This window comes from Paraprevotella clara YIT 11840, from assembly GCF_000233955.1.
GTDB lineage: Bacteria > Bacteroidota > Bacteroidia > Bacteroidales > Bacteroidaceae > Paraprevotella > Paraprevotella clara.
Genome location: NZ_JH376598.1, coordinates 1 through 57671, shown reverse-complemented (window position 1 = coordinate 57671; position 57671 = coordinate 1). Strand labels below are relative to the sequence as shown.

The window sequence follows — 57671 nt, the reverse complement described above, 5'->3', positions numbered from 1 at the left end:
TCATAGGAGTATAGTAATTTTTCTTCGAGCGGTTTATCGGAAAGCTATCGGCAAGCAGTTTTTCCAGTCCGTCCAAAGTCATATTTGCAAGAGTTGGGGAGATGATGCCGCCTTGAGGAGTTCCCTCCTCTGTCGGAAAAAGTTGCTTGTTGAAAATAAATCCACTTTTCAACCATTTACGGAGCAAAACTTTATCCATAGGGATATTGTCAAGCAACCATTCATGACTGATATGGTCGAAACAACCTTTGATATCACCTTCTAAGATCCATTGTGGGGATGTCGTCCTTGCCAGGTCATTGAAGCATTGTTGAACGGCATCTGCCGTGCTCCTTTCTTTTCTGAAACCATAAGAATTGGCATCAGCCGTTGTTTCAGCTACGGGAGCCAGTGCCATCAGATACAATGCCTGCATAGCCCGGTCTTTCATAGTTGGTATACCCAATGGTCTTAATTTCCCGTTACTCTTTCTGATATGTACTCGTCTCAGAGGTTGGGGTGTATAACCTCTCCTTTTCAGTTCGGTTATTGCACACACTTTAGCATCTGGCGTTTTCCATGTTACCATATCGACGCCAGCCGTTTTACTCCCATTATTGGAAGTTACACGTCTTACCGCTAATGCTTTAGCGTAAAACGAGTGGGTCAGTGTCCACTGCAAGGCTTTGACCTTGTTGTGGCGACCCTCTTTTTGAGCCTTTACAATACGCGCTTGTAGCTTTTGAACCGCAGCTTCGCATTTGAGCCAATTTATACTGTCCCATTTGCTCTGCGTTTGGTCAGTCGATGCACACGATTTTTTAATTTCGTTCATTTGCTTTTCTCCTTTTAAAAGTTCTAAAAGTTTCTTGTAAAGAATCACCTACCGCAGAAGTCAGCCTGCTTTCGCAGCGGGATGATGTTTCAATCCCTATTCACCCCATTACAGGGTGGCATTCGCTTTTTCTGCAATCCTATACCCGCACTCCATTCGGCATTCCTTACGGTCTGCTTACCTGTCATTGGCAGGAGAAATACGGGCTTACTACGTTCCGTGCAAGTAACTTATAAGTGGGTTAGGTTCTGTCTATTACACCGGCAGTACTCTGTTCGTGTATTCCCAGAATGGAGAGGAATAACCGACTGCTTCCCTTTTGGGCTGAAGCCTATCAGTATCTTTGGCTTCTTCAACCTTACGACGTTTAGACGACAGTTCGCTTACGCTAACCATACCACCCAAGCCAAGCTCCCTGACTGTATGATACTAACAGCCATTGTCTTTCCCTCACGGTTCTGACTGCTCCTTTCGGAAGGGCTACCTTGTCTGGACAGCTTTGATACAGTATATTACTATTGGTGCATCTGTCCATAGGCTACCGTTGACGAAACAACGGGTTAAATCTAAGTTTAACAATTACTTACACAGCGACGTATCGCACCCACTCCTTGTTTATCTGGTTCCCGCGGGAGTAGCGGGAAAGGGACTGCATGTTACGCGCACGTTTCTCGAACATACGCAGGTTTTCGTCGCTGTCTTCCAGGAACACGTACTGGTTGTAAAGGTGGTCGCAGGAAAGCAGAAGCCCCACGGGGGCCGCGAACGAGAGCAGGCAGTCCGAACGGTCGGTGGAAAGACGCTCGTAACGGGTGTCCGTACCCACGCGCCCCGGCAGGTCTTCCGTGTCCGAGAGCGTGTGCAGGCACACCCGTTTGTTACCCACGCGCAGAACCTCGGCCCCCAGCTCGATGTCCTGAAGAGAAGTCGTCTCCGAGAGCGAGAGGGAAAAGTACCGCTCCAGCAGGCCCGGACAATCCGCCGTACCCGTGATCTCGTCCCCCGTGAGGCGGACAAGGGTCAGGAAACCCGAATCGTTCAGAATACGCTCGAACTGTTCCGCCGCCTCCAGGAATTTTGTCGCCGATTCCCGGTTTACCTCTTTGGGAATGATGTTGCCCCGGCAGAGGGTCGAGAAGTCTGAACGCATGTGCATACGCTCCCTCGTCGTTTTCGTCAGGTAGAGGAAGCAGGCGTGGGTCAGGAACGGACGCTCGTTGAAATGCCGCTCGTAACTGCGGGAGAGGAAACTCATGTCCCCCTCGCCCGTGGCCGGGCGGTAACGCTCGCGGATGAACCAGTCCTGCTTGTGTACCACGCTGTATTCGGGCAAGACCTTCAGGGCCTTGCACCAGGCGGCGTGGATCGCCTCGTACTCGGCGGACGTGACGGTGAACAGCTCCGGGAGTTCGACCCGATAGGCGACCGTTATGTCCGCATCCTTGCTGATGATACAACCGCCTTCCACGGCCAGGAGCGGGAACTTGCTTTCCAGCGTGGTGGCTTTCAAGATGTTTCTCATACGCGGCCCCCCTTTCTTTTCAGCAACCGGCGCAGGGACTTGCGGTTGAGCAGGTAGCGGGGATGCCGGCGCGCGGCGAGCAGCTTCATCAGCCCGTGTTCCCCGTAACGGGCGTTCAGGCGGAAGGTAAGCCAGACCAGCACCGAAGCCGCCGCAACGCCGAAAGCGATACATACCCACTGATCGACCCCTGCCATGTAGAGGATGACGAACACCACGAAGACGGCCAGCAGGCCGCCCGCGAAGATGAAGAGGTACTGCGCCTTCAGGCCCCGGAACTCCACGCTCTTGCCGATTCCCTTGTTGATTCCATATTCCATAATTATTTGCATGACAGGTTGGACTACAAGAAGAAAGAGCGTAGGATCGTCGCGGCGACAATCAGGAAAATACACGCGCCGAACCAGCTCGCGGCGGTCTTCGACGTGTCGGGGTCGCCGCTCGAAAACTTGTTATAGACCTTGATGCCCCCGATAAGGCCGACCACAGCCCCAATCGCGTAGATGAGCTTCGTTCCGGGATCGAAGTAGCTGGTTACCATGTTGGTAGCCTCCGTAATGCCGGCGATGCCGTTGCCCTGCGCGAAAGCGGAGGAGATGGCGGCAAAGAGAAATGCCGCCGGAAGAAGAATCTTGTTCTTTCTCATAACTCGATAATGTTTGAATTGTGGCGCGGGGATGGATAGGCCCCGCACCGGGTTAAACTTCTTGATTCGGATTTTTTCAGTGGTTCGCGGGTAACCTCATGCGCTACCCGTAGTCTTTTTCTTTCATCGTGATGTCATTATGGGGTTAAACAAACTCACGGACGTCGAAACCCGTGGGAACCGAACCCTGCGGAGATGGGCTTTCCGCAGACCTCTCGGACATACGCCGGTGAAAGGCCGAGAGGTAGGTGTCGATCAGGGATTTTACCCTGTCGTTCCCGTCGGGGCGGCCCGAAACGATGACCTCGAACATGTCGGTCTGTTTCAGGCCCAGGAGGACACGTCCCGTTTCCTCCCTTTGCTCGTCTGTTGAAGGTGGATCATGTACCACGTGGCGGTAGGCTTCGCCCATCTGTTCAAAACTAACCCCCTGGGCAAGCGAGCGGCCCAAAAGGGGCAGCTCTTCGGTGTCGTCTTCATCCTCGTCATAATCCGGCTCCTCCGCGTCCGCATCCGGGAAAGATTCATCGTACAGCGGAAAGTCGATTTCCAGAGGTTCGTTAGGCTCCCCCTCGGGAGCGACACCGAACACTTCATCCAGGTCTTCCGGCGGAATCTGCCGGGGGTGTTCGGGTACATTCGTGGGCACAAATATATCGGCTTTTTCCGTAACTTTTTCAGTTTCAGATTCTACGGCAGCTTGTGGCCGGGAGTGGCGCGGGTCGAGGACAAAGCGGCTCCTGCCGATGATCTCCTGTCGGCAGGGAGTGTCTTCGGCAACGATCCCGTCTGCCGGTTCGTTGCGTTCCATCCGCCGCAGGCGGAAAAACGCCCACAAGGCATACCCCACGGCAAAGAGGGGCAGCAGCCACAACGCCCCGTTCATCGCTCCTCCGCTTTGGGTTGCAGGGAGGCCACGGCCTCACGCTCCTCGAAAAGCCGCTCGATGGTTTCCCGGTTATCGTCCAGGTGCGCCTTGAGAACCTTGTCCACGTAGGCCGTGATCGTCACGTCGCCACGACCGATGACACGGGTGATCTCGCGGATACGCTCGTGATACGACGGACGTATCTTCACGTGCTTGTTACCGGCGAAAGGCAGCCGCAGCAGGCAGATGTAACGGGCCAGGTACTCGGCCTCGGGGGTGGGGACAGTCCCCACGGCGACCTCCCCCGAAGGGCCGTCGGGGACGATAAGGGTTTTCATCCTGCGCCGGTAGCGGCACACGCGGAAGATGAAGGGCACGGCGACGCAAAGGACGGCCGCCAGGATAACAGATAAAATAATTGCTTTGTCTGACATGATGGATTGTTTTTAATAGGTTGTAAATATTGGGTTCATAACTAAAAAATATCGGAGTTCCGTTTCTTGTAGAGTTCCGAAATTTCCTCCTGATAGGTAGCGAAATGCTGCTCCAGCACATTGTCCAGGTAGCTATACAGCGAGAGTTCGTTCTTACCGATAACCTGCACTATCCGGGTTATACGCTCGTGAAACTCCTTGCGGATATACACCGTTTTGCCGCTTCGGGTATTGGAGGGGGCGTTCCGGATAAAAAGACGCTCGTAATCCTGGCCTTTCCCTCTTCGGCGGCGTCCCTCCTCTTTCGTAGCCGACGAGGAGGCGGCCTCGCCGGACGGTTCCGATAGAGCCGATGCCTCCTCCTCTTTTTCCGGCGTGTAAGGATGTAATGGCCGGTTTCGGCTTTTGGCCTGGCTGATGATGAAGGAAGCGTCCAAACCGTCGTCATGTTCTTTTCCGCTCATAAGATCCTACTTTAACAGTTCGATCAATTCATCCACGAGTTTATCCAGGTTGCTGCCCCGGATCAAAGAACGGTCTGCCGGGAAGAGCGTGGAGCGGAAGACAGAGCGACGGCTGGCGTTCTGCTCACGACGAAAACGCTTGGTGTCAGGCAGGAAGGTCTTCAGAACAGGAAGATCCAGCTCTTTCATTACCGCCTCGTAAACCTGATATAACTCTGTTTTTTCACGTCCGTCCACCATGTTCCATAGCATATACAGCCCTTTCATCCGGGACTTCTCGCGGCCCATGATATGCTCTTTTACCACAACCGCGTAATTCAGGGTGCTTTCCATGACAACCCGGTCGGCACTGATCGGGGCGACGAGATAATCCATTCCGGCCAGGGAATGAATCAGATCCTCGTTATTGATCGTACCGGGAAGGTCGAAGAACACATAATCGAAATCACCTTGCGGCAGGAGGTAGTCGGCATCGGCCAACGCCTCTTTCGTGTTGCTTTCCACGACGGGATAGGCTTTCTTTTGAAGCCGGGTGAATTGTTCGTAAGCTAACCTCTTGTAATGTTCGTCTTCGAGGGCAAGCTTCAGGTCACGTTCCCGCATCTCCACGATGGAGTGTTGGGGATAATCGCAGTCGATGACCGCGACATTGAAACCCTTTACATAGTGCAGGTAAGAAGCTGCCAGCACCGTGAGGGTGGTTTTACCCGCTCCGCCTTTCTGGGTGGAGAAGGCCACGAATTTCGTTTTCTCTTTCATTGTTCCATGCGTTTTTAGTTATACAATCGGGTAATCGTTCATCTCTTCACGTATCCGGGCAAGTGACGGCATGAGATTTTATGCAGGTATGCCGGCACGCATATATGCTGGTGCGCTGGCAGGCTGTTACGCCGGTATGCCGGTGCATGGGCGCGTGTCCGATTTTATACTCATGCGCAACCGCATTTGCTTATCCGGACAAAGACCCGCTTTTTCCTCTGCACACGGTGTTTTCTGCATCCGTCCGCACGTGTGCGGACAGGAGGATGTGTCATTGCCCGTATCCGTTCTCACGTGCAAAGTAAACCCTTAAAAACACGGGTTGTATGCTCTTTTTCCGCTATGGCCGCGTGTGGCATCAAAGTGGACGCAAGTGGCGTAATCACTTGTAGTACAAGCGATTGAATAGGTCGGTATCTTTGCCTCGTGAACGATCCCGACGCTAATGAAGCCGTCCTTGCCCCGTTTTACGGCGGCTCTTTCAATGTTCTGTCCGCGAGCGGGCAGAAGGTATTTGCAAAGGGCAAATAGCAAGCTGTGTTTTCTGCTGCACGATTCTCGTTTTGCAGCAGAAAACAGCTTGCCCGCAAGGGGGAGAAAGCACCTCCGGAGTCGGTGCTTTTCAGAAGGGCGGCAAGCCGCGAAGGGATCGGAATTTTCAGGAACCGGTGGGGCCCTGGCCTCTCCTTAAAATTTCGATGCGATGGAAAAGAACAGAAAGCCCCGAGGGGGCAAAGGGGGACGACCCGCGAAAAACGACCCGGCCGTTTACCGCTTTTCGGTAAACTTTTCAGCCGTGGAACATGCCCGTTTCCTCGACCTTTACGAGCAGTCCGGGCTATTGTCCAAAGCCGCTTTTATCAAAGCGAGAGTGTTCAACGAGGCGTTCCGGGTGGTAAAGACCGACCGGGGAACGCTCGAATACGTGGCGAAGCTGACCGCTTTCCACGCCCAATTCCGTGCCGTGGGAACGAATTACAACCAGGTGGTGAAGGAGCTGCACGCGCATTTTTCCGAGAAGAAAACACTCGCGCTGCTCTATAAACTGGAGAGAGCGACACGTGAACTGGCGGCCGTCGGGCAGCAGGTCGTGTCGCTCTCCGAAGAGTTCAAACAGCGATGGTAGCCAATATCACCACCGGAAAAGACGTGTACGGCGCGCTGGCGTACAACCAGGAGAAAGTCGATCGGGGCGACGGGAAGGTGCTGCTGACCCACATCGTGAGGGAGCCGGCGGATGGGCGCTTCAACGTGGCCGCGACGGCAGAAGACCTCCTGCGCTGGATGCCCTCGCACTACCGGACGGAAAAACCCGTCGTGCACGTGTCGCTCAACCCGGCTCCCGAAGACCGCCTCGACGACGGGCAACTCGCGGAGATAGCCGGGGCCTACATGGAGCGCATGGGCTGGGGAGGACAACCTTATATCGTATTCAAGCATACCGACATCGGACGGGAGCATATCCATATCGTGTCGGTGCAGGTGGCCCAGGACGGGCGCAAGATAAACGACAGCAGGCGCAACGAACGCAGCGTGGCCGTTACCGAGGAACTGGAACGGGAGTACGGACTGCATCCCGCCAAAGGGAGAAGGCGGGAGAAAGGGCAAGGGATCGTCCCCGCCGATTACACGCGGGGCGACCTGAAACGCCAGGTGGCAGCGGTAATAAAACCGGCCGTGGCGACATACCGCTTCCAGACCCTCGGCGAGTTCCGGGCATTGTTGTCCTTATATAATATAGGTATAGAGGAAGTCCGGGGAGAGCGGAACGGAACCCCCTACCGGGGATTGCTCTACACGCTGCTGGACGAGAACGGGGACAAGGCAGTGGCCGCGCCGCTCAAATCCTCACTGTTCGGTAAAGAGGTCGGGTATGACGGGCTGGAACGGCACATGGAGCGCAACGCCGAACGGTTCGGGAAGGACGACACGAGGAGGCAAATCCGTGGCCGGGTCGATAAAGCGCTTCGGGGAGAACCCACGGAGGAAGAACTGCGCGAACGCCTGCGGGGAGCCCGGGTGGATCTCTACATACGACGCAACGAAAACGGCCGCATCGTGGGAGTGACGTTCATTGACCACGAAACACGGACGGTCGTGAACGGATCACGGCTGGGAAAGGCATACTCGGCCAACGCCTTCGAGCTGCGCTTCGGCGGGAAACGGAATCCCGGGGAAAACACGAGGGACTTGTCCCCGAAACAAGCGCCTGCCGGACGGGACGGGCAACGGAAGCGGAATACCTCACGACGGAGGAAAGTATAACATCTCAATTATCATTCATTTATTAAATTTTACGGTTATGCAACAGGAAGACGACCTTCGGGGTCTTGCAAAAACAATGGATTTCATGCGGGCATTGAGTATCTTGTTCGTGGTTATCAACATCTACTGGTTCTGTTACGGGCAGATACGGGAATGGGGAATCAATATCGGCGTGGTCGATAGGATTCTGCTGAACTTCGACCGCACCGCGGGGCTGTTCCGGAATATACTATGGACGAAACTTTTCGCCGTCGTGTTCCTCGCCCTTTCATGCCTCGGGACAAAAGGAGTAAAAGAGGAGAAAATTACCTGGCGGAAAATCACGGCATCGCTGGCCACGGGAGGCGTGCTGTTCTTCTTCAACTGGTGGCTGCTGGACTTGCCGCTGACGGCGATGGCGAACGCGGCTTTCTACATACTGACCCTATCGGCCGGGTATATCTGCCTCTTGATGGGCGGCGTGTGGATGTCCCGCCTGCTGAAGAACAATCTCATGGATGACCCTTTCAACAACGAGAACGAATCATTCCAGCAGGAAACACGCCTGATCGAGAACGAGTACTCCATAAATCTGCCGACGAAATTTTACTATAACAAACAGTGGAACAACGGGTTCGCCAATGTCGTAAACCCGCAAAGGGCTTGCATCTGCATGGGAAGCCCGGGCAGCGGGAAGAGTTATTGTGTTGTAAACCAGTTCATTAAACAGCAAATCGAAAAGGGCTATACCCAATACATCTATGACTACAAGTTTCCCGATCTTTCGGAAATCGCTTACAACCACCTGCTGAATCACCAGAAAAGTTACAAGAAAATCCCGACTTTCTACGTCATAAATTTCGACGACCCGCGCCGCTCGCACCGCTGTAACCCCATTCACCCGGACTTCATGACCGATATTTCGGACGCCTACGAGAGCGCCTATACCATCATGCTCAACCTGAACCGAAGCTGGGTGCAGAAGCAGGGCGATTTTTTTGTGGAAAGCCCCATTATCCTTTTTGCGGCCGTGATCTGGTTCCTGCGCATCTACGACAACGGGCGGTATTGTACCTTCCCGCACGCCATCGAGTTCCTGAACAAGCGGTACGAGGATATTTTCCCGATTCTGACATCCTACCCGGAACTCGAAAACTACCTCAGCCCCTTTATGGATGCCTGGCTCGGAGGCGCTCAAGACCAGCTCCAGGGCCAGATAGCATCGGCCAAAATTCCGCTTTCCCGCATGATTTCGCCCCAGCTATATTGGGTCATGTCGGGCGACGATTTCACGCTCGACATCAACAACCCGGACGATCCCAAGATACTCTGCGTGGGGAACAATCCCGACAGGCAAAACATTTACGGAGCGGCTTTGGGATTGTATAATTCCCGGATTGTCAAGCTCATAAATAAGAAAGGCCAGCTCAAATCGGGCATCATCATCGACGAGTTGCCGACAATCTACTTCAAGGGACTCGACAACCTGATCGCCACGGCCAGAAGCAACAAGGTCGCCGTGCTGCTGTGCTTCCAGGATTTTTCACAGTTGAAGAGGGACTACGGGGACAAGGAGGCCGCCGTCGTGATGAACACGGTGGGCAACATCTTCTCCGGGCAGGTCGTAGGTGAAACGGCCAAGACACTCTCGGAACGGTTCGGTAAGGTATTGCAGAAGCGGCAGAGCATGACGTTGAGCCGCAGCGACAAATCGACATCCATATCCACGCAGCTGGACAGCCTGATCCCGGCCTCGAAGATCTCGACGCTCACGCAGGGAATGTTCGTCGGGGCCGTGGCGGACAATTTCGACGAACGTATCGAGCAGAAGATTTTCCACTGCGAGATTGTCGTGGACAACGAAAAAGTGAAAGCGGAAACGGCCCGGTACAAGAAGATACCACAAATTACCGATTTCACGGACGAGAACGGGACGGATCACATGAAACAGGTCGTGCAGGAAAACTACGAACGTATCAAGGCAGAGGCCGGCCGCATCGTCGCCGAGGAACTGGAACGTATCAAGAACGACCCGGTGCTTTGCAAGCTCCTGCCGGAACAGAACTAAATGAACACAAACACCCCCGCAAACAACCTCCGTGACCTTAACCGGGGCTGTTTCCTGGTTTTATAACCGTACAGCCGGTGTTTTGGAGCATAAAGTAGTGATTATGTGAACGGAAAACATTATTTTTGTGTTCGGAATCCTTTTAATTATAAGTATGACAGTTACCGATATATACGAAGCAATGAACAGCAAGGCGGAAGCGTTTTTCGAGTGGTTGCAGGCTCACCCGAAATACGGGTTGCTGTTTGGTGTCGGGTTGCTTGCCCTATGGCTTGCAGGGTTGCTGTTCCGTTGGAAATGGGCGTGTCATTGGCAGTTTAACAGCAAACTGTGGTTATTTGATGATTGCAAGCCTGAAACACGCCGCAGGGTTCAGATTGTGTTGGTCAGCGTTCTGATTATACTTATATTGGTTGGTTTCTTTGTATGGAGATAACGGTATGGAAAAGGACAATCGCAAATACCGGATCTGCTTCATCGACTATATGTGGTATGTAGCCGAGATATGGCACGAAAGGGAGCGTACCAATCTCAACGGACGTATGCTACTGTTTTGGTGCTGGCTCTTCGTCCTACTCATACCGCTTGGGTTTCCGCCGATATTGCGCCTTTTCGGCTGGATGATTGGTTTGGCCATAGTGATTCCTCTCTGCTTTCTTCCCGATTTATTCTGCAAGCTACGCTATACAGCCGGACGGCGTGAAGCACTCCGTGAACATTACGGGAAGATGAAACATCCCGGCAGGAAGCTCGCCAAAATAGTTCTTATCGCTATCGCCCTGATCGTGGCAAATGTAGCGCTGATGTTCCACCTCGGATTTATACATTGGGCATGATGAAACGGCAGGAGAATAAGCAACGGTTTTATCTCTGGGACTACCTCTGGTGGATGGGGGAGAAATGGAAGCAGGCAAGACGAACAGGCAGGGTCGATGGCGAAATGATGCTCTCGATTTATATCTTCGCTCTTTTGATATTCCCTATGATGACTGTTACTATCCGGCTTTTTCCAGGTGTGTCGGCATTGTTGCCATGTGTCTTTTAGCATTGTCACATTTGCCGTTATGTCGCTCGTCAGCAGGATTTACAAATGGCGAGGCAAAGCAGTGATGTCTCACTATGCCAAGTGCAGGTTTAACGAACTCCTTGCGGTTCTGTTATTTTTCCTTGCGATGGCCATTATCTGCTTTATGATGTATCTTCTTGACAAAAAGTGATACATACTTTGATACGGACTCCGGGCCGTTATATCGAATGGTCTAACTCGATGTACCAGTTTCCCTTGATGGGCTTGTAAAGCGTGGTGTCGTTGTACGTCCTGCGGTAGATCTCGTTCAGGTCGCCATGTTCGGTGATACGGATATTCCGACGGCTTCTCAATCCGGGATCGTAAACGAAACTCTTGGACGTTCCGGCATCCACGATGCCGTGGGAGTAGTACGGCATAACGAGGCTCACATATACCGAATCTGCCGTTCCCCATTCCCTGCGATCAACAAGGATAAAACCGCATCCAATCTCTGATAACAGGGAGTCGAGTAGGATTCGCTCCGGCTTCAACAGTCCATATACCGGGATGTCTTGTTCATCATTCGTTTCATGGGATGTATCGCTTTGCTCCATTGAATCAAGTATAATAACCTCTTCCGGAGAAAGCGGCGGGTAGTGAAAACTACCTTCTGAACTCTCTGCCATGATTTCGTACACCTTACGGAACGCCACCTCGTGCGTGGTGAAATGGCGTATCATTTCCTCGTCCGACGGCGGCATGGGAGGCTCTCCGCAGCTTACGGCAAGCAGGATTACAAATAACAGGATTATGACTGGTGTTCTCATTTTCTAATGTTTAATGTTCTGTGGCTAACCAATCTTGTTTAGGGAGTTGAGCCATTTGTTAATAGCATCCAATCTGTTATTCTGTTTAATGGTATCTTCATTTCTACATAATTTGATTTGCCGAATAACAGAGTTCTGCATAATTGAATCGGATTTGAAAAGCAGTTCTAAAACGGCTTCATAACATTTGGAATATCTGGACAATTCATCCAATATATTTGCGTCTTTTAGAATATACAGGTTGAAATTGTACACAAATGACTTGTAACTGAAAATCTCCGACTGTAATGCTGCTGCATCAAGACAAGTATAAAACAATTCCTTATCGTGCTGATATAGCCACATATAATCAGATGGGTTCAGGTTGTAGTGCAATAAAGTTTCCGAACGGACAAATGGAAGCCCCGTATTTGAGCCTACCAGATAACGGTATGTCTCATTGACTATTGACTCAACTATTTCAATGGATTCTGATTGTTTGTCCGATTCCCGTATTTCTGTAAATGTATCGGCAATAAGAACTTCCACATCCTGCGATTTGTAATATATACCGTTTTTTTGCCAGCGGAATCTACGGATATATTCTTCAGAAGTCGGACAACAGAACAGTAAAGTATTTAACAATCGGTTCAGATATATTCGCTTATCTGGAATATGACAACGGTGTAACCCTATTATGGAGCCATAAGCGTATAGCTTTCCAAACTCGTTTTCCTCCGAATTTGAATTTTTAGGCATGTAATACAACCGCACAATATTGGAAATGAAATAATATATATCAAGATATTTCAATGTATCAGCCGATTCTCCATATTTGTTAAGTAAATGCCGCTCCAGTTTCTCGCCATACCATAAGTAGCCATCGGGATTTATTTGAAACAACCGATGAAACTTAGGTCTTGATAATGAAAAGTTCTTGTTTCTACTTTTCATTCGTTCCAGTAAGGCGACAATAATTCTATTCGTTATATCCATAGCTGTAATGTTCAATAGCGTTCCGCTTTAAGCAGTAGTGCTGTTTGTTACTAACGAATTCATTCATTAATTGATGCTTTCATTTTTTCTACAATTACATCAATATATTGTTGTGGAATGTTTTTATTTTTATAGTTCTCAATAGCATCAAGAATACTTTGTTTCAATATCTCAACACATTGAGAATCATTTGCTGTTTCAAATTTATCAAATGGGAGTAGAATTTCCAATTCTATCCGATTACGTTTTTTCGAATATCGACTTAATGGATTTGTAGTAAATCCTTTTAAGCAGAATACATAGAAACTTAGTTCATTAATATATGAAATATCACATAGACAATCCATATATTCTATTACAGAGTTTCTTGCTTTACGAAACTTATCAGAAATACTATGTTCCAATTCACCTCCAATAAAAACTTTCATACAAATTTGTTATCGTTAGTAATGTTCGGCGGATAATCATCATTAAAGGAGATTGATCCGCTTGTTATCTGCCCGCTTTATTCCTCTTCTTCGATGAAATGATTTATAAAGTAATTGAATGACTGGGCGATGTAACGAGTATTTGTTTCAAAGTTGTATTCTCTTGAAGCGTTTTCGTCCCACTCGTCAGTCAAGTAATAGTAAATCTTTTTATTCTTCAAGTTCAACGCATAATAGTTTCCACCCGAATCCATAGCAAAAGGCAACAGATTGCATGGCATTAAATTCCTACTCCATATATCTTTGGCTATGACTTCAATTGTTTCAAAAGCATTGGTGCGTTCCTTTATCGGAAAGAACGCATTTATCTCCACCCGATCCAAATCCTCGTCCTGCGGTTGATAACAATATGGTGATGGCATACCACCGTTGAACTTGAGGTAAAAGTTCTTCATGCCTGCCGGAATCTTTACATTCAACTCAACCTCAAAATTCTTTATATCTTCTTTTGTTAGCGAAGCCGAACAGTCCGAAAGTTCAGGCATTACACCTGCTGTCTCCGTTTGTCCCTCTTCGATTTCTTCTATTGCTGGAATTGCTTTGTGCCCGTCCAAAACAACGAGATTGTCAAAGAAATCATCTATTGAATTTGCAACAAGTCGTGGCTCTCCAAAATTGAAGATTACATCTTGCATCCCCACAATAGGGTAAAGATAGATCTTTCCATTAACCAAGTCTATGGTAATCCGACCTTCATCGGTAGATTCCATAGCAAAAATAAGAATGCTATCAGATATAGCTCCTGCTTTTCTTAACTCTAATGTTTCGCCTTCTGCCGTATATCTGGGGTCATTCTTAAAATCCTTGTTATATTTGAATGGGAAGAAATCTTCAATTTCCACCTCTTGATATTTATTTATGCTTGCGATCTGTTTCGTAGAACCTCCATTATATTGTAAATAGAACTCTTTCAGTCTTTCCGGCAAGGCATAACCCAATTTACTCTCTATTTCTTCAAAATCTTTGAGAGTAAGACTTTTTTGGCAATTTTCTAATTCTATTTTCATATTCATTCTTTTTATGGGCAGATAATGTTTGGTGGCTAACCGACCTTTAAGGGGAGGTTGAGCCGCTTGTTAATCGTCTTTATTGGATTGAATGTATTATTAAAGATACTTCGTCTTTTTGATAAAGATAAGTTTTTATTATACAAGATGTTTTTTGTAATGATAAAAAAACTTTAACCGACGCTTCACAATAGGGAGACAAAGAATCAAATAGGACTAATTCAGTAGAATCCCATTTTACTTCAACTTCTTCTATCGGTTCTGCCCCAGTTACTATATCATTCTCCAGAAGTTTTTCCACCGTTAGATAATCGGGAGCATACTTCCAACGAATTATTAAAATTGCTCCATCTTTATTTACTATGCGTGTAGCCATCGGTTCATCTCCCATTACCAATAAGACATGATTGTCTATATAGATTTTCCCCAAGTAATCTGTTACGCTACATATAGCATTGTAGTTTTCTTGACCCTTCCATTGATGGGCATATTGTTGCTCAACAATGACAAATGGGCTTCCTGATGTTTCAATCCAATTATTCATATTTTTCTCAGCGATTAATGTTTGGCAGCGTGCCGCTTGTTCAGTCGGTTTGCTGTTTGTTATCGTTGTTAAAGAATCTTCTTACATCATAATTTGCGATAGTTCTTGCCAATGATTTAGGAGATACTCCATAGTTATTTTTTATATCGGGATTAGCCCCATTTTTCAAAAGTTGTTCGATAAAGAAGCCATCTCCACGGTATCGCATAACGGCTTCCTATAAAGGAGTATTCCCATTTACATTTTGTATATCCAAATCTGCATTGCTATTCAGGAGTATTTCAAAAATATCTTGTAGCTGACACTGAACAGAAAGATATAATGCAGTCCGTCCGTCTTTTCTTTTATCATTTATATCCAATCCTTTTTTTATAAATTCGGATATAATCACACCTGCTGGATGTACAATACTATCATAGTTCATTATATAATAATGAAGTAGATTACTGCCATATTTGTCTTTACTTTTTATGTCATAATCTATTAGAGTCTGCATGAACTTATTTGAGTTATCACTCAATAATTCAAGTTTCATATCTTCTATTGTTTTCATTTTTTTTATTCTAATGTTGACAACGATAATGTTCGGCAGCGTTCCGCTTATTCAGTCGATCTGCTGTTTGTTATCAACTTATATTTTGTCTGACAACACCATGTTCATAAGCCAAACTATCACATTCTTTTTGCATATTGGTCAGAACATCTTCGACCACTTTTAAGGAAACTTCTTGTGGTACATTTATGGATACGAATGAAGAGAGATTAGAAATCTCTACCTTGCATCCCATATCAAGTAGTTTGTCTCTGACCATCTGCATACGTTTATCGTTAAAATGTACCCTCAATGTGCTATTTCCAGAGGGATTCACTATGGATTGAAAATGATATTCGCCATCTTCTTCTGTAACACATATCTCATCCCCCAAACTGATTCCATAGGTATAGAATGGCACATTATCGACAATATAGGTATCATTACTTGCCTTTTTGCACCACAAACCTTCAATAGAAAATGGTGGATAGCCATCTTCATCTTGTTCCAAGTGGAATAGCACTTTTATATGTTTGTCTTTTTTCATTTTATTCATTAATAAGTTGATAATGTTCTGTGGATAATCGACCTTTATAGGAGATTAATCCGCTTGTTAGTTGCATATTTATAATCTCGATAAAAGGATATTTAGCTCCTTTATTTCCTGCCTTTCATCATCATATACCAAAGCATTTCTATATGAATGATTGCTTGTACATATCGTTCCTATCTTGGGAATTTCTTGTATGTCAGAGTTGGATATTAATAATCCATTCAAGATACATTTACCTATATATGCGGAATGTTCCTTGAATAAGGGAATTTGTTGCAATCGTTGGATTATTTCATTAAGTGCTATGTCTTTTTCTTGTTCCCTGATTGCAGACAAAGGTAAGAGTAAATGGAACAGTACATCTCCATATTTCTCTTTTGTAATCCTCATTAATTCCGAATATGTGAGATACTTCAAGTGAAAGTTGCCACTAACTTCCCCGATTAAAGTGTCATTCAAAAAATAATATGTACAGCAAGGATGAAATTCTATTGTCAATATAATATCGCTGCCGATAGGAAGTGTTAGAGTTCTTGGGTTTTCTATTTCACCTTGATTTTCGGATGTTTTCAAATCAATTTGAGATAGCCAACACCAATATTTCTTGTACTTCTTTTCATCCAACAATGTTGGTACAAGTTCTTCATCCCATACTTCATCAAAATTCGCATCCCTTTCTTCATCAAAGGCTCGAATATGATGATGTAACATTACGTTCCAAAAAAGCACATTTGAAAACGAATATTCTTTTTCTGATATTACATTCATTTTTATTTCGTTTTTGACCGCAACTAATGTTCGGCGGATAATCTCTCTTACGGAGATTTATCCATTTGTTACCGATGTGCCATTTATTTCTATTTCTTTAAATTTTAAAAACTCATTTGCCTTATACAAATGAAGTAATTGCATTTTCATATTTTCATTGACAATGTTTTTATAAAAACCGTATTTATTCCACCCTTTTAAAAAGAACCCATCTACAGATGAAGGTATTTTAGACATATCTAACACAAGTGTACTCATGCATTCAAATTCTTCTCGTTTGGAATGAATATTGTCAACACAATCAATTACTTCATTAAAAATAATTGCCATATAATCAAGTGGGAAATCTCCATGTACTGAAACCCTTTTTAAAGAAATTCCTTTTATGGAGGACAATTCGTTTATATTCAATATATCTTCTCTGACAAGAAACAAATGGCTGACTTCAGCAAATTCTGGCATTCTTATTTGCCCAAATTCAGATATACTTTTAGCGATTAGCCCCTTACCTTTGATAAGAGCTTTTATCTGATACCTTTCCGATGAAGATGAATCTATAATTCTTTGAAAATTAATTTCTTTATCTTCATATATAAACTCCCACGAATATGTAATACATTTCTTCCATATTCGATTTTCTCCATTCAAGTATATTTTATACCATTTCATATTGTCATTGTTAATCGGTAATGTTTGGTGGCTAACTAACCTTTATAGGAATGTTCAGCCGCTTGTTATAATAAGTTTCCAATATCAAAGCCTAATTCTTTTAATACATTTGTTTGTTCTTTTTGGTATTCCAAAGTTCCACTATGGATAAAATCTTTATTTACAATATAGCTATTGGGGAAATCCTTGTAATACCTCATTAGAAAGTCTGGTATAATTTCATAAGTATTAAAACAAAATAAAATCTTACCGGATTTTACTAATCTAATAAACTCCTCTTTACTTTCACATTGATAAAGGTTCCCATCTTCATGAAAAACTCTACATTGATCAAGAAATAATTTCATGTTGAAATTAGCAAAATTAGCTAAATATTGAGGGCGTTGCCACCGTGCAATATCTGTACAGTTTGGAGATGATACGACTTTTTCCCATATACCTCGTTTTATAGGAAAAGAGTTACAGCTAAAATAGAGACGATAATGGGTTTGAGCAAATGTCTCTTCATTCAGTTCGCCTTCTAATGATGAAAAAACGCCATAACAGTCGTTTGTCAAAAGTCTTACATAATACAATTCACCACTTCGACCATTAATTTTATAAATTGCCCCCAACTCATATTTTGCCATAATGCTTTGATTTTTATTTATTATAATGTCCAGTGGATAATCGACCTTTAAGGGAAATTATCCGTTTGTTAGTCGCTTTATTCTGCAATATAAGTTTCCAAATATTGAATACCGTTGTAACTGTCTAATTCATCCACAAATTTTTTAGGTGTTTCATATGAATCATAATTTTTCTTCTTAATAAAGATTTTCTGATTCCTTTTGTTGTCCTTGAAACCATTGGGTATATAGCACACAATACAATTTGATGGCTTTATGTGGTATTCATCAATATCGGACTCAATATACCAGTCAAGGACAAGTTTGTTATCAATCATCATTCTAACAAGATTAAAAGGATTTTCGGGTTCATCCTTAATTTCCACAGTTAGAAATTCTGGATAGTAATACTTTATATTAATGTCTTTACAGAACTGACAGCGATGTTCCGGATTTGGGCGTTTCTTTGTACGACTTTCTTTGTAATCTCGTATTTCTTTCATGTATTCATCTTGATTGAAATACTCCATAAATTCTTCCCGACTTTTATCGGTTGTGCCAATCCAAATCATATATTCTAATCCAGCATTAGACCCTTGTACACCTTCAGGCGACAGTTCAAACTCAAACGTACCAAGATAAGTCATGGTTGTGGCATTCTCTGCCTTCTTAGGAGATATACCCTCACGACAATTATAGCAGATAACAGCATTTGCCATTGTAATATTTTTATCAGCCATCGACAGACTTATCTTTTGGGTATCAGCAGGAATAAGGTTGAGTAATCCTGCCAAGCCGTCAGATGTGAATTTCATAATAAGAAAATCCTCATCATAGTTCATTACACCAAGCTCCTTACAGAACTGGCAACGAAGTTCCTTATTGTCTTCATCATAATCTTTCCACCATTGACGGAAAGCCGATTGATCCATATATTTCTCAAAGTCAGCTTCGGAATCGAATTGACCGACCCATATCATTATCTTACTCATTTTCTTTTTTTATTTTTCAAGCGACTAATGGGATGCAGATAGCAACCTGTTACGGTTGCTTATCTGCGTGTTATCCGCATAATTATTTCTATTTATACAAATGGTTAATCCCATTCGATTTCATCTCCTTTCTCTCGAAGAATTTTATATATTTCTTCTTCGTTTTCTATTAAAGAGATGATAATGTCGGCAAAGCGTTTTGCTTTTTGCTCGTTTTCTGCGGTGTCCTCAAAATAAGCTGCGTAAGAACCAGCTTCAGGGTCGCTTTCCATACTTTCCAAAATGTCTGGTGCATTTTCTTCCAGATAGTAGTTGAAGAAGGCATCCCAGTTGTAACCATTCATGTACGCCTCTTCGTTTATCTCATTCATTTGCTCTCCTATTGCCAATGTTTTTTCAACCTCATTTTGGAAGAGCAGAACAATGTTACCAGAACCATTTGTGTAAATTTGAACATACTCATTATTAAAGATGTCTCTTTCTTCTGTTGTTGCCATAATCTTTTAATTTTTAATTGTTTTACTATTGCGGATAATGGTTTGCAGCGTTCCGCCTTATTCAGTCGGTAGTGCTGTTTGTTATAAACTCTTTTTTCTTTATTCTTTTGCCGTTACATGTAAAGCCATAAGTAAAAGCTGCATCTATGGTTTGTTTTGCACTCTCAAGAATATAATGATACAAATTATCATATTTACTAAAGCATGGAGAAAGAATGTAGAAGTTTTTAATATTTAAAGGAATATAAATCCCCGTCATATCGGATATTCCATAGCGTGCTTCCTCCAAATTTGGTACTGGTATGGAAATAGATATTTCAAACTCTTTATTAGATGGGAAACGTTTTGCCCGTTTGAAAATCCCAATCCCCCCATTAGTATTTCGAAGATTTATCTGTATGAGAAGTTTCCAATCTCCCAAATCATCTAAGTTGATTTGGTTATTGTAATCTTCCATATAACCATTCAACTCTCGGTAAATTGAGCGCAGTAAGTCCAATTCTCCAAGTTCAGGGATTTCACTACTTATTAAAACTGCATATTGATTATTCATACATTCATCCTTATATCCAGAGTTTATAATGTTTGGCAGCGTTCCGCTTTTTAGTCGGTTTGCTGTTTGTTAGTCGCTTATTCCCATTCAAATGTTGATAAGTAACGAAGACCATTATAGTCCGCAATCTCTTCAACATATTTTTTAGGTATGCCAAGATGACCTTTCATGTTTTCTTTAAGAATAAAAACTTTTTGGTTTTTCTTTTTATCTCTAAAACCATTCGGGATATAGCAGAAAGTACAATTATTTGAGGCATTATTAAGGCCATTTCTATTTAATGATTTTTCAACCCAACAATCAAGTACATTATTGTCTATTATAACTGATTGAATTAATTGAACAGAATTCATTGTACATGTTTTGTCAATTTTAATTCTTAAAAACTCTGGATAATAGAATTTTATACCTAAGTCTTTACAGAACTGACAACGATGTTCGGGATTGGGACGCTTTTTGCTCTGACCGGATTCATACGCTTCCAACTCCTTGAGGTATTGCTCTTGATTAAAATACTCCATAAATTCGGTTTCATTTTTATCGGTATGCCCAATCCATGTCATATATTTCAAACCGGCAGTCGAGGCTGTTGTACCAGTCGGATTAAGTTCAAAAATAAAAGAGCCCAAGAAGGATACCGATACGGTATTCGTCGCTTTCTGCAATGATATACCCTCATGGCTATTATACATGATTGCCGCATTTGCGACAGTTATTTTTTTCGCTCTTAGTATTTCCTTGATTTTATCTGTGTCTGCCGGAATAACATTCAACAGATTCTCAAGTCCTTCAGAAGAATATTTCATAATAAGAGAATCTTCGTCATAGTCCATTACACCAAGCTCTTTACAGAACTGGCAACGAAGTTCCTTATTGTCTTCATCATAATCTTTCCACCATTGACGGAAAGCCGATTGATCCATATATTTCTCAAAGTCAGCTTCGGAATCGAATTGACCGACCCATATCATTATCTTACTCATTTTCTTTTTTTATTTTTCAAGCGACTAATGTTTGGCAGCGTTCCGCTTATTCAGTCGGCTTGCTGTTTGTTAGCAATCGTTTAAGAAAGCAACATGAAATGCCATTCTTTTGGATAATCTTTATTTATCATATTGAACAGCAACTTTACATTATTGGAATGCTGTTTTGTCAATATGGAGTATATATATTCATGACAGGCGCAGCAGGCTCGTTCTTTATTAGAGGCAACACAATGAAAAGAATCATCTGTATTTTCCTCTACACAAAACCAGTTCCATCCATAGTGCTTTTGGATAGTGTTTCCTAACAGGGAACCTAACTCATAAGCTCTATCAGTAATTTCCTCGTCATCTGAACTTTCAAAATTATTGAGATAGTTCTTTATGCCATCAAGGATGACAGAGGATTCAGCACTTTCCTGCAAGCCAATAAGGACTAAGCCTTTAGCTGCAAGCTGATCTATTTCAATTCGTTCGTCCTCGTTAATTGGACGGTATTCTTTAATTTCACTCATTGTTTTATATTTATTTCGTTGATTGCTAATGTCAGTGGCTAACCGACTTTTTGGGGCGGTTAAGCCATTTGTTAATCGTTTTACAAAACCTCTAAGTCATTTATTTTTATCTTATTCTCATTTTTGAAACAAGAAAGCGAAAGAGTGAGGTCGCTTTGACCTTCTTCTTCACTCCATAGAGGAATGTATATATCTACCTGTTTATCGGAAATTTGATAGGACAATGCCAAATCAAACGCTTTTACAGGTAGAGGTATAATTGTACAACCGTATTCCTCTATAACTCGCCGTATATCTTGAATAGGCACACTATTAGCCAACATTAGATTATTTACGGCTTGATAGTCTTTACGGACTAAACAATATATAAATTCTTGTATTCGTTTTTTATATTCTTCTATACTTGCCATTGTTTTTAGCGATTAATGTCTGGTGGATAATCATCATTAAATGAGATTGATCCGCTTGTTATCCGTCTCATTCCTTTTTTAATGATGAAATAAACGATTCAAAATCACTCGCCAATAAGGAAAGAGCTACTTCTTCCATTTCCAAGAAATAGATTTTACCTTCAGCTTTGTCAAAAACGAAATAATTGCCGAATGGATCTATAGCAAATGGTATTACAGTATTCGGGATTATATCACTCAAATCAGTTATTGTCGCCGAATACGTCAAGTCTTCAAATTCTGTGGACTTTATGGGCAGAAAGAAATCCACCACATAATCCTGACTATTTTGAGTGTATATCGTTTTATTTGGTTGACCTCCGTTATTGGCAAGAAGGAACGATTTGATTTCCTGCGGGAAAATAAATTTGTTTTTCCGCTCAACATCAGCTATATCCTTAGCTGTAATTGATTCTGATTTATTGTTAAATTCAAGTTCCATTTTATTTTTTATTTTGACGGATAATGTTTGGTGGATAACCGACCATTTCGAGAGCAATTAATCCGCTTTTATCTGCCCATTCTATTCTTCTCATTGTTCAAAATGGATATTATTCTCTGCGACATATTTCTTAATCGGCTCAACTATATCGGTAACGTAGTTTGTGCACTTAAAAAATTCTCTAAATATCCAACCTCCTTCACTTGCTTTGGCTAATGGAACCAAAGTTTCTTCAATGAACTCTTCATGGTTGCACAAGAGAGAACAGATTACTCCTAAGCTAAACTGTTTATCTGCATATATATGTTGAATATGACCCGAATTTGAGTAAAAATCTATAATTTTTGTATATTGTTTGACAAAAGGTATGATATACGGAAAAAAATCCTTTTTCAAATCGTTTAAGAATCTCTCAACGTTAGGAGTCTTGTCACTCTTATTCCCGAAAAAATAATCCATATCCATTAGATGCTGCTTAAACCAATCAATATTATTATCAAAGCAAACTATGATGTTACCACCAGCGTCTTTTTTATTTAATGGTTCTAATACAAGACTACATAAATATGGATTCTTTATTTTAGCTGATACACCCATACAAAAAGTGTTTTTACCGGCATATCCACCTTGGGTTGTTTGAAAGTAAAACTCAATACTACAATCGTTTTCCACTATGTAAGTAAAGTAGTCTTTATTCTTTTTTGCTTTGACCACATTTACAGGAAGCATCTCTTGTATTCTTGTAAACATGTATTTTAGGACTTCCGCTTTAGTTTCCATATCACTTTTTTTAGTTCATATTATTGGGCAGATAATGGGATGCAGCTAACTGCGTTTAGCAGTTTAGGTGATTGTTACCAATGTTTTCTAAAATTAATTGATGAATCCTTTCTGACAAATTCCATTGTAGTGAGACAAATTTTTGTTTCATTGGTAGATCAGAGAACGAACCAATGCCTGAAAGTGAGGCATCAATTTCATGGAGATTTTGATAAAATGATTCACAATCTTCTTCGCCTTCTTTTATTAGTTTCAACTTATTCTCATACCAAACCGCTTGTTTATGCCAACCTGTTTGATGTAGTAATTCTATCATTTTCTCCAATTCATCAATTAATTTATTTCTCATTTTTAATTTTATATTATTGGTAATGTTTGGCAGCGTTCCACTTATTCAGTCGGTTTGCTGTTTGTTATCAAATTCTCATTTATCCATTTCTTTACTTTTTTCGTTACAAATGACATTGGAGAAACACCTGAATTATTATTCACTGTTATATCTGCACCATTTTCCAATAATGTAATCGCAGATTTGTCATTTCTATCAAAAATGGCAATGAATAGCGGGGTACGACCATTTTCTTCTTGGATATTTAAGTTTGCCTTTGACCCTGCAAGAAGTTCTATAATTTCCGGGCTATTCTCTTGAGCAGCGAAATGCAACGCCGTCCACCCAGAGTCATCTTGCAAATCCAAATTCAAACCATTCATTTTGTATTGCTTTATTAGTTCAATGGCAAACGTACTCTTTCCTTCGACAATGAAATTCATTAATAGATTTCTTCCATCTCTATCCACAAAATCACATCCATACTTATCCACAAATGATATGACTTTTGTAAAATCATCTTCGTCGAATAATTCAAACATCAGATCTTCTGCTTCTTCGTTATATTTTGTACTCATAACTGCTTTATTTTAGAATTTGATAATGTTCGGCGGATAAACCACCTTAAAAGTTTCATCTGTTTGTTATCGACCTATTTTATTTTTAGTTTTTGACTATATGCAAGTATTACAAAACGATTATCTAATCCACAATCAATTACATCATTCTTTTCTAATTGAGAATAGGCTTTTACAAATCTATTTCGACATTTACTTGAATGTATGTAATGATTGAAGTAGTTCTCGGCTTGTTCCTTTTCACCATATCTCAACATATATGGCAGGGCAAGGAGAGAGTCTTTCGTGTATTGATTGAAACAACAGCCATGTTGCGTAATGAAGTCAATAGCCATTTGTCTATTCTCAAATAAATCAAATATCGGACAAGCATATTTTTCAAGTAAATCAATTATTGTTTTTATTGATGGAGCATAGCTTAGTCCGGCAAGATCCCAAGATTGATATTGATTTATTGGCGATAGGTATCCAATATGATTATGATATACTAAGCCATCATCATTGACATTGAGATTCTCTTCTTGCACCCACTTTTTCAAGTTTTTACAGGTAATCGTAATCAGTGGATATATAGCCACACTACAAGATGAATTATATACACTTGAACGAAACCATATTTCAAAAGTCAAATTTTTGTCTTTTGAAATCTTTTTCAAACATTGTCCATTTTTAGACGGCTTAAATCCCATTGCGATAAAAGGAATAGCTATCTCATTGCAGGCTTTAATAAATATATCTCTTGGTTTCATTTCTTGTTCTTTTCAGGTCGATAATGTTCGGCAGCTAATCACCGTTTAGGCGATTGCGGTGCGTGTTATCGGCATATTGATTATTTAATGATAATCAAATCACCATCTACAAATCCAACTGCGATATGTTCTATTCTAAAAATATTTAAGTCAGCAAGTTCATTGAGTAAGTCTTTAAGAATAGCTACAACTATTTCTAACACTTCTTCCCATTTTAGTTTGTCTGAAATTTCAAAATTAGGACAACTTCTTTGAGCTGGTTCAAAACTTTCATCACATGCCCAATCTTCATCCTTTTCATCAAACCAAGTAGAACCAACCATTTCTAAACCATAAGGTTCATAAAGATTAAAGCTCAAAGCCACAATATCAGAAGGCAATTCTTCTGTTTTATCAATATTGATGATCCAACTTTTGATAACTTCTTTTAAATCATTTGTTTTAGTATTCATTTTCTTCTAATTAAAAATTGAACATTTTATTGAGCCGATAATGTTGGGTGGCTAACCGACCTTTCAGGGGTGGTTGAGCCGCTTGTTAGTGTCATTTTATTATCTTATTCTCAACCAATTAATGAACATATCTGTAAATGATTGGGATAAAAATCTATTCTCAGATAAGTCTAAATCTCCTAATGGTTGTAAAAAAATAAAAGTAGGTTCTCCAAAATAAAAACCGATACAATTATCGCCTCCATCAGTGCCAATAACCAAAGATTTTTTCGACAAATACTTTTGTATTTGGTATTCTTTGTTCAGTTGCATCAAATCTTCAATCTTCCATAATGATAAATATTGACTACCAATATTACCTTCTCCACCATTACTCCATAACATAAATACCTTATAATCATCGGGTAATGGAAACAACTTTCCCACACTCAACATTATTTGTTGATCACATGGAGGATTGGAGTGCCAACTTTTATTGATTTTTTCTATTATCTGTTTCATTATAATTTTATATGACACTAATGGGTTGCAGCTTGCCGCCGTTAGGTGGCATAGGTGCTTGTTAGCAACCTCTTTTATTTGTTACTTACCTCATTTAACCATTTGTTGATTAACTTATCAGAAGGAATCTTTTGCGTCCGGTCTGTGTATGAAATGAATTTTTGACTAAACGGAAAGAAACATTTTTCCCCTTCAGAAGTTAAGTCTCTCCGAAGAAATTCAAACTTTATAATCCTTCCTTTAGTGTCTATTGGTCGTTCTTTTAAAAAGCCATTCTCCCAAGAATAAGACAATAAGACAACATAACTATCATATAACCTTTCGATATCATCCATAAACCCTCTATTAAAGGAAAATATATAGGAAATATCATAGAATAAATCCTGCCAAGCATATAATTCCTTATAAGTAGCTTTAAACAAAGAACAAAGCAATTCTTTGTTGTCTGTATCTTCTACCAAAATGAAATCCTTTTCTCCGGGTGGATTTTTATAAGGACGGCATACTTTTGCATGGGGTAATAATTCTTTCCCCTTATCAGTAAGCAAAAGATAACATTCATTCTGATACAAAACACCTATTTTCTTCGCATTTAGATGAATAATAAATTCGCCAAAGATAGGTTCAAGCATTATGTTGTATATTGCTCGTGTTTGTTTCTCAATATAATCTGCATATTTTTTTGTTGTCATATTCTTTTCTCATTATGGTTGCTAATGTTTAGAGGATAGCCGACCGTTTAGGGCGGTTCATCCTCATGTTCGAGACAATTTTTATTTCCTTTATTACATACTATATAGAACTTCAATTTTTGACTGCTGTTTCCGGCAGAAAGAGGTGTGAAGTTCATGCCCGCACCCCGTTCGTTTCATTACTGCTCTTATCCGTATTTCATTCATTTTTCAGTTCTCCTTTCTTTCTTTTCATGGGATTTCACTGTTCTTGTTCACGGCAGGACATAGCTATCCCATGTTGCTGTCATGCCGCTTTTTTCCGGTGTATGTCGCAATGCTCCAGTATTACCGTGTATGTCATGCCGCCACCCGTTACCGTAGTGTGGCTGTAAACTCTCGTCCGTCCGCAACGCTCGCAGAAATACGGGTTTTCATATCCGCTTTCTGCCTGTTGCAACTCGGCTTCCTCTATCTCGCTTTCATCCTGCCCGAAGTATTCTTCCGGCAGGCTGCCTTTATTGGAATAGAAGCCGTAGTACCTCACGATGCGGAAATAGCGCAGTGGAACGTGTTGCAGCAGCCGGGGGAAGAACTCCCGGTAATGCAGCGTCAGTTCCTTTTCAACCGGGTTCCTCCTGTCGGGTGAGTTTTTGTAATCACGGTAACGGAATGAAATGTTTTCGCCGTCCATTGCCGTAATCTTGTATTCACTCAGGCACGCCCGTTTGGAATATCTGCCCACATATTGTATCACCTGTTCCGGCATCTGTATGGGTGGTTCCAAATGCACTATCCAGTCCTTTTTGTTTGCCACTTTTTTGATGAAGCCCATAAACTCCATGCGGTCACGGAAGTCATGCTCCAGCCTGCCCGCATCGAACAACTCTATCAGGGCGTGTTCAAACTTGTAGCGGAATACCTTACAGATAGAGGGGATATGCACGTAGTCATGTTCGGGGATGACTATCTTACCGTCGTTATCTATGCCGCCCCATGACATAATCATGTGCGTATGTACATGGAGCTGTTTCGTTTCCCCGTAGGTATGTAGTACGGCAATTACCCCGGTTTTCAAGCCGAACTTGTGCATCATCCAGTCTTTCAGCGTTTCAGCCGAAGTACGCATCAGTATATTCAGCATTTCTTTCCTGTTGCGCTTCACCAAGTCCAGCAGGATATGCGGCAAGGTCATCACCACATGGCGGTGTGGCACCCGCAGCATCTTTTCTTTCATGCGTGCCGCCCATTTCAGCGTGTCACGCCAGCCGCATGACGGGCAAAAACGGTGTTTGCAACTATGGCTGATTTCCCGTACTTCCCCACAATCGGGACAAACGTATGTATCTATCCCCAAAGTGGTTGTGCGACATACACGGATAGCGTTCACCGCCTTGTACTGTTCGGGGGTGATGTACTCCGCCGGGTGCTGTGCGTATTCGTCCCACCACCGATTGAAGAAATCGGACAAGCGGTACTTCTTTTCTTTGCAACCGTCTGTATATATGTCGTTTAGCACTTCTTTCATAGCTCGCACACAAATCCTTTTTTACTCCATTTTAATATCTAATCATTTGATTATTAGTTGTTTATTGTCTTGAACGTTATACTATCAGCCGATTTGGCTGTTATTTTCTTTAAGTATCAGACCTCGTCTTCCTCCATCAACAGATCGTCCAACGGGCTTTTGATATTGCTTTTGAAAGTGTCGGCTATGTGGACATACCTTTCCGTTGTCTTGATGTTGTTATGTCCCATAAGCTCTTTCACAATCTTGATGTCGGTTCCTTGCTCCAGCAAGTGGGTGGCGAACGAATGGCGCAGCAGGTGCGGATAAATCCGTTTCGTGATTCCCGCTTCCCGGGCCGCTGCCTTCAGCCGTTTCGACACGATGCTCTCGGTGAAAGGTTCGCCCGGTCTGTGTTCAAAAAGCCACACTTTCGGTTTGTATAGTCTGTTATATTCCGTCAGCTTTTTCATCAACGGTTTTGATAGCAGGGTGTAGCGGTCTTTTTTTCCTTTACCCTGCCGCACCCGTATCAGGGAGCGGGATTCGTTGATGTCGCCGGGTTTCAGTTCCAGCAGTTCGCTGATGCGCAATCCTGCGGAATAGAGTATGGAGAACATGCAGAAGAAGCGCAGGTCTGTCACCGTCGCGTCGAGTATCTTCTTTATTTCCTCCTTGCTCAACACGTCGGGCAGCGTCTTCTCCCGTTTGGCACGGTTCACCTTGTAACACCGCCGTTCCTGACCGAGAACTTTCTCGTAATAGAACTTGATGGCGTTGATACGCTGGTTTTGCTGGCAGGAGGATATGTTTTTCTCGTGGATGAGATACAGCAGGTAGTCGTTTATCTCGCCGGGGGTAACCGTTTCAATCTTACGCCCCTCGAAATGCTGTTGGAAATCGCGGAAATAGGAGGTATATACCCTTACGGTATGGTCACTGTAACGCACTTGCTGAAGTTTTTCCAGATAGCCTTCCGGCAGTGGCGGCCGTTTGTCTTCCTCTTTACGGGGGGCGGTTTCCTTGATGGCAGAATAGTCTATAAACGCCATTTTCACATAGCGGTCGAAGAACTCGGCAAGCACGAAATCTTCTGCCGGCAGATAAGCCCTGCCGCCGACAAGCAGTACGTTTTCTTCCTTCGACAGCGACAAGCGGATGTCATTGTCATTACCGAAAGTCACTTCGACAAATTCTCTCCCGTTTCTTATCACCGGAGAAAGTTTGATCTTGGTTTTTGGGGTATATATTTCCATGCCTCACGTTTTGTCGGATATTGAAACCCGTTTTCGCAAATTTATAAAAAAACACGGGTTATCCATGCGCTTTATTGACATTTAACAATAGATCCCGACTACCTGACAATAAGGTGAGGAGCCACGAAAATACCCTCTGCCAAATCCGTCCTTCCCGGCACTCCGTTTCTCCGATTTCCTCTGCCCTGCGCCACAAGCGGCCACTTCTGTGCCCGATGCTTCCATAGCCTTTCCAACTCTTTTACGTTCAGCCGGTTCCCCTTACTTTCGTTCCCGCATCGCTATTGGTGCTAACTAAAAACACTCGTAATTATGGACGAAAACGTAAAGAACGACGCTAAACAAGTCATGCTCGTTCAGAATGCCGACGACGGACGACTGCAAGCCGTTACCGGCGTGGATCGGGACGGCAATATCCAGACCGCCGACCCCACGGATCAGAATGTGGCGAGCCTGCTGAACGTGAACACGCAGGATTCAGCCCTCGAAGCCTTCTTCAAAAAGTTCATGGAACAGGCCCAGAACCCCGTCCACACGGGTATCTTCGTCATGACGGAGAATGCCCTGAACAAACTTATCCGCATCGACTTCGACCCGGAGATTCTGGAAAATTACCGTATCGACCCCTCCGAACGGCTTCAGACGCAGGAGCAGCGGCAGTTCGAGCCGCTGGACGTCACGAAGATAGACCTGGCGGATATGGAGAAGAAAGGTATCCGCATGGAGGACATCGAGCCGCACCTGAAAGCCATGTCTTACGGACATAAATCCAACGGGCTGGTGGAGATGAACCCCGAACTGGAGAACGGGATGCGTGTTTCCACCAAAGGGCGCGTGTCGCTCGAAGAGCAGGCGGACGGCTCGCTGCGCGTCGTGCCGCATTACTGGCAGGAACGGCCCGACCTCGACGCCCCCTTCCACGGGGTGCTGCTCGACGAGGAGGCGAAAACGAACCTGATGAACACCCGCCACGCCGGGAAAGTGATCGACCTGGAGCTGGAGCCGGGCAAGCTCACGCCCTGCTACGTGTCGATAGACAAATGGACGAACACGCTGGAACCCATGCCCGTTTCGTTACTCGAAAAACGTGCCCGCATCAAGGAGGCCGACCTCTCGGAAGGCAAGCAGATGGATTTCTACGGCGGCGGCAAGGTGTTGCTCGAAGGATATACCACCCGCGCGGGTTATAAGCGGGATGCCTATATCCAAATCGACGCGGCCGAACGTAACTATTCCTTTACCTACGACGGTTTGGATCGCAACCGCTACGCCCAGGAGAACAAGGAGATTTACCGCCAGAAGGCCGCCGAGAAAAACGGACGGCAGGAAACGACGGCCTCCGAACGACAGCCCACGCTCACGATTCACCGGACAATCCTCAAAGCCTCCGTGCCCAAAGAGGCTTATGACCAGTGGACGGAAGCGGTGAATGATCCCTCCAAGCGGGCGGATGTCAAGGCTTTCTACATCAAGGGCATGGTCAAGGACGGGCAGGGTGAGCCGTTCAACGCCTGGGTCAAGCCCAACTTCGAGCGTAACAAGATGGACTTCTTCCGCTGGAATCCCGACCGTGCGAAACGGCAGGGGGCGGAGGTCAAACCCGCCGTTGAAAGCCGTACCCAGGTCGCCGTCAATTCCGAGGGCAAGACCGTCGAAGCGGTCAAAGGTGTGAAAGAGCCGCTCAAGCAGGGACAGCAGGAGGCCACCCCGGCGCAGAAGAAAAATTACCGCAGCAGCAAAAAGAGCAACTCCAAAGGTGTCAAGGTATAACGTATGAAATGGTTCTACATGCAGGCTGGAACCATGCCGCTCCTGATCGCGGCGCTGGCTGCCTTGTACCTCCGGCCGGGTAAACGCAGCCCCCCGGAGGAGGCGGACGACGGACGGCAGTATTACGACGGGAACGGCAACCATGTCTATTACGACCGCCGGCTGATCTCCCGTCCGGAAAAAGAGAAAGAAGAAGAACAACAAGAAAACAACCACTGAAAAATCCGAATCATCATGCAAGTAATTATCGCAGAAAAGCCCTCGGTGGCGCGTGAGATCGCCGCCATCGTGGGAGCCACGAACCGTAAAGACGGTTTTATCGAGGGAAACGGCTACGCCGTAACCTGGGCCTTCGGCCACCTGGTCGGGCTGGCAATGCCCCAACAGTACGGCATCGCGGGTTTCCGCCGGGAAAACCTGCCTATCCTGCCATCATCGTTCATCCTCCTGCCCCGGCAGGTTCGGGAGGGTAAAGAGTATAAGGCCGACCCGGGTGTCGTGAAGCAGCTCGGTATTCTCCGGGAATTGTTCGGCATGGCCGAGCGCATCATCGTCGCGACCGACGCGGGGCGTGAAGGTGAGCTGATCTTCCGCTACATCTACTCTTACCTGGAATGCCGCACCCCTTTCGTGCGGTTATGGATCAGCAGCCTGACCGACCGGGCCATCCGCGAGGGGTTACAACACCTCCGCCCCGGCAACGAATACGACAACCTTTATCTCTCGGCCAAAGCCCGCAGCGAAGCCGACTGGATCGTCGGTATCAACGCCTCGCAAGCGCTTGCCGTGGCTGCCGGGCGGGGCGTCTGGTCGCTCGGACGGGTGCAGACCCCCACGCTGGCGATCATCTGCTCCCGTTACCTGGAGAACAAGGCATTCAAGCCCGCCACCTATTTCCGGCTGAAGCTCTCCACGGCAAAGGAGGGCACGGAGTTCACCGTCCTCTCCACGGAGAAATTCGACGGCAGGGAGAAGGCGGAAGCAGCCTGCGCCGAGGTTATCGGCGCCCGAACGGTACGCGTCGTGAACGTGGAGCGCAAGGAGGCCAGGGAACAGCCGCCTCTCTTGTACGACCTGACGACACTCCAGAAAGAGGCCAACAGCCGGTATGGTTTTTCGGCAGAAAAAACGCTCGACATCGCCCAGTCGCTTTACGAGAAGAAGTTCATCACTTATCCCCGTACCGGCTCACGCTATATATCGGAAGATGTGGCCGAGGAGATTCCGGCACTCATCGGGAACATGACACGCTATCCCCGTTTCGCGGAATACGCGGGCAGGATGGATACCGCATCTCTCTCCCGCCGAAGCGTGGACAACGAAAAGATCGCCGACCACCACGCGCTGCTTCCCACCGAGAACCTCCCTTCCGAACTGGATGCCGACCACCGCATCGTCTATGAGATGGTCGCGGGGCGGATGCTCGAAACCTTTTCCGGGGCCTGCGTGAAAGAAAACACTTCCCTTACCCTGCAAAGCGCGGGACATGATTTCACGGCCCGCGGCAGTATCATGGTCGAGACGGGCTGGCGGGCCGTCCTGAATGAACCTGTCGAGGAGAAAGAGGAGGACATGACCCTCCTTCCCGACATCGTGCAAGGCGACGAGCTGCCCGTCAAAGGATGCGTCACGGAACAGAAACAGACCCGGCCGCGCCCCCTTCACACGGAATCGAGCCTGCTGGCGGCGATGGAAACCGCCGGACGCGAACTGTCCGACGAGGCCGAACGCGAGGCGATGAAGGATGCCGGCATCGGCACGCCCGCCACCCGTGCCGCCATCATCGAAACGCTCTTTGCCCGCGAGTATGTCAGGCGAGAGAAAAAGTCGCTTGTACCCACGGACAAGGGACTGGCCGTGTATGCCGTGGTCAGGGACAAGAAGATCGCCGATGTCGCCATGACGGGCGGCTGGGAACTGGCCCTCTCGAAGATCGCTACCGGGGAGATGGACGCCCCGACGTTCCATCGCGGTATCGAGGTCTTCGCCTCGCAAATCGCCAAAGAACTGCTGGAAGCAAGAATCGACGGCGCGGAGAGTGACACAGCCTGCCCGCGTTGCGGCAGGCCCGTGGTGTTCTATCCCAAACTCGCCAAGTGCCAGAATCCCGATTGCGGCCTGACCGTATGGAGAACCGTGGCCCGCAAGGAGCTGACCGACAAGCAGCTCGCGGAACTGCTGACCAAAGGCAAAACCGGCACGATCCGGGGATTCGTCAAAAACGGCGGCGGGACGTTCGACGCGGCCCTCACGCTCGATGACCAGTTCAAGACCTCGTTCGTTTTCGAGCCGCGCGATACTCCCAGGCAGGGAAAGAGGAACAAACGGAAATAATCGTTACCTTTGCCACTGGAAAAGACCTGTCATAACGAGATACGCTTGTTTGATAAGGATTTTTTCAGTGGTCGGCGCTTCGGGTGGGAACCCGGGGCGCCTTTCTCTTCCCCGATTATCAACGACCACTAAAAATTCTTATCATGCCAGACAAGCAACACCATACCCCCACGGGGGAATTGTCCTATTACGGACTTTCGTTACTATCCTACCTCAAGGACAGCCACCCGGAACTCATCGCCGAAGGTGAGTTCATCGCCGAGCGGGCCGACAGCGCCGCCCAAGCGTACAGCGAGGCGATCCGTTCGGGCTGCAACCACATCGAGGCCGAAGAAATTGCCCGCGAGGAACTCTGCCGCGGACTGCACTTTTCACCCTACAACACGCTGGTAAACATCCTCTGGAGGGAATTCGAGGCGGAGATTCCCGAGGATACCGCCCGGCAGGCGGCTCTACGCCTGCTGCCCCTCTGCCGCGGGGTGCTGGAGAAGTACGACCTCACGGACGACTTCGCTGACACGCCCGACTACGAACTGTTCTATACCGAACTGACGGGAACCGTCCAAATACTTCTCGAAGATGGCATTCAATAAGAAAACCCACCTCCGCCAGAATATCGACGCGCTGAAGACGGCCTTCACGCTCGACAGGGAACGGCGGGCGCCGACTCCCGAAGAAGAAAGGACACTCGGCGCATACAGCGGCTTCGGCGCCATCAAGGAAGTGCTGGAAAACCCCACCGGGAAACCGGACAAGGACGGCATGGCAACGCTCGTGGCCGAGTTGCACGAGGTCATCAGGGCGAATACTCCCGACGAACGGGAATACAAGCGCTACATGGACGGGATCAAGAACTCCGTCCTGACGGCTTTTTACACGCCCCCGAAAGTGGCAGACGCCATCGTGGAGGCGATATGGGACACGCGGATTGCCCCCCAACGTATTCTTGACCCCAGTGCGGGAACGGGGGTTTTCGTCAATGCCGTGGATTTCCACGACCCCTACGCGGAGATCACCTGCTTCGAGAAAGACCCCGCCACGGGGTTGATCCTGAAGCACCTGCACCCCGAAAAACGGGTGCGGATACAGGGATTCGAGCGCATCGAACCCAAATACGCCGGTTACTACGACGTGGCCGTGAGCAACATCCCTTTCGGGGACGTGGCGCTCTTCGACCCGTTCTTCTCCACCCATACCGACCCCGTGCGGCGGCAAGGCACACGGGCGCTGCACAACTATTTTTTCATGAAGTCCGTCGATATGGTACGCGAGGGCGGCCTGGTGGCATTCATCACCTCGCAGGGAGTATTGAACGCCGAGCAGGGACGCCCCGTGCGCGAGTGGCTGATGAACCGCTGCGAGCCCGTATCGGCCATCCGGCTGCCGAACAACCTCTTTACAGAACACGCGGGGACGGAGGTCGGCAGCGACCTGGTTATCCTGCAAAAGAAAGCCGCCACGGGGGAACTGTCCGAACGGCAGCGGGATTTCATCGAATCCCGCAAGCTGTCGAACGGCATCCGGATAAACAACCTTTTCCAGTCGTTCGACAGGGTGATCCATACCGAGGCCAAAGTAGGCAAAGACCCCTACGGCAAACCGGCGATGGAGTTCACCCACGCGGAGGGCGTGGACGGCATCGACCGGGAGATGCGGCGTATGCTCTCGGAGGATTTCAACCGGCATTTCAACGAGAGTTATTGCCTGGAACATGCTCCGGAACAGACACCCGGTACACCGGAGCGGGAATTGTCCCGTCCCCGTCAGGCGGAACGCCAGCGTGCCGAAAGACACGAGTCCCGCCTTGCCGGAGAAATCGTCAAGGAGATTATCGCCGACGCCCGTAACCTTCAGCAGCAACGGGAAGAGGAGGAAAAACGCCGCGTCGTCGCCGAAATGGCGGCGCAGGGCTACCATGTCGATACCGAAACCGGGGAGATTACCCGAATCGAAAACAAACCCGGACAAGCGTTACCGGATTCTGCCGCCACATCCGCCGGAGAACCGACCGGGGAGGATCTGGCCGACTTCGGGGCCTGGTCGAAGGAGCGGGAGAATCGCTTGTGGGAGCAACACCCGCCGAAACCCGAAGATTTCGGCATGGCGGATACTCCCGTGCAGCACGTGGGCGGAACAACGGAACCGAAACCGCGGGAGGGCTTCGCCGGGTCGCTTTTCGACACGGTGGAAACGGCGGCTCCCGCACCTGCCACCCAAGCTGCCGAACCGGTAAACGTGCAGCAGGAACCGTTGCTGACGCTCTACGACCTGTTCGGCTTCAGCGCCGAGGAGCGGCGGCAGGCAGAACTCGGTATATCCAAGAAAAGGAACAGCCGCCGGGGAGCAAAGCGGAAGACGCCCCGGCAACCCTCATTATTCGCCCCAGCCTCCTCTCCGGAGGAACAGAAGAGCGAAATGCCGAAAACGACGCCACCGGAGCGTGATCCCGAAGACTTGTATGCCTCCCTGAACTGGGAGGACAACCCGCCGATCAACGGCTTTTACGAGATGATGATGTCGCTTACCCCGGAACGGAGGGCGGAACTGCGCCGACAAAGCACCCGGCAGCAGGAACCCCCGGAACAGCGGGAACGGCAGGCGGTACGCCCCCCGACGGAAGCCCCGAAAGACAGACGGGAACAAGCCGCCGGTACGCCGAGAACGGGCAGCTTGTTCGACACGCCGGACAATCCGGAGGAGGAAGAACCCGGTAAAGAAACGCCGCAGATACGGGAGGCGGATATGAAACCCCGCCCGTTCGAGGGGGAGGTCGCCCCCTATTTCCGCGAAGGGACACTCGTCACGGACGGACAAAACCGGGTCGGCTACCTGCGGGGGATTGAATCCCTGCAACCCATGTTCCACCCGCTGGAACTCACGCCTGCACAACGGACGAAAGCCTCCATGTATATCGAGATACGCGATGCCTATTACCACCTTTATAACAACGAGGCGGAAACACTGACGGCGAACCCCGCCCTGCGGGAGATGCTCAACCGGCTTTACGACAATTTCACCGAACGCTTCGGACGGCTCAATGACAAACGCAACCTCGACCTGATCAAGATGGACGCGCGGGGAACGGAGATTCTATCGCTGGAGCGTTACATCGAAGGCAAGGCACGCAAAGCCGACATCTTCGAGCGTCCCGTGGCCTTCAATCCCGATGAGATCACGCACGCCGACGACGCTTCGGAGGCCCTTGTGGCCAGCCTGAACAAGTACGGCCGGGTGGAACCTCGCTACATGGCATCGCTCACGGGAACTACCGTGGAGGGAATACTCGGGGAACTGAAAGGACGCATCTATTACAACCCGGAAACGGACGGCTACGAGGTTGCCGACAAGTTCATCGCCGGCAATGTCATCGGGAAAGCCGAACGGATCGAGGCGTTCCTGCGGGAGAATCCCGACCACGCCCCGGCCCGGGAATCGCTGGAGGCTCTGCGCGAGGCGACGCCCAAACCCATCGCTTTCGACGACCTGGATTTCAACCTGGGCGAACGGTGGATTCCAAAAGGTGTTTACGAGCGTTTCGCCTCCTCGCTCTTCGATACGGAGGTGAAGATCACCTTCGCCTCCAACCTGGACGAGTACGGCGTGAAGGCGGAAGCGACGAACGTGAAGATCACGGAGCAGTATGCCGTCAGCGCGCAGACCCGTAAGTACAACGGCCTGCACCTTTTGAAACACGCCCTGCAAAACACTTCGCCCGACATCACCAAGACCGTCCTCAAATGGGTGGACGGAGAACGGCGGGAGGTCAAAGTGCGTGACGGGGAGGCCATACAGCTCGCCAACAGCAAGATAGATGAGATCCGGGGTGCTTTCCCCGAATGGCTGCGCGAGCAGTCGTCCGACTTCAAAGACCGCCTGACAGACCTCTATAACCGTACTTTCAACTGTTACGTGCGCCCGAAGTACGACGGGACGCACCAGGAATTCCCCGACCTCGACCTCAAGGGGCTGGGAATCGACAAACTGTATGACAGCCAGAAGGACGCGATATGGATGGACAAACTGCTCGGCGGCGGGATAATCGACCACGAGGTGGGCGGCGGAAAGACCCTTATCATGTGCTGCGGGGCCTACGAGAAGAAACGCCTCGGGCTGGCCAATAAACCCATGATTATCGGGCTGAAAGCCAACATCCATGAAATAGCCCGGACGTTCTGCACCGCTTACCCGATGGCCAAAGTCCTCTACCCGGGCAAGGAGGATTTCACGCCCCGGAAGCGTGAGCGCATCTTCCGGGAGATACGCAACAACGACTGGGACGCCGTGATCCTCTCGCACGAACAGTTCGGCATGATACCCCAGTCCCCGGAGATACAGCAGGAGATATTGCAGGCCGAGCTGGACTGTGTGGAGGAGAACCTCGAAGTGCTCAAAGCACAAGGCAGGGACGTTTCCCGCGCCATGATGAAAGGGTGTCAGAAACGCAAGGCCAACCTGGAAGCCAAGTTGCAGAAGGTGGCGCACGCGCTGGAAACACGCAAGGACGACGCCGTGGACTTCCGCCTCATGGGTATCGACCACCTCTACGTGGACGAGAGCCACAAATTCAAGAACCTGACTTTCACGACCCGGCATGACCGGGTGGCGGGCCTCGGAAATCCCGAGGGGTCGCAGCGGGCGCTCAACATGCTTTTCGCGCTGCGTACCATACAGCAGCGCACGGGCCGCGACCTGGGGGCGACGTTCCTCTCGGGAACGACCATCTCCAACTCGCTCACGGAACTGTACCTGCTTTTCAAGTACCTGCGCCCGAAGGAACTGGAGCGTCAGAATATCCGCACCTTCGATGCCTGGGCGGCCATATTTGCCAAGAAAACCATCGACTACGAGTTTTCCGTGACCAACGAGGTCGTGCAGAAAGAACGGTTCCGATATTTCATCAAGGTTCCCGAACTGGCCATGTTCTACTCCGAGATTACAGATTACCGCTCGGCGGAGGATATAGGGATCGACCGACCGCAAAAGAACGAGATATTGCACAATATCCCGCCGACACCCCAGCAGACGGAGTTCATAGAACGGCTGGTGCAATTCGCCAAATCGGGCGATGCCACGCTCCTGGGCCGCCTGCCGCTCTCGGAGCGGGAGGAAAAGGCGAAAATGCTCATTGCCACAGACTACGCCCGCAAGATGTCGCTCGATATGCGTATGATAGACCCCGAACTATACAGCGACCACGTGGACAACAAGGCGAGCCACTGCGCCCGTATGATTGCCGGTTACTACCGCCGTTTCGAGGCGTACAAAGGTACGCAGTTCGTATTCTCCGACCTGGGAACCTACAAACCCGGAGCGGGGTGGAACGTCTATTCCGAGATACGGCGTAAACTCGCGGAGGATTACGGCATACCCCAAAGCGAGGTGCGGTTCATCCAGGAGGCGACCTCGGAAAAAGCGCGCAAGGAGATGATCGCCGGTATGAACGCCGGGAAAATCCGCGTACTCTTCGGATCGACCGAGATGCTCGGGACGGGAGTGAACGCGCAGAAACGCTGCGTGGCGATACACCACCTGGACTGCCCCTGGCGTCCCAGCGACCTGGAGCAGCGCGACGGGCGGGGAATACGCACCGGGAACGAGATCGCCAAACTCCATGCCGACAACAAGGTGGACGTGATATTATACGCCGTCGAGAAGTCGCTCGACGCCTACAAGTTCGGGCTGTTGCACAACAAGCAACTGTTCATCCGCCAGCTCAAGACCAACAACATGGGAAGCCGTACCATCGACGAGGGGGCCATCGACGAGAAGAGCGGCATGAATTTTTCCGAGTATGTCGCCGTCCTCTCGGGAAATACAGACCTGCTGGACAAGGCCCGCCTGGAGAAGAAGATCGCCACGCTCGAAAGCGAACGCCAGGCATTCGTGCGCGGCAAATCATCGAGCCGCTACAAGCTGGAGCAGATCACGGAGAAGATAGAGAAGAACAACGACCTGATACGGCGTATCGGCAAGGATCTGGAACACTTCAAGGCCCGCGTCGAGTTCAACGAGGACGGCTCGTACCGCAATCCCGTGAAACTGAACGGGCTGGAAACCTCCGACCCCAAGCTCATCGGGAAACAGCTCAACCGTATCGCCGAAACGGCACGCACGCTCGACAGGCTCGAACCCATCGGGAGCCTCTACGGGTTCGAGCTGCTCGTCCAGAGCGAAACGACCGGGAAAGACGGGCTCGACCTGGTGCAGAACCGTTTTTATGTCCGGGGTGAAGGGGATTATCTATACCAGTACAACTACGGAAATATCGCCTCCGACCCGCGACTGGCGGCGATGAACTTCATCCACGCGCTCGCGACCATCGAGCCGACACTGGAAAAATTCCGGAAAAAGAACGAGGAACTGGAGAAAGATATTCCCGTCCTGCGGGAAGTGGTGGAAAGTTCCTGGCGCAAGGAGCCCGAACTGACGGCCCTGAAAGCTGACCTGACGGAAATAGACCGCAGGATACAGCAAAGCCTCAAACCGATAGAAGAGAGCGAGGGAAAGGAGGCGGAGGAGGATAACGACGTGTGCCGGGAACGGCATGACACGGCGGAAGAGCTCCCGAAGGAAGACAACACGGCGGCCCGTATTCCTTCCCGGCTGCGGCAGATTGCCGACGCCTCCGGGGGGCGCATCGTGATCGCGGGCGTGGGCAGCCCGCCGGAGAACGGCCCCGCGAAGAAAGGGATCAAGATGTAAGCGAAAAGCCGACGGAAGTACAGATTTCCGTCGGCTTTTTTCATATGCCCGTGAGCGTTATTGTCACACTTCCTGCAAGAGTGCTTGCAGCTCCTCCTGCGTGGGAAGATAGGTCATGTACTGGGCGGCGAAGACCTGCTTTTCATCTTCGGGCAGCGTGTAACGGACGACCGCGTCGTTTTTCTCCGCGCAGAGGACGATACCCACCGGAGGGTTATCCCCGGGATTCATCAACTCACGGGTGTAGTAATTGACATACATCTGCATCTGCCCCAAATCCTGATGGGTCAGCTCCCCGGATTTAAGGTCTATTAAAACGAAACAACGGGCCAGGTAATTGTAAAAGACCAGGTCGATGTAGAAATGCTTGTCGTCGAAGGAGATACGCTTCTGTCGCGCGACGAAGGCGAAGCCTTTCCCGAGTTCGAGCATGAAGCGCTGCAAGCGGCTGATGAGCAGTTGCTCCAGATCGGTTTCCAGAAAATGCTCTCCCTGCGGGATCCCGAGAAACTCCAGGATATACGGGTCGCGGATGATCTCTTTGGGTTCGACACGCCCGGGTTCGGTACGGGAAATTTCCTCTTTCACGGCTTTCTTGTCTCGGCTGGCCAGCAGGCGGTCATAGAAAAGCGTGTTGATTTGGCGGTCGAGCTGCCGGACACTCCAGTTTTCCTTGACGCACTCGTGCAGGTAAAAATCACGGGCGGCATCGCCCGACACCTTGAGAAGCGTGCGGCAATGCGACCAGCTCAATTTATCACACAGCGTGTGATATTTCGGGTAGCACTGGTAAAACTGCCTCATGTACCGCAGGTTGGTGGCCGTGAACCCGTTTCCGAACTCCGCCACGAGCCGCCTGGAAAGGGTGTTGATGACAGCCTTGCCATATCCGGCACGGCCGGTTCCCTGCTGCTCGTACTCCACTATGTATTTCCCTACCTGCCAGTAAGCCCTCACGAGGGTCGAATTGACATGATGTATCACCTTTGCGCGCGCTTCCTGCAAGATATGGCGCACGTTATGCAGCAGCTCTTCCTCCCCTTTGTCGGCAGGATGTATTTTATCTGTTTCTTTCATTGTTCATTATTATATAGGCTTCCAAGTGCAAACATACTGATTTTACGGCAAATATCGAGCGGTTGCACCGTCATGTCGTGCCTTATTCCATGTATCTCCGCGTTTTTCCATGACGCCGGACTCTCGGGACAGGGCCTAACCGGAACCGGCAGGACGATCCTTTTTCAGCTTGCGGAAATTACTGAAGTTACGCTCGATGAACCGCAGGACGTCCGATTCCCGGTAGAAGGTCTTGTGATAGATCATCTCGTAAGGCAGCTCTCCCGAGGTGCGGTAACGCTGGAGTGTGCGCTTGCTGATATTGAGCATACGGCACAGGTCGTAATTGTCCAGAAGACGCTCCCCGTCAGGCAGGATGGAAAGCGGTTGCTCCACGTCCCCCGCGCACAGCTTCTCGATACGTTCCAGCCGTTCCGAGAGCCGCTGCATCCATCCGTCGAAATATTCCTTATCCAGAAACATGGCCTACTCCTTTGGTCGGTTTTTGCGCCGCACGGAACGCTCCTTCAGCACACGGCGGATTTCCGTGAGGGAATAATACAGCTTCCGGTTGATGGCCGAATAGGTGATCACGTGATCCGAGCGGAGGCGTTGAAGGGTACGCCCGCTGATGCCCAGGTAACGGCAGACCTGCTCGCCGTCCATCCATTCGTCGTTTATATACTCCTTATTCCATGCACGCCCCTTTTCAGGGAGAGAGGCGATTGCAGCCTCTATTTTCTCTATACGCCCGACAAGCTCGTTATAGGCTCGCGAACCGATCACTATGATTTTCATACTTCTTTGTTTTTTAGTCTGTTACAAAGGTCGGGCTTATATGGACAGCTTAAAACGAGGTCGGTACGACTTTTTTTTGATAATTTGCAGTGAACTGATTCTCAACGGTTCATGCGGTGAAGAAGGCAGTGTTTTTTACCGAAATCCGCGGCCCGTACTCGGTATTTTTATTGGCAGAAATGCGATAGCATACTGTGATTCAACGCTTAACGGTGTTCTAATCCGGACGGGGCTACAACGGAACACCCGTATCGGCTCCTTATACGGGTGCAAATACGGGCGTTCGGGAAAGTTCCTTTCGAGAGTTACGGGGGAAAACCGACCTCGGTTCTTTTGTTATATACAACGCTGATTATCAGTGCTTCTATAAGAAATAGAGTGCTTTACCGGTTCATGTTCTACTCGGAATTGCCGTTTTTCTTGTTTCGCTTCCACGTCTGCATACGTTTAAGCAGGGCCTCTTTCGCCTTGTCAAGCCACGGTGTCGGGTTGTTTCGGATTTTCATATCGCAGAATGTCCTCGAAAGGTTCATGTCGAGGTGTACGTTGAAAGCGTTGGAAATGTAGCTGGCAAGTTGCGTGAGTGGCACATTGCCGAAACAGCCTTTACTGTCGAGCAGGTAAATAAGTTCCGTCAGATCCGTCTTCGAGTCCTGCCATGTCGGACGCACGTCAGGCAATGGCAGAACCATGTTCCGGAGGTTCGTGCTCTCCAGTGATTCCAATTCGCCCATAAGATAAACCGACAACATATCGTTGGCCAGGATTTTCGCCACCTTGAAATCCGCGTTTGTCGAAAACTGCGGGTCGAGTTCATAGTAGAAGGTTTCCAGGTATTGCTCCGTGTCGGTCTGCCCGCGCAGGAAATAGAGGCTGTCCAGGTGTGTAGCGCCGCTGCGGAAATAGCGGATAAAGTCGAGGCGTTTCTGCGTGTACGCGTTGATGGCCCGAACATGGGCGTCCAGGTACTCCCGTTGTGCCTCGATACTTCCTACCGGACGGTTCATCTCGATATTGTAGAGCTTGCGGTAATAGATCAGACGGCAAAAAAGACGAGGTTTGATTTCTTTGAAGAACTTTATTTCCTCGTCATCGTTTTGAAAACGGTAGCCGATGATATATTGTTTCAAACGGTCGAACGCTTCTCCCAGGACACGTGACGCTTCAAGCGACTTTTTCAACACGTCGGTATCCCGCGATTCGATACGTTCGATACTCCGCAGGACTTCGCTGTTTAATTTTTCTATAAATGCAATCATAATCCGTCTTGTTACTTTCGCGTATAAAGTTAGCGAATCGAAAAACCGGCGGATTACGATTTTTATCTTTCTCTTCGTTTTTTTATCACGGAGCCGATTTTAATGTCAAATCCGGCTTTCCTGACGGATGGAAGTGGGATTGCTCCCCATATTCCGCTTGCAAAAGTCCGTAAAGTGGGATTGGGCGGAGAAACCGCACATGTAGGCTATTTCCTGCAACGTGTAGTGTGTCGTCCGCAGCAACTCCCCGATACGTTCGATACGGCGCTGACGCAACCACGAGGAGGCCGAGCAGCCGAAAACCCGCTGGAAACGCCGGCGGAAGGTAATCGTGCTGGAATACCCGCAAACCCCGGCGAGTTCCGTGACGTTATCCGAGGCAAGATAATTCGATTTGACACGGGAGATGAACTCGTAATCGTCCCCCAGGTGCAACAGCTCCTCGAACTCCCCGACATCGGCGGGAGTGAGATGTTCATAAGAGGCGTCGAGCATTTTCAGCATGACAGCAGCGTTACATTCAACGGGCATACCCAATGTCTTACGGGCTTCACGCAGGTAATTCTTGAACCGCAGCCGCAGCGTGTCGTGATGCGGGTAGGAACACTCGGACAGAATGGTGCAAACCGTCCGCAGTTCATCGACACAACAGTAGCCGAAATACCACGTTACAAGACGCTCGACGTAATGGACGGCATGAAATTCCTCCGAAAGCATCAGAAGAAGCAGGAACGGGGTGAAATCCTGGTATTCCCTCGTTATGGGACGGGGTGCTTCGTCAAGCAAGGAGGCGATGTCCCGCATCAGCAGAGAATCTCCCGAGTACGCTTTTATTTGTTCGGAACTGCGGGCATAATCCCGGTAACGCGATATGACCGCCGACAAAGCATTGAACTTCACGGCGTGAACGCCTTCTATAAAGGAAGGGCGAAGACTGTTGTAAATGGATAAGTCGGTTTGCATAAGTCATTTCTATAAAACGGAGCCGCATCCCCTTGTTGCCAAAACTCCGCAAGTCGTTACTTATGAACCGCTTGGAACACGGTACGAATCCTAATTACAAATATATCGCATCTGATAATCCGGAACAAATATCAGCAGGTAAAAATGAAAATAAACCTCGTTATTTTTGATTATTACCTGCAATAATATTATATTTGCAAACAAATAAGAGTTGTTTGACAGCATGAGAAATATAGTGTATCAAAGCACTTTACCAATTTCTTATCCGTTGCCCATTCTCATGCGAGTTTCTTTTAATCTATTTGTAGTCAATTAAATACCTTCAGACTACATCAAATATAAGTAAAATACAAGAACAGGAAACAGTTACCCTGTTTTTTCGTTCGTTTCAGTTCTGCGCCAAACGATTTTTCAATCTCCTGCAAGCGATTTTTCGTTCTCCTGAGAATGATTTTCCATTCTGTGGCAAACGATTTTCCCGTTGACGGAAGCCTTTTAAGCGGACAACGACAACATACAAACTTCCCTCCCCTACGTACAAGTATTTAAACGGGAAAAGGGTTCGCATCCTTCATACATGCTGTAAACCAATCTGTTGAGGTGAAACCTCTTCGACAAGAGCCTTCACCGGAGGTTCACGGCACGCGATGTGTGCATATTCATAAATTCTGAAACACAAACAGTTAAGGTGAAGGAACTTTATACTGTGCAAAAAACATCAGACCGGGATGGGCAGGATACCCCGAAGGTCGTCCACGATAGCCACGTGGGGATAAGCTTCCAATTCCTCACGTGTGGTCATGCCATGCAATACACCGGAAAAATCCGTACCGGCGGCCTGTGCCGTTGCGGCATCTACCACACTGTCCCCAACATACAGCACCTCGGATTTCCCGCCACCGGAAGCACGTCCGATGGCCAACAGCAATCCTTCGGGATCCGGTTTGGCCGCTTTCACATCCTCTCCACCCACGATGAAATCCACAAGGCCGTCATGCCCTGTTTTTTCAAACAAGTCGAGGATGCGGTAACGGAATTTGGTGGACACGATACCTAACACGGCTCCTTCGCTTTTCAAAGCTTCCAAAACCTCTATCGTCTCCGGGAAAAAGAAGGTATTGGCAGTCATGTGGACATCGGCGGCCTTCACATATTCACGTTTGTAATCCGCCAACGTCCCGGCCTCGGTAATTCCCGTCAGGATGGAAAAAGATTCTTCCAACGTCTTCCCGATGGTGCGCTTGATTTCCGTATCCGTCACCCCGGTGTGCCCGTGGTTGCCGAGCACATGACGGAAACAAGTCACAATGCCCCGTGAAGAATCGACCAAGGTATAGTCGAAATCAAAAATATAAGTGGTATAGCGTTTCATATCTTACGAAAAACAGTATTAAAACAGATTCAGTTTTTTCTGCCGGGCTTCCTCTATCGAGACGGTCTCTACACGCCGCGTTCCGGCACTTTCACGCAAACGTTCCTGCTCTTCGCGCAACTCGCGAAAAGCCTCTCCCTCCGTGTCGGGATTCAGGAAACGGGCAGCCGTCAGCGCGTTCTGCGACGCATCCTTCATCCAAATGACCGGCCCGTCGTACACAGGAGCTATCTTCAATGCCGTATGCAAACGGCTGGTTGTGGCCCCGCCGATCATGACCGGAATGGACAGCCCGGCCCGCTTCAATTCGCCCACCACATGCACCATTTCTTCCAGGCTCGGCGTAATCAGGCCGCTCAGACCGATGATGTCGGGATGCAGTTCCTTGGCTTTTGCCACAATCTCTTCTGCCGGTGTCATGACCCCCAAATCCACTATCTCATAGTTGTTGCAGGCCATGACCACCGATACGATATTTTTCCCGATGTCATGCACATCTCCCTTCACCGTAGCCACCAAGACCAATCCCGCACGTGCTGCCCCCTCTTTTTTCTCGGCCTCGATACGGGGTTGCAGGATGCCCACGGCTTTCTTCATCGTACGAGCGGTCTTCACGACTTGCGGCAAGAACATCTTGCCGGCCCCAAACAACTCGCCCACGGTATTCATCCCCGCCATGAGCGGTCCCTCGATGATGTCCACGGCATGCGGATAAGACTGTGCCGCCTCCTCCAAATCTTCCTGCAAATAGGAATCTATACCTTTCACCAAAGCATGCTGCAAACGTTCCTCCACACTGCTGCTGCGCCAAGCATCTTTCGCGGACATCCCGCCGCCATCCGCCCCGGGCTGTCCGGCCTTGGCCGCTTCGGCCTCTGCTTTCAGCTTATCGGCCAACTCAATCAACCGTTCCGCAGCATCAGGCCGACGGTTGAGCACCACGTCTTCTATGACCGTCAGGATGTCGGACGGAATATCGCCATACATCACCGACGTGGCGGGATTGACGATGCCCATGTCCATCCCCTCACGGCAGGCATGGTAGAGGAACACGGCGTGCATGGCCTCGCGGATATAGTTGTTGCCCCGGAAAGAGAAAGAAAGATTGCTCACCCCACCACTTACATGTGCCCCGGGGAGGTTACGGCGAATCCATCCCGCAGCACGGATAAAGTCCACGGCATAGTTGTCATGTTCCTCCATTCCCGTGGCTATGGCCAGCACGTTCGGGTCGAATATGATGTCATGGGGATTGAAACCGACCTCGTCCACCAACAAACGGTAAGCCCGTGCGCAGACTTCTATCTTGCGTTCATAAGTATCGGCCTGCCCCTTTTCATCAAAAGCCATCACGATGACGGCCGCCCCAAGGCGTTTCACCTCCCGGGCATGGGTCAAGAAGACTTCCTCTCCTTCTTTCAACGAGATGGAATTGACGATGCTCTTGCCCTGCACGCATTTCAGTCCGGCTGTAATCACGTCCCATTTGGAAGAATCTATCATGACGGGCACACGGGAAATCTCCGGCTCGGAGGCCAACAGGTTCAGGAACGTCACCATCTCCTGCCGGGCATCGAGAAGCCCGTCGTCCATGTTGATGTCGATGACCAAGGCACCATCCTCCACTTGCTTGCGGGCGATTTCCAAAGCCTCTTCGTAGTTTTTCTCTTTGACCAACCTCAGGAATTTGCGCGAACCGGCCACATTGCAACGTTCGCCCACATTGACGAACCGCACTTCAGGCGTCAGTTCAAACTGTTCCAAACCGCTCAGACACAAGGCCTCTGCCTTTCCGGCCGGCACATGCGGACGTCCTTGCTTCACCAAGGCCGGAAAACGGGCGATATACTCGTCCGTCGTACCGCAACAGCCTCCGATGATATTCACCCAACCTTCGTCCACAAAGAATTTCATTTCTTCTGCCATCTGGTCGGGAGTCTGGTCGTACTCTCCCATGCTGTTGGGCAGTCCTGCGTTCGGATAGACTGATATATAATAAGGTGAACGGTGAGCCAAAATTTGTAGGAAGGGAATCAGGTCGTGTGCCCCGAAAGAACAGTTCAGCCCTAAGGAAAAAATATCGGCATGAGCCACAGAAGTCAGGAAGGCCTCCATCGTCTGGCCGGAAAGCGTACGTCCGCTCTTATCCGACACCGTAACCGACAACATGAGCGGTACCCTGCGTCCGACGGTTTGCATGGATGCTTCTGCCGCATAAATAGCGGCCTTGGCATTCAGCGTGTCGAAAATAGTTTCGATGAGCAAGGCATCCACACCGCCTTCGAGCAAGGCTTCCATCTGTTCCCGATAGGCAGCCACCAGTTCGTCAAAAGTCAGGGCGCGGTATGCCGGATTGTTCACATCGGGACTCATCGAACAGGTTTTGTTGGTCGGTCCCACCGAACCGGCCACGAAACGCGGTTTTTCGGGATTGCGGGCCGTAAACTCATCCGCAAGCTCACGGGCTATCCGGCAAGCCGCCAGATTGATTTCACGACAATAGTCCTCCACGTGATAATCCGCCATCGACACCCGTTGCGAACTGAACGTATTCGTCTCAATAATGTCCGCCCCGGCCGCGAGATACTTGCGGTGGATATCCCGAATCACATCGGGACGCGTCAGCGACAACAGATCGTTGTTACCGGCCATCAATCCCGGCACATCCCTGAAACGTTCCCCTCGGAAATCAGCCTCCGTCAGGCCATACCGCTGAATCATGGTACCCATGGCACCATCCAATATCAATATCCTCTCCTTAACAATCTCTTCCAACCTCATGATTTCAAACTCTAATACCTTTTTACCTGCCGGTCTATCTCGCGCCGGTCTTCCTTTTCCTTCAACGTCTGCCGCTTGTCGTATTCTTTCTTACCCCGGCACAAATACACATCCACTTTGGCACGTCCGTTCTCGTCGATAAACAACAAGGTCGGCACCAATGTGAAGCCGGGACTTTTCATGTCCTGCTGCAACTTCCGGATTTCCTTGCGGTTGAGCAAAAGCTTCCGGTCGCGCCGTGCCGCATGGTTATTGTAAGAACCGTACGAATACTCGGCCACGTACATGTTTTTCACCCACACCTCTCCGTTATGGATGAAACAAAAAGTATCCACCAGACTGGCCTTACCCGCCCGGATGGATTTGATTTCCGTACCGGTCAGCACGATGCCGGCCGTATATTTGTCCAACAGCAAGAAATCAAACGAAGCCCGTTTGTTCTTGATGTTCACTGATTTGGTCTTATTTTTCTTTTCTGCCATCTTTTTTTCCTCTTTACTCTTTCACCACCTCGGCAAACAGCTCGAGGTGTTCATCCACATAACAAGCCAATGCAGCCGTGACTTCTTCTTCCATTTCCACAAACTCGTCGTCCAAGTCGTCAAACTGCGGATAAGCCTCGAACAAAGCCATAAACTCTTCGTCCGAACAGTCCTTCGTCAGTTCCTCCTTGTATTTGTCATACAGTCTCTTTCCTTTATATACCAGTTTGGAGAAATCATGTGCCCCCATCAACCGCATGGCTTTCGCAAAAGGATTGTCGAAAATAAACGGCCCGTAGCCGTTGTGTATCAATTGGATAAATCCTCCGTCCATCACTTCCTCACGAAACAGGGCATAGGCAAGCAATGAAATTTGTTCCCCATTGAGCATCCCCATGTTCCCGGCATTCAACTCTCCGCCGATAACCTCCCGGTAACGGTCGATGAAGACCTGCAAAAACTCATCCATTCCTTGTGCAGCCGCCTCGCGCAACCGCGCATCGCTGATTGTTATTATTTTCTGTTCCATTCCTTTGCGTCTTGAATTTGCAAAGATAGTGAAAGGTGAGAGCAGTTGCAAGCCAAAAGCTTGCTTTTGAGCGAAAAACTGCCGAGCCGCATCCTATTTTCGCGATAGCAAAGACAATCCAAGGTGGGAACATGCCACCCTATCTTCAGTTAAAAACAGCATAAAAAGAGAAAATCCTAAAAAATACTCCGCCTTTTATTTGTACGTTCCGCAATGTTGTCCTATATTTGCAGTGTACTATTATACTAATACACTAATTAAATTATAAAACATTGCCTTATGATGACCATTGAACACCTCTCATTTGGATATTCCAAACGGAAAAACCGCGTATTAAACGATTGCTCCCTCCGTCTCGACGAGGGCAAGATTTATGGGCTTTTAGGGAAAAACGGAGTCGGAAAGTCCACCTTACTCTACCTGATGACCGGCCTCCTCACACCGACAGAAGGACATGCCTGCCTGAACGGCACGGATGTGCGTTTGCGCCGTCCGGACACATTGAGTGACTTCTTCCTCATCCCCGAAGAATTCGACCTTCCGGACTACAACCTGAAAAAGTACGTCCGCCTCAACGCTCCTTTCTATCCGCATTTCGACCACGAAAACTTGCTCCGTAATCTGGAAATGTTCGAACTGCCGGAGGACATCAAACTCGGCGAACTTTCGATGGGACAAAAGAAAAAGGCACTCATCTGCTTTGCCTTGGCCACCCGTACCTCGTGGCTCATCATGGACGAACCGACCAACGGACTGGACATCCCCGGCAAAAGCCAATTCCGCAAACTCCTCATCCGCGAAATGAATGAATCGCGCGGTATCGTGATTTCCACCCATCAGGTGCAAGATGTGGAACAACTTCTCGACCACGTGGTCATCTTGGATAACGCCCACGTACTGCTCGATGCGTCGGTAACTGAAATCTGCCATAAATTATATTTCACGCAAACCGACAATGAATCGGAAACCTCAGAGGCTTATTATGCCCTCCCCTCCTACAACGGGCACAGCGTCATGCTCCCGAATCTGGAAGACAAGGATTCGGAAATCAACTTGGAGTTACTTTTCAACGGCACTCTGGCACACCCGGAAACCATCTGCCCCTTGTTTAATGCTGAAAAATAAAAGGATATGGATTCACAGTTTTTCAACCGGAAACGTTTTATCGCCTTGTGCCGCTGGGACTGGACGGAAAGACAGAAAGCATTGGGATTGCAGGCCGTAGTGATTTACGCCGTCCTCACCGTGTTTTCCGGCTTCTACACGATACGCGGCGCGCTCCGCGCCAATGCCCTCAGCCATTACGTCAGTCCCCAACGTGCGGAAGAATGGAAAGTCATATCGGCCGACCTCGCCCAAGGCGTGGACGGAAGCTGGACTTCCGTGAGTGCCCTGTTTTTCCCGATTCTTGCCTTCTACCTTGTCGGCACTGCACGCCGGACACAAAGGGCATTGCAGGCCACGTCCCAAGCTGCCCGTACACTTACCTTCCCCGTGTCGGCCTTCGAGCAATTTCTGCTCCGTTGGCTCTATGCCGTCCCACTCGCCTTGTTGACCTACTGCGCGGTATTCGTTGCCGCCGACTTCACACGTGTGGGGCTTTGCAGCCTCATCGTCCCGCAAGTGGACTATGCCCACCTACTGCCATACGCTGACTATTGGAACGGCAGAGTGCACCCATACTGGTTACTTACCCTGCTCAACCTGATGCTTTGGGCGCAGTCCGTTTTCATCTGCACCTCCGAAACGAAACGGGCAAGCGTGCGCACAGTCGTCCTCCTGCTCGTCATCCTCGTGCCTTTCGCCCTCGCACATTCGCGCTACGCCCTGGGAGAAGCCTTCAACCTTTGGCTCATCCGCCCCGTTATTGTGAATGCCTTCTTCCTGCTGTGCACCGTCCTCAACTGGTACATGGCCTACCGCCATATCCTCAAAACCGACCTCACTTATGTCAAATCCGCCAAACATTAAGCTTATGAACCGTTCTTGTTTCGACCGCAAACGCTTCGCGGTCTTGCTCCACGAAGACTGGGCAGCCCGGCGTACACGTTGCCTCGTCACTCTCGCCGCAGGCTACTTGTTACTCTCTGCCATTCTCACGGTGTCTTGCCTCAAAGCATATTCGGAAAACGCCACCTTGCTACAGACCGTCCCAACGGATATACTGGAAGACAAGTTCGCCCACCTCACAGACACGGCCACCAACCAAAATGCTGCGTTCGTCACCGTTACGGCATTCTTTTTCCTATTCCTTATATTCACTCCGTGGCTATGGAACGCGCCCATATACAACAAGGGACAGCACATCAGGTACTTGCTGCTCCCAGCCTCCACGTTCGAGAAGTTCGCCCGATGGTGGCTCTATACCGTTCCTCTTTCGATTTTGGCAGGCGTTCTTATTATTTTGGCGGCAGACATCACCCGTGTCATCATTTGCAACATGGCCTTCCTGGATTACAGCTTCGCCCGTCCCCTCCTCTTTACTTCCGGACTTCATACGGCCTCCTCCGGCTTTGTGCTCAGGATGCTCCTCACGACCAGTCTGTTGGGCCAAGCCATTTCCACCAGAAGCGAAACGGGACGGACACCCCTGCACCGCGCACTCGGCAAATGCCCAATCCTGTTGTTGCCCCTCCTTTTGACGATCGGAGTCTCGCTCATTGCCGAAGGTGACCCTTACACTTACCCCCAACAGCCCGGAGCAGCGACTGCCGAAGTGGTATGGCATGCCTTTTGGCTTGCCGTGACCTCCCTCTTTTGGCTATCGGCCTACCGCAGAATGAAAAAGAACGACCTCAAATACCAATATGCCCTCAATCCGAAAAGCGTATGAATTTCAAGGAAAACAAACCCATTTATTTGCAAATCGCCGACCGTATCTGCGATGAGATACTACAAGGACGGTACGCTGAAAACGACCGTATCCCTTCCGTGCGCGATTACGCCGCCACGGTGGAGGTGAACGCCAATACGGCCATGCGCTCTTACGACTTCCTGCAATCCCGCTCTGTCATCCGCATGCAACGTGGCATAGGTTATTTCGTGGAACCGGGCGCATCGGAACGCATCCGTTCGTTTCGAAGGGTAAGTTTCATGAATGAAGAACTCTACGACTTTTTCCGGCAAGCCCGTTCCATCGGCATCACGGCGGAAGAACTCGAAACCCTTTACCGGCAGTATTTGTCAGACACCTCAGACACTATGTCCAACCTTTAAAAACCCTTATCATGAACAAGAATACATTGAACGCCCAACGCCTCCTCCAATATTTCCGCAAAGATTGGAGCGAAAACGCCGCACAACTCTATTATTATTTCATCATCCCCTACGGTATCATGACCCTGCTCTTCATCTGGATGGATTTCACCAAAACGCACTCTGTGGTCGTGGCATTGGAACAAGTGCGGCAAGGCATGGAAACCGACAACAACAGCTACCAACTGATTATGGAGAACGCCTTGTCCGGGAAAGATGACTGTTGGTTTTCCATTGTCTTCACGGCCGTGCTGTGTTTCGATTTCTTCATGGCCTTTGCGGGCAGCACTTTTTTCAAGACATCAAAATACCGGAAGGATTACATCACCGACCTGACATTCCCGGTTTCAAATGCCGAGAAGTTTATTGTGAGATGGTTCAGAATCTCCATCATATCCTTCCCTATCTTTTGTTTAGCCACCGTATTGGCCGACTTCACCCGTATCGGTTTCATCCATTTCCTCTATCCTGAAGTCTCACTGTCGTTCCCCGTCCCATGGTTAAGTAGCGAATGTGACGTGTACCTGCCCTTAGCCATCCTCCAAGCCTACTGCCTGCAAGCCTTGTTCATTTTAGGCGGTACCTATTGGCAGAAGAAACCTTTCCAAAAAACGCTGAGCCTCGTGTTGCTCACGTCCTTGATATACTATTTCACCTACTTCTGCACCGTATTTTATTTCATCGAACGAAATTATGCCTACCACGATGCCCGAATGCGATGGGTTATCGGTTGGGTATTCGGTATTCCCATCTTCCTCATCTTGTTTGGCTACCTACTGACCTACCTCCGCATGCGCCGTGCCACACTCCTCCCGTCATGGAAAGACAAGACCACGTTAGTGGTCTTTGCAGCCTTGCTCATCGGACTGGGACTTTGCGTCTGGATGCCGAACTTCATCGTGGACCATTTCGCTTACGGATAAAACCGGAAAGTCCTCATAAAGACATCGTTCTACCAAACGACGTCTAAAAGGAATAACACGTGTATATTTAACACCTTTTTCGCCCGTTTTCTTGCTTGTACAATATTTTATTCATAGTTTTGCCGCTGAAAATGACAGAAAAACATTACACTTAAAAGAACAACAGTCACATGAAAAAACAAACCATCATTGCCGCTCTGTTATTAGCTACAACCATGAGCCACGGAAAGACAACACCGAATCGAACCGAAACACCGGCTAATTTTGAGGGATATCTTTTTGCCTATTTCGAAGGAAGAGGAGATGCCAAGCAACAGGAACACCTGCGTTTCGCCCTCAGCGACGACGGAGTGAACTGGCGCGCGCTTAACGAAAACCGCCCCGTCATTGCTTCCGACACCATCAGCGAAAGTGGCGGTATCCGCGACCCGCACATCCTGCGCGGTGAAGACGGACGCTTTTACATCGTAGCCACGGACATGAATACCGCTAAAAACGGTTGGAACGAAAACCCGGGCATCGTACTCCTGAGTTCGGACGACCTACTTCATTGGAAACACGCCAAGATCAATCTGTCCAAAGATTATCCGAAACATTTCGGTGATGCTTATTGGGTATGGGCTCCTCAGACCATTTACGACCACAAGGCCAAAAAATATATGATTTATTTTACCTTGCAACGCAACGACCGCAAAAGCCTCATCACTTATTACGCATACGCCAACAAGGACTTCACGGGCTTTGAAAGCGAGCCGAAACAGCTTTTCTCTGCCAAATACGGCAGCATAGACAACGACATCATCGAAAAAGACGGTACCTACCACCTTTTCTATAAAGGCAATACCAAAGACGAGAACGGCAAGGAAATCAAAAACGGTATCCAACAAGCCACCTCGAAAAGCCTGAAAGGAAAGTGGAAAGAGGACTTCAAGTATCTGGACGCTTACGCCGGAAAGACGCCCGTGGAGGGGTCGAGCATCTTCAAACTGAACGGAAAAGACGAATACGTATTGATGTACGACATGTACACCAGCGGACGATATGAATACCAGACCAGTACGGACCTTTACCATTTCTCCGAACCCAAAGCGTTCACCAAGGATTTTTTCCCGCGCCACGGTTCCGTCATTTCACTGACCCGCGACGAATTGCAACGTTTGCAAGAAAAGTGGGGCTACGTAGTCAAATACGAGTTTGAAAGCCAAGGCAACCCCATTGTCCGCCACATCCATACAGCCGACCCCGCCGCACTCGTCAAGGGCGACACACTATGGCTTTTTGCCGGACGTGACCAAAACGGTAACCAAAGCGGTTACGTGATGAAAGACTGGCTCGTGTTCTCCACTACCGACATGAAGCATTGGACACAATACCCGGTCCCCTTGAAAGTAGAAGATTTCAAATGGGCTGCCAGTAAACAGGCGTACGCCGGACATGTGGCTGAACGCAACGGCAAGTACTATTGGTATGTCAGCACCAACTGGTGCGGTATCGGCGTGGCCGTATCCGACAAAATCACCGGCCCTTACAAAGATGCTTTAGGCAAGCCGCTGCTCACCAACAAAGACTGTTTCGATTCCCACCACAGTTGGGCTTGTATCGATCCTGCCGTATTCGTCGATGACGACGGACAAGCTTACCTCACGTGGGGTAACCGCGAATGTTATATCGTGAAACTGAAAGACAACATGATAGAAACAGAGGGAGAGGTGAAACGCATCCATATTGACGAGAGCCATCCTTTCACTGAGGCTCCGTGGATTCACAAACACAATGGCAAATATTACCTCACATACGCCAGCGAATGGCCGGAAAAAATAGCCTACGCCGTAGCCGACCACATTGAAGGCCCGTACGAAACGAAAGGGATAATTTCAGAAATAGCCGGAAACAGTAACACGACCCATCCGGCCATAGTAAACTTTAAAGGCCAATGGATATTCATCAGCCATAATGGCGGTCTGCCTACCGGCACCAGTTACAGCCGCTCTATCGTAGCCGAACCGATGGAATATAACGCAGATGGCAGCATCAAGCCGATTCCTCCCACTGCTGAAGGGGTGAAAACATTGTAAACCGCCCTTGCCTCAAAACAAATCCCCGTGAAAACGATGTTGAAGTTTTCACGGGGATTTGTTTTTCATGCCAATTCTCACAACTACGGACAAACGTCAGCCACCTTTTCGTTGTGACAACATCCATTTGAAGTATTCTTCATGTTCATCCACCAGTTTCTCCCATGAATAATCACGTCGTATCACTTCCAAATTACGTTCCGTATATTCCTTTTTATGGGCAGACACCGCTTGGTCTATTCCGTCCAACATCTCCGTAGCTGCATCCGTAGATCCATAATATAAGGCATTTTCGCCCAAGACCGCACGGTTGAAGATATTGTCATGTGCCAAAATAAAACATCCGGAAGCCATGGCTTCCAACAAAGACGGATTCGTTCCGCCCACACTATGACCATGAAAATAAGCATAGGAATAATGACGAATGGAGTTCAGTTTACGGAAGTCATATATACCACCCACAAAGCGGATATTACAATCGCGACCATATCGTTCCACCAAATATTTTCCATAAGGCGTATTCGTCTTTCCCACAACCACTAACGGACGCTTACCATACTGGTTCGAAGCCAAATATCCCTCTATGGCCATGAAAAGGTTGTTTTCCGGCTCCAGACGGGCCACCACGATGAAATAACCACCCGCTTCCAAACCGTACTCCTTCAATACGTCCACATCGTAATCCTCATGAACGTCAGCCCCGTATGCCAAAAACTTGCTTTCCTTCCCGTATTTCTCCTTATAATAATCACGGATACCCATATTGTCTGCAATCAAATAATGACTGTGTTTCACCGCCATACGTTCTTCCCAGAATACGAACTTTTGTACCCATTTGTTAAACTTCGTACGTTTATATTCCAACCCATCCATGTTTGTCGTAAAAAGCGGATACTTGATACGCTTCACATTAAACCAGATATAAGCCGGAACAATGCTCGTATAGCCCGCTTCGTAAATAATGTCGAACTTCTCTTTCTTCAAAGCATCACGCAAAGACAGGAAATCGTAAAAGAAACTCCCCACGGAACTCCCCATCCATTTCTCCGGACTATAAATATGCTTTATGCGTACCCCCTTGTAGGCAGACTCACGGTAAGGATGGAAATGCGGAGAGTACACCACGACTTCATGCCCCCGTCGGACCAATCCCACGGAGATATATTCTGCAAACTGCTCGAAGCCCCCGTAGTTGTTCGGTATGCCACGGGTGCTGATAAATGCTATTTTCATATAATATGTTATGGATTAAGAATCAATGAATATGTGCCCAAACCAACGATCAAACATTAAAAACGACTGTAGCGGACAATCACTTTCTTGCCCAAATAAGAAAACGCGACTGCAAGTCCTATTCCGGCCATACAAGTCAAAAGGAATAATAGATTCTCATTATGAACCATTTTTTCCAAATGAACCTTCTCTACCACACGGAACATGACCATATGACATAAGTAAAACTCCATGGAAATGCCACTTATAAAATCCATTATCCTATTATGCAACCATTTATGTTCTGCCCCCATGGCATAAATCAGCCATAACGTAAATACGACCATCAAGGGTATAACCTGATGAAGCGTCCATTCGGATTGAGGACAAACAAAATACAGACCATTTGCTATCAAACAAACTACCAACAAAGCATTTCCCCACTTCGCAGACCACTCATGCAGCCTCTCGCGATAAAGGAAACATAACCCACCCGATAACAGGAAAGGAGCCGAATACAGGATGTTGTGCCTACTTGGATTAAAATCCACGAAAATCTCCGTAAAAAAGTATTCCTGACATAAGAAATTAATGATTAAAGATATACAGAATATACCCCAAGCTCTACGCTTATTATCCAATAAGAAAACGAAGAACGGGAACAGCATATAAAACAAAAAGATTAAACCTAAGAACCATCCTACTCCAATCACTTTTATATCGGGATTCGGCAACAGATTAAACACCAAGGTACAATTCATGAAAGCCTGCGCCAAATTTTCCTTAGAAAAATCAACAATTAAATCCAATACACAAAGCAGACCGAAGAAAGGCAATATTCGCTTATATCTTTTAGAATAGAAATCATTTAATGATATTTGGCCGTTTTTCATCCGATCATAATAGCCGCAACATAAAGCAAAACCACTAATCATAAAAAACAAAACTACAAACCACGTGAACCATGGTATCAATGTATCCGAGAACCACCCCAATTCTGGTTTAACAGAAATGTTTGCTTGATAATGCATTATCGCAATCCCGACAGCCGAAAGCGCACGCAATCCATTGATATTATTATATTTAAATTTGTTTACATGGGGGGGGG

General features: G+C 47.9%; 60 protein-coding genes and 2 pseudogenes (1 of these 62 running past the window's edge). 17 read left to right on the top strand and 45 right to left on the bottom strand.

The features are described from left to right. The 8 genes and pseudogenes from ltrA to HMPREF9441_RS08360 form a co-directional block, all read right to left on the bottom strand. A protein-coding gene (ltrA, locus tag HMPREF9441_RS08395; protein WP_004319152.1) for a group II intron reverse transcriptase/maturase crosses the window boundary here: on the bottom strand, positions 1-814 show its 5' portion. 848 nt of this gene lie to the left of the window's left edge; the window shows 814 of its 1662 coding nt (coding positions 1-814); the start codon lies at positions 812-814; its stop codon lies beyond the left edge, outside the window. A gap of 601 nt (positions 815-1415) precedes the next feature. Then, positions 1416-2336: pseudogene (locus tag HMPREF9441_RS08390) on the bottom strand (TraG family conjugative transposon ATPase); the annotation flags it as partial. Continuing rightward, a complete protein-coding gene (locus HMPREF9441_RS08385) occupies positions 2333-2659 on the bottom strand; it encodes a DUF4133 domain-containing protein (RefSeq protein WP_032558190.1) in 327 nt (108 codons plus the stop codon). The pseudogene HMPREF9441_RS08390 and the gene HMPREF9441_RS08385, both read right to left, overlap by 4 nt. Positions 2660-2679: 20 nt before the next feature. Continuing rightward, positions 2680-2982, bottom strand: a complete 303-nt coding sequence (locus HMPREF9441_RS08380; protein ID WP_004303800.1) for a DUF4134 domain-containing protein — start codon at positions 2980-2982, stop codon at positions 2680-2682. A gap of 145 nt (positions 2983-3127) precedes the next feature. Beyond that, complete coding sequence (locus tag HMPREF9441_RS08375) at positions 3128-3868, bottom strand: hypothetical protein (protein ID WP_004303801.1); 741 nt, start codon at positions 3866-3868, stop codon at positions 3128-3130. Beyond that, complete coding sequence (locus HMPREF9441_RS08370) at positions 3865-4284, bottom strand: DUF3408 domain-containing protein (protein WP_004303802.1); 420 nt, start codon at positions 4282-4284, stop codon at positions 3865-3867. The genes HMPREF9441_RS08375 and HMPREF9441_RS08370 overlap by 4 nt, the downstream gene beginning before the upstream one ends. A gap of 41 nt (positions 4285-4325) precedes the next feature. Next, entirely contained in the window at positions 4326-4748 is a 423-nt protein-coding gene (locus HMPREF9441_RS08365) for a DUF3408 domain-containing protein (RefSeq protein ID WP_004295459.1), read from the bottom strand. Between the two features lie 6 nt (positions 4749-4754). Then, a complete protein-coding gene (locus tag HMPREF9441_RS08360; protein WP_007559008.1) occupies positions 4755-5507 on the bottom strand; it encodes a ParA family protein in 753 nt (250 codons plus the stop codon). A gap of 703 nt (positions 5508-6210) precedes the next feature. Between HMPREF9441_RS08360 and mobA the strand changes: the two genes are divergently transcribed. The 6 genes and pseudogenes from mobA (at position 6211) to HMPREF9441_RS19215 (ending at position 11036) form a co-directional block, all read left to right on the top strand. Beyond that, positions 6211-6633 (top strand): conjugal transfer protein MobA, encoded by a 423-nt coding sequence (gene mobA, locus HMPREF9441_RS08350; protein ID WP_004295462.1) that lies wholly within the window; start codon positions 6211-6213, stop codon positions 6631-6633. Then, entirely contained in the window at positions 6627-7772 is a 1146-nt protein-coding gene (gene mobB, locus HMPREF9441_RS08345; RefSeq protein WP_004319166.1) for a conjugal transfer protein MobB, read from the top strand. Before mobA ends, mobB begins: the two co-directional genes overlap by 7 nt. A 37-nt stretch (positions 7773-7809) precedes the next feature. Beyond that, entirely contained in the window at positions 7810-9819 is a 2010-nt protein-coding gene (mobC, locus tag HMPREF9441_RS08340; protein ID WP_008620130.1) for a conjugal transfer protein MobC, read from the top strand. Positions 9820-9973: 154 nt separating this feature from the next. Beyond that, positions 9974-10255: an Imm17 family immunity protein gene (locus HMPREF9441_RS08335; RefSeq protein WP_004295465.1), complete on the top strand. Its 282-nt coding sequence runs from the start codon at positions 9974-9976 to the stop codon at positions 10253-10255. Positions 10256-10259: 4 nt separating this feature from the next. After that, positions 10260-10655, top strand: a complete 396-nt coding sequence (locus tag HMPREF9441_RS08330) for a hypothetical protein (protein ID WP_004295258.1) — start codon at positions 10260-10262, stop codon at positions 10653-10655. Then, a pseudogene (locus HMPREF9441_RS19215) lies at positions 10652-11036 on the top strand (hypothetical protein). The gene HMPREF9441_RS08330 and the pseudogene HMPREF9441_RS19215 overlap by 4 nt, the downstream one beginning before the upstream one ends. 28 nt (positions 11037-11064) lie before the next feature. Here the strand turns inward: HMPREF9441_RS19215 and HMPREF9441_RS08320 are convergent. From HMPREF9441_RS08320 to HMPREF9441_RS08195, 26 genes are all read right to left on the bottom strand, one after another. Then, entirely contained in the window at positions 11065-11655 is a 591-nt protein-coding gene (locus tag HMPREF9441_RS08320; protein WP_004295259.1) for a DUF4948 family protein, read from the bottom strand. A gap of 24 nt (positions 11656-11679) precedes the next feature. Beyond that, positions 11680-12630 carry a hypothetical protein gene (locus HMPREF9441_RS08315; RefSeq protein WP_007662662.1) on the bottom strand — a complete coding sequence of 317 codons (951 nt, stop codon included), beginning with the start codon at positions 12628-12630 and terminating at the stop codon, positions 11680-11682. Positions 12631-12689: 59 nt separating this feature from the next. After that, positions 12690-13058 carry an Imm44 family immunity protein gene (locus HMPREF9441_RS08310; RefSeq protein WP_004295261.1) on the bottom strand — a complete coding sequence of 123 codons (369 nt, stop codon included), beginning with the start codon at positions 13056-13058 and terminating at the stop codon, positions 12690-12692. 77 nt (positions 13059-13135) lie between these two features. After that, positions 13136-14131, bottom strand: coding sequence for an SMI1/KNR4 family protein (locus tag HMPREF9441_RS08305; RefSeq protein ID WP_004295262.1), 996 nt, complete (start codon positions 14129-14131; stop codon positions 13136-13138). A 73-nt stretch (positions 14132-14204) separates the two neighbouring features. Beyond that, positions 14205-14669 carry an Imm21 family immunity protein gene (locus HMPREF9441_RS08300; protein WP_004295263.1) on the bottom strand — a complete coding sequence of 155 codons (465 nt, stop codon included), beginning with the start codon at positions 14667-14669 and terminating at the stop codon, positions 14205-14207. Between the two features lie 217 nt (positions 14670-14886). Next, positions 14887-15222, bottom strand: a complete 336-nt coding sequence (locus HMPREF9441_RS08295; protein WP_008620125.1) for an ankyrin repeat domain-containing protein — start codon at positions 15220-15222, stop codon at positions 14887-14889. A 73-nt stretch (positions 15223-15295) separates the two neighbouring features. Next, on the bottom strand, positions 15296-15748 hold the full coding sequence (locus HMPREF9441_RS08290; RefSeq protein ID WP_016212891.1) for a DUF4265 domain-containing protein: 453 nt from the start codon (positions 15746-15748) through the stop codon (positions 15296-15298). A gap of 78 nt (positions 15749-15826) precedes the next feature. Continuing rightward, positions 15827-16522 (bottom strand): Imm19 family immunity protein, encoded by a 696-nt coding sequence (locus tag HMPREF9441_RS08285; RefSeq protein ID WP_008620123.1) that lies wholly within the window; start codon positions 16520-16522, stop codon positions 15827-15829. 57 nt (positions 16523-16579) lie between these two features. After that, the gene (locus HMPREF9441_RS08280; RefSeq protein ID WP_008620122.1) at positions 16580-17191 is read right to left on the bottom strand and encodes a hypothetical protein; all 612 of its coding nucleotides are present in this window, start codon (positions 17189-17191) and stop codon (positions 16580-16582) included. A 65-nt stretch (positions 17192-17256) separates the two neighbouring features. Further along, positions 17257-17820, bottom strand: a complete 564-nt coding sequence (locus HMPREF9441_RS08275; protein ID WP_004295267.1) for a hypothetical protein — start codon at positions 17818-17820, stop codon at positions 17257-17259. A 77-nt stretch (positions 17821-17897) separates the two neighbouring features. After that, a complete protein-coding gene (locus tag HMPREF9441_RS08270; protein ID WP_008620120.1) occupies positions 17898-18791 on the bottom strand; it encodes an immunity 22 family protein in 894 nt (297 codons plus the stop codon). 104 nt (positions 18792-18895) lie between these two features. After that, positions 18896-19288 (bottom strand): Imm51 family immunity protein, encoded by a 393-nt coding sequence (locus HMPREF9441_RS08265; protein WP_008620118.1) that lies wholly within the window; start codon positions 19286-19288, stop codon positions 18896-18898. A gap of 61 nt (positions 19289-19349) precedes the next feature. Further along, positions 19350-19841, bottom strand: a complete 492-nt coding sequence (gene imm9, locus HMPREF9441_RS08260) for an Imm9 family immunity protein (RefSeq protein WP_008620116.1) — start codon at positions 19839-19841, stop codon at positions 19350-19352. A gap of 77 nt (positions 19842-19918) precedes the next feature. Next, positions 19919-20824, bottom strand: coding sequence for an immunity 22 family protein (locus tag HMPREF9441_RS08255; protein ID WP_008620115.1), 906 nt, complete (start codon positions 20822-20824; stop codon positions 19919-19921). Between the two features lie 80 nt (positions 20825-20904). Next, a complete protein-coding gene (locus tag HMPREF9441_RS08250) occupies positions 20905-21339 on the bottom strand; it encodes a hypothetical protein (RefSeq protein ID WP_008620114.1) in 435 nt (144 codons plus the stop codon). An 80-nt stretch (positions 21340-21419) separates the two neighbouring features. Further along, positions 21420-21749: a DUF7668 domain-containing protein gene (locus HMPREF9441_RS08245; protein ID WP_008025567.1), complete on the bottom strand. Its 330-nt coding sequence runs from the start codon at positions 21747-21749 to the stop codon at positions 21420-21422. A 67-nt stretch (positions 21750-21816) separates the two neighbouring features. Further along, the gene (locus HMPREF9441_RS08240) at positions 21817-22230 is read right to left on the bottom strand and encodes an SMI1/KNR4 family protein (RefSeq protein ID WP_005842523.1); all 414 of its coding nucleotides are present in this window, start codon (positions 22228-22230) and stop codon (positions 21817-21819) included. A 90-nt stretch (positions 22231-22320) separates the two neighbouring features. After that, a complete protein-coding gene (locus tag HMPREF9441_RS08235; protein WP_008620113.1) occupies positions 22321-23010 on the bottom strand; it encodes a hypothetical protein in 690 nt (229 codons plus the stop codon). Between the two features lie 55 nt (positions 23011-23065). After that, entirely contained in the window at positions 23066-23359 is a 294-nt protein-coding gene (locus tag HMPREF9441_RS08230) for a hypothetical protein (protein ID WP_008620111.1), read from the bottom strand. Between the two features lie 41 nt (positions 23360-23400). After that, positions 23401-23916, bottom strand: a complete 516-nt coding sequence (locus HMPREF9441_RS08225) for an ankyrin repeat domain-containing protein (protein ID WP_007662657.1) — start codon at positions 23914-23916, stop codon at positions 23401-23403. A 74-nt stretch (positions 23917-23990) separates the two neighbouring features. Further along, entirely contained in the window at positions 23991-24665 is a 675-nt protein-coding gene (locus tag HMPREF9441_RS08220) for a hypothetical protein (protein WP_007662658.1), read from the bottom strand. An 80-nt stretch (positions 24666-24745) separates the two neighbouring features. Beyond that, positions 24746-25117: a hypothetical protein gene (locus tag HMPREF9441_RS08215; protein WP_008620110.1), complete on the bottom strand. Its 372-nt coding sequence runs from the start codon at positions 25115-25117 to the stop codon at positions 24746-24748. Between the two features lie 99 nt (positions 25118-25216). Further along, on the bottom strand, positions 25217-25618 hold the full coding sequence (locus tag HMPREF9441_RS08210; RefSeq protein WP_008620109.1) for an SMI1/KNR4 family protein: 402 nt from the start codon (positions 25616-25618) through the stop codon (positions 25217-25219). A 74-nt stretch (positions 25619-25692) separates the two neighbouring features. After that, positions 25693-26310 carry a hypothetical protein gene (locus HMPREF9441_RS08205; protein ID WP_008620108.1) on the bottom strand — a complete coding sequence of 206 codons (618 nt, stop codon included), beginning with the start codon at positions 26308-26310 and terminating at the stop codon, positions 25693-25695. A gap of 286 nt (positions 26311-26596) precedes the next feature. After that, positions 26597-27817, bottom strand: a complete 1221-nt coding sequence (locus HMPREF9441_RS08200) for an IS91 family transposase (protein WP_008620106.1) — start codon at positions 27815-27817, stop codon at positions 26597-26599. Positions 27818-27933: 116 nt separating this feature from the next. Then, entirely contained in the window at positions 27934-29052 is a 1119-nt protein-coding gene (locus HMPREF9441_RS08195) for a tyrosine-type recombinase/integrase (RefSeq protein WP_007565622.1), read from the bottom strand. Positions 29053-29364: 312 nt separating this feature from the next. Here HMPREF9441_RS08195 and HMPREF9441_RS08190 point away from each other — a divergent pair, with 312 nt between their 5' ends. From HMPREF9441_RS08190 to HMPREF9441_RS08170, 5 genes are all read left to right on the top strand, one after another. Next, positions 29365-30822 (top strand): DUF3945 domain-containing protein, encoded by a 1458-nt coding sequence (locus HMPREF9441_RS08190; RefSeq protein ID WP_008620099.1) that lies wholly within the window; start codon positions 29365-29367, stop codon positions 30820-30822. A 3-nt stretch (positions 30823-30825) separates the two neighbouring features. Next, positions 30826-31041 carry a hypothetical protein gene (locus HMPREF9441_RS08185; protein WP_008620098.1) on the top strand — a complete coding sequence of 72 codons (216 nt, stop codon included), beginning with the start codon at positions 30826-30828 and terminating at the stop codon, positions 31039-31041. A 15-nt stretch (positions 31042-31056) separates the two neighbouring features. After that, the gene (locus HMPREF9441_RS08180; RefSeq protein WP_008620097.1) at positions 31057-33156 is read left to right on the top strand and encodes a type IA DNA topoisomerase; all 2100 of its coding nucleotides are present in this window, start codon (positions 31057-31059) and stop codon (positions 33154-33156) included. Between the two features lie 143 nt (positions 33157-33299). Next, positions 33300-33749 (top strand): DUF1896 family protein, encoded by a 450-nt coding sequence (locus HMPREF9441_RS08175; protein WP_154291651.1) that lies wholly within the window; start codon positions 33300-33302, stop codon positions 33747-33749. Beyond that, a complete protein-coding gene (locus tag HMPREF9441_RS08170; RefSeq protein ID WP_008620096.1) occupies positions 33736-39858 on the top strand; it encodes a helicase-related protein in 6123 nt (2040 codons plus the stop codon). Before HMPREF9441_RS08175 ends, HMPREF9441_RS08170 begins: the two co-directional genes overlap by 14 nt. A gap of 63 nt (positions 39859-39921) precedes the next feature. Here the strand turns inward: HMPREF9441_RS08170 and HMPREF9441_RS08165 are convergent, their stop codons facing one another. The 9 genes from HMPREF9441_RS08165 to HMPREF9441_RS08125 all read right to left on the bottom strand — a co-directional run bounded on the left by HMPREF9441_RS08165 (position 39922) and on the right by HMPREF9441_RS08125 (position 49098). Next, on the bottom strand, positions 39922-40935 hold the full coding sequence (locus HMPREF9441_RS08165; RefSeq protein WP_008620095.1) for a PDDEXK nuclease domain-containing protein: 1014 nt from the start codon (positions 40933-40935) through the stop codon (positions 39922-39924). A gap of 135 nt (positions 40936-41070) precedes the next feature. After that, complete coding sequence (locus HMPREF9441_RS08160) at positions 41071-41397, bottom strand: helix-turn-helix domain-containing protein (protein WP_004295487.1); 327 nt, start codon at positions 41395-41397, stop codon at positions 41071-41073. 3 nt (positions 41398-41400) lie between these two features. After that, on the bottom strand, positions 41401-41712 hold the full coding sequence (locus HMPREF9441_RS08155; protein WP_004303820.1) for a helix-turn-helix domain-containing protein: 312 nt from the start codon (positions 41710-41712) through the stop codon (positions 41401-41403). A gap of 398 nt (positions 41713-42110) precedes the next feature. Further along, positions 42111-42971, bottom strand: a complete 861-nt coding sequence (locus tag HMPREF9441_RS08150; RefSeq protein ID WP_004295489.1) for an RteC domain-containing protein — start codon at positions 42969-42971, stop codon at positions 42111-42113. Positions 42972-43076: 105 nt separating this feature from the next. Further along, positions 43077-43934 carry a helix-turn-helix transcriptional regulator gene (locus HMPREF9441_RS08145; protein ID WP_008620088.1) on the bottom strand — a complete coding sequence of 286 codons (858 nt, stop codon included), beginning with the start codon at positions 43932-43934 and terminating at the stop codon, positions 43077-43079. Between the two features lie 718 nt (positions 43935-44652). Next, on the bottom strand, positions 44653-45306 hold the full coding sequence (locus tag HMPREF9441_RS08140; RefSeq protein WP_008620084.1) for an HAD family hydrolase: 654 nt from the start codon (positions 45304-45306) through the stop codon (positions 44653-44655). An 18-nt stretch (positions 45307-45324) separates the two neighbouring features. Then, entirely contained in the window at positions 45325-48087 is a 2763-nt protein-coding gene (gene metH / locus HMPREF9441_RS08135; protein ID WP_008620083.1) for a methionine synthase, read from the bottom strand. An 11-nt stretch (positions 48088-48098) separates the two neighbouring features. Next, the gene (smpB, locus tag HMPREF9441_RS08130) at positions 48099-48569 is read right to left on the bottom strand and encodes an SsrA-binding protein SmpB (RefSeq protein WP_008620082.1); all 471 of its coding nucleotides are present in this window, start codon (positions 48567-48569) and stop codon (positions 48099-48101) included. A gap of 13 nt (positions 48570-48582) precedes the next feature. Continuing rightward, on the bottom strand, positions 48583-49098 hold the full coding sequence (locus HMPREF9441_RS08125) for a DMP19 family protein (protein ID WP_008620081.1): 516 nt from the start codon (positions 49096-49098) through the stop codon (positions 48583-48585). 279 nt (positions 49099-49377) lie between these two features. On the opposite strand from HMPREF9441_RS08125, the gene HMPREF9441_RS08120 reads away from it, so the two are divergent. The 6 genes from HMPREF9441_RS08120 (at position 49378) to HMPREF9441_RS08095 (ending at position 55351) form a co-directional block, all read left to right on the top strand. Then, complete coding sequence (locus HMPREF9441_RS08120) at positions 49378-50223, top strand: ABC transporter ATP-binding protein (protein WP_008620080.1); 846 nt, start codon at positions 49378-49380, stop codon at positions 50221-50223. 6 nt (positions 50224-50229) lie between these two features. Further along, complete coding sequence (locus HMPREF9441_RS08115; RefSeq protein WP_008620078.1) at positions 50230-51069, top strand: hypothetical protein; 840 nt, start codon at positions 50230-50232, stop codon at positions 51067-51069. Between the two features lie 4 nt (positions 51070-51073). Next, the gene (locus HMPREF9441_RS08110) at positions 51074-51931 is read left to right on the top strand and encodes a hypothetical protein (RefSeq protein ID WP_008620076.1); all 858 of its coding nucleotides are present in this window, start codon (positions 51074-51076) and stop codon (positions 51929-51931) included. Next, the gene (locus tag HMPREF9441_RS08105) at positions 51928-52314 is read left to right on the top strand and encodes a GntR family transcriptional regulator (RefSeq protein WP_008620074.1); all 387 of its coding nucleotides are present in this window, start codon (positions 51928-51930) and stop codon (positions 52312-52314) included. Before HMPREF9441_RS08110 ends, HMPREF9441_RS08105 begins: the two co-directional genes overlap by 4 nt. 11 nt (positions 52315-52325) lie before the next feature. After that, positions 52326-53276, top strand: a complete 951-nt coding sequence (locus HMPREF9441_RS08100) for a hypothetical protein (protein WP_008620066.1) — start codon at positions 52326-52328, stop codon at positions 53274-53276. A gap of 170 nt (positions 53277-53446) precedes the next feature. After that, a complete protein-coding gene (locus HMPREF9441_RS08095; protein WP_008620063.1) occupies positions 53447-55351 on the top strand; it encodes a family 43 glycosylhydrolase in 1905 nt (634 codons plus the stop codon). Between the two features lie 96 nt (positions 55352-55447). Here the strand turns inward: HMPREF9441_RS08095 and HMPREF9441_RS08090 are convergent, their stop codons facing one another. Both HMPREF9441_RS08090 and HMPREF9441_RS08085 read right to left on the bottom strand, forming a co-directional pair. Beyond that, positions 55448-56584: a DUF1972 domain-containing protein gene (locus HMPREF9441_RS08090; protein ID WP_008620062.1), complete on the bottom strand. Its 1137-nt coding sequence runs from the start codon at positions 56582-56584 to the stop codon at positions 55448-55450. A gap of 56 nt (positions 56585-56640) precedes the next feature. After that, on the bottom strand, positions 56641-57671 hold a 1031-nt coding region (locus HMPREF9441_RS08085), incomplete at its 5' end, for an acyltransferase family protein (protein WP_008620060.1).

Excerpts from the sequence above, each read along its gene's own strand:
- HMPREF9441_RS08185 (WP_008620098.1), top strand. The coding sequence starts at position 30,826 with ATGAAATGGTTCTACATGCAGGCTGGAACCATGCCGCTCCTGATCGCG.
- HMPREF9441_RS08150 (WP_004295489.1), bottom strand. The coding sequence starts at position 42,971 with ATGATTGCATTTATAGAAAAATTAAACAGCGAAGTCCTGCGGAGTATC.
- HMPREF9441_RS08305 (WP_004295262.1), bottom strand. The coding sequence starts at position 14,131 with ATGAATATGAAAATAGAATTAGAAAATTGCCAAAAAAGTCTTACTCTC.
- HMPREF9441_RS08245 (WP_008025567.1), bottom strand. The coding sequence starts at position 21,749 with ATGGCAAGTATAGAAGAATATAAAAAACGAATACAAGAATTTATATAT.
- HMPREF9441_RS08250 (WP_008620114.1), bottom strand. The coding sequence starts at position 21,339 with ATGAGTGAAATTAAAGAATACCGTCCAATTAACGAGGACGAACGAATT.
- metH (WP_008620083.1), bottom strand. The coding sequence starts at position 48,087 with ATGAGGTTGGAAGAGATTGTTAAGGAGAGGATATTGATATTGGATGGT.
- HMPREF9441_RS08200 (WP_008620106.1), bottom strand. The coding sequence starts at position 27,817 with ATGAAAGAAGTGCTAAACGACATATATACAGACGGTTGCAAAGAAAAG.
- HMPREF9441_RS08140 (WP_008620084.1), bottom strand. The coding sequence starts at position 45,306 with ATGAAACGCTATACCACTTATATTTTTGATTTCGACTATACCTTGGTC.
- mobB (WP_004319166.1), top strand. The coding sequence starts at position 6,627 with ATGGTAGCCAATATCACCACCGGAAAAGACGTGTACGGCGCGCTGGCG.
- HMPREF9441_RS08240 (WP_005842523.1), bottom strand. The coding sequence starts at position 22,230 with ATGGAACTTGAATTTAACAATAAATCAGAATCAATTACAGCTAAGGAT.
- HMPREF9441_RS08375 (WP_004303801.1), bottom strand. The coding sequence starts at position 3,868 with ATGAACGGGGCGTTGTGGCTGCTGCCCCTCTTTGCCGTGGGGTATGCC.
- HMPREF9441_RS08380 (WP_004303800.1), bottom strand. The coding sequence starts at position 2,982 with ATGAGAAAGAACAAGATTCTTCTTCCGGCGGCATTTCTCTTTGCCGCC.
- mobA (WP_004295462.1), top strand. The coding sequence starts at position 6,211 with ATGGAAAAGAACAGAAAGCCCCGAGGGGGCAAAGGGGGACGACCCGCG.
- HMPREF9441_RS08295 (WP_008620125.1), bottom strand. The coding sequence starts at position 15,222 with ATGAAAACAATAGAAGATATGAAACTTGAATTATTGAGTGATAACTCA.
- HMPREF9441_RS08155 (WP_004303820.1), bottom strand. The coding sequence starts at position 41,712 with ATGAAAATCATAGTGATCGGTTCGCGAGCCTATAACGAGCTTGTCGGG.
- HMPREF9441_RS08370 (WP_004303802.1), bottom strand. The coding sequence starts at position 4,284 with ATGTCAGACAAAGCAATTATTTTATCTGTTATCCTGGCGGCCGTCCTT.
- HMPREF9441_RS08255 (WP_008620115.1), bottom strand. The coding sequence starts at position 20,824 with ATGAGTAAGATAATGATATGGGTCGGTCAATTCGATTCCGAAGCTGAC.
- HMPREF9441_RS08225 (WP_007662657.1), bottom strand. The coding sequence starts at position 23,916 with ATGAGTACAAAATATAACGAAGAAGCAGAAGATCTGATGTTTGAATTA.
- HMPREF9441_RS08265 (WP_008620118.1), bottom strand. The coding sequence starts at position 19,288 with ATGGCAACAACAGAAGAAAGAGACATCTTTAATAATGAGTATGTTCAA.
- HMPREF9441_RS08110 (WP_008620076.1), top strand. The coding sequence starts at position 51,074 with ATGAACCGTTCTTGTTTCGACCGCAAACGCTTCGCGGTCTTGCTCCAC.
- HMPREF9441_RS08125 (WP_008620081.1), bottom strand. The coding sequence starts at position 49,098 with ATGGAACAGAAAATAATAACAATCAGCGATGCGCGGTTGCGCGAGGCG.
- HMPREF9441_RS08275 (WP_004295267.1), bottom strand. The coding sequence starts at position 17,820 with ATGGCAAAATATGAGTTGGGGGCAATTTATAAAATTAATGGTCGAAGT.
- HMPREF9441_RS08335 (WP_004295465.1), top strand. The coding sequence starts at position 9,974 with ATGACAGTTACCGATATATACGAAGCAATGAACAGCAAGGCGGAAGCG.
- HMPREF9441_RS08315 (WP_007662662.1), bottom strand. The coding sequence starts at position 12,630 with ATGGATATAACGAATAGAATTATTGTCGCCTTACTGGAACGAATGAAA.
- HMPREF9441_RS08100 (WP_008620066.1), top strand. The coding sequence starts at position 52,326 with ATGAACAAGAATACATTGAACGCCCAACGCCTCCTCCAATATTTCCGC.
- HMPREF9441_RS08270 (WP_008620120.1), bottom strand. The coding sequence starts at position 18,791 with ATGAGTAAGATAATGATATGGGTCGGTCAATTCGATTCCGAAGCTGAC.
- HMPREF9441_RS08365 (WP_004295459.1), bottom strand. The coding sequence starts at position 4,748 with ATGAGCGGAAAAGAACATGACGACGGTTTGGACGCTTCCTTCATCATC.
- HMPREF9441_RS08205 (WP_008620108.1), bottom strand. The coding sequence starts at position 26,310 with ATGACAACAAAAAAATATGCAGATTATATTGAGAAACAAACACGAGCA.
- HMPREF9441_RS08330 (WP_004295258.1), top strand. The coding sequence starts at position 10,260 with ATGGAAAAGGACAATCGCAAATACCGGATCTGCTTCATCGACTATATG.
- HMPREF9441_RS08195 (WP_007565622.1), bottom strand. The coding sequence starts at position 29,052 with ATGGAAATATATACCCCAAAAACCAAGATCAAACTTTCTCCGGTGATA.
- HMPREF9441_RS08090 (WP_008620062.1), bottom strand. The coding sequence starts at position 56,584 with ATGAAAATAGCATTTATCAGCACCCGTGGCATACCGAACAACTACGGG.
- HMPREF9441_RS08170 (WP_008620096.1), top strand. The coding sequence starts at position 33,736 with ATGGCATTCAATAAGAAAACCCACCTCCGCCAGAATATCGACGCGCTG.
- HMPREF9441_RS08230 (WP_008620111.1), bottom strand. The coding sequence starts at position 23,359 with ATGAGAAATAAATTAATTGATGAATTGGAGAAAATGATAGAATTACTA.
- HMPREF9441_RS08160 (WP_004295487.1), bottom strand. The coding sequence starts at position 41,397 with ATGTTTCTGGATAAGGAATATTTCGACGGATGGATGCAGCGGCTCTCG.
- HMPREF9441_RS08145 (WP_008620088.1), bottom strand. The coding sequence starts at position 43,934 with ATGCAAACCGACTTATCCATTTACAACAGTCTTCGCCCTTCCTTTATA.
- HMPREF9441_RS08120 (WP_008620080.1), top strand. The coding sequence starts at position 49,378 with ATGATGACCATTGAACACCTCTCATTTGGATATTCCAAACGGAAAAAC.
- HMPREF9441_RS08220 (WP_007662658.1), bottom strand. The coding sequence starts at position 24,665 with ATGAAACCAAGAGATATATTTATTAAAGCCTGCAATGAGATAGCTATT.
- HMPREF9441_RS08285 (WP_008620123.1), bottom strand. The coding sequence starts at position 16,522 with ATGAATGTAATATCAGAAAAAGAATATTCGTTTTCAAATGTGCTTTTT.
- HMPREF9441_RS08360 (WP_007559008.1), bottom strand. The coding sequence starts at position 5,507 with ATGAAAGAGAAAACGAAATTCGTGGCCTTCTCCACCCAGAAAGGCGGA.
- mobC (WP_008620130.1), top strand. The coding sequence starts at position 7,810 with ATGCAACAGGAAGACGACCTTCGGGGTCTTGCAAAAACAATGGATTTC.
- HMPREF9441_RS08320 (WP_004295259.1), bottom strand. The coding sequence starts at position 11,655 with ATGAGAACACCAGTCATAATCCTGTTATTTGTAATCCTGCTTGCCGTA.
- HMPREF9441_RS08190 (WP_008620099.1), top strand. The coding sequence starts at position 29,365 with ATGGACGAAAACGTAAAGAACGACGCTAAACAAGTCATGCTCGTTCAG.
- HMPREF9441_RS08290 (WP_016212891.1), bottom strand. The coding sequence starts at position 15,748 with ATGAAAAAAGACAAACATATAAAAGTGCTATTCCACTTGGAACAAGAT.
- HMPREF9441_RS08210 (WP_008620109.1), bottom strand. The coding sequence starts at position 25,618 with ATGAAACAGATAATAGAAAAAATCAATAAAAGTTGGCACTCCAATCCT.
- HMPREF9441_RS08175 (WP_154291651.1), top strand. The coding sequence starts at position 33,300 with ATGCCAGACAAGCAACACCATACCCCCACGGGGGAATTGTCCTATTAC.
- HMPREF9441_RS08280 (WP_008620122.1), bottom strand. The coding sequence starts at position 17,191 with ATGAAATGGTATAAAATATACTTGAATGGAGAAAATCGAATATGGAAG.
- HMPREF9441_RS08095 (WP_008620063.1), top strand. The coding sequence starts at position 53,447 with ATGAAAAAACAAACCATCATTGCCGCTCTGTTATTAGCTACAACCATG.
- HMPREF9441_RS08165 (WP_008620095.1), bottom strand. The coding sequence starts at position 40,935 with ATGAAAGAAACAGATAAAATACATCCTGCCGACAAAGGGGAGGAAGAG.
- imm9 (WP_008620116.1), bottom strand. The coding sequence starts at position 19,841 with ATGAATAATCAATATGCAGTTTTAATAAGTAGTGAAATCCCTGAACTT.
- HMPREF9441_RS08180 (WP_008620097.1), top strand. The coding sequence starts at position 31,057 with ATGCAAGTAATTATCGCAGAAAAGCCCTCGGTGGCGCGTGAGATCGCC.
- HMPREF9441_RS08215 (WP_008620110.1), bottom strand. The coding sequence starts at position 25,117 with ATGAATACTAAAACAAATGATTTAAAAGAAGTTATCAAAAGTTGGATC.
- HMPREF9441_RS08310 (WP_004295261.1), bottom strand. The coding sequence starts at position 13,058 with ATGAAAGTTTTTATTGGAGGTGAATTGGAACATAGTATTTCTGATAAG.
- HMPREF9441_RS08105 (WP_008620074.1), top strand. The coding sequence starts at position 51,928 with ATGAATTTCAAGGAAAACAAACCCATTTATTTGCAAATCGCCGACCGT.
- HMPREF9441_RS08115 (WP_008620078.1), top strand. The coding sequence starts at position 50,230 with ATGGATTCACAGTTTTTCAACCGGAAACGTTTTATCGCCTTGTGCCGC.
- HMPREF9441_RS08235 (WP_008620113.1), bottom strand. The coding sequence starts at position 23,010 with ATGGAAACTAAAGCGGAAGTCCTAAAATACATGTTTACAAGAATACAA.
- HMPREF9441_RS08300 (WP_004295263.1), bottom strand. The coding sequence starts at position 14,669 with ATGAATAATTGGATTGAAACATCAGGAAGCCCATTTGTCATTGTTGAG.
- smpB (WP_008620082.1), bottom strand. The coding sequence starts at position 48,569 with ATGGCAGAAAAGAAAAATAAGACCAAATCAGTGAACATCAAGAACAAA.